Here is a 54,944-nt window from a genome sequence, read left to right as displayed (position 1 = left end):
CCGGCCGCCCGGCCGCGCTGCACGCCGCGGTGGTAGGCCGACAACAGGCCCCGAACTTCGTCCGGGGTACGCCGGCTGCGGTCGCGGCCGGCCCGGGGCTCGATCCCGCCGGGCACGAGCTGTGCCTGCGGCTGCCGCTTGGGCAGCCCGGAGCGGGTGGTGCCGGCGGTGGCGGGGGCCGCCGCCCGGCTGGCCCGGGACCAGCCTTCGTCTGCCGCTGTCCGCCAGGCGTCGGCGGATGCCGCCGGGGGCGGGTCCGCGGGAGGCGCCGCCGCGGGAGGTGTGTCCGGCATGCTGGGCCGCGTCGCGGCCGGCGGGGCGTACGACGGCGGTGCCGGCTGCGCGGGGGGCGGGGCGGTGTCGGTGCTGCCCGGCGTGCGGGTGGGCAGCCGGGGCGTGCGGGGCTGTGCCGGTGCCGGCTGGGCGGCGGCCGGCATCCCGGCTGCGGGCGCTCCGGCGCCCTGTGCCGCGGCGGCCTGCTGCGCCGCGGGCGACTGGCTGAAGTCCGGGCGGGTGAAGATGGCCGTGGCGTCGTTACCGTGCGACCGGAACCACACCGCCTCCATCTCCCGGAAGATCGGTGCCTCGGCCGGCAGTTCGGGGCGCGGGGTGATCGGCGCGGCGGGGCGCGGGGCGAGCGGGGCCGTGGCGGCCAGGCCGGCCCCGAGGCCACGGCCGGCACCCGGATCCGCGCTCAGCCCGGTGGCACCCGGCGACCCGGCGATCGGGCCGGCGGGCAGGCCCGGCGTGCCCGGCGCCGCGGACTCCCCGCCGGGGACGCGCCTGGGCAGCGACTCGACCGTGGGGTACGCGACAGTCGGCGTGCCGACCGAGGCGCCGCCGGGGAAGGCCGGCCGTGCCGGGGGCGCCTGCGGAACGGTCGGCTGCGGCGCGGTCAGGCCGCCGGCCTGCACGGGAGCCGCGGTGTCCCGCGCCTGCTCCGGGGCCTGCCAGGGCGCCGGGGCGGCGGAGCGCCACTGGTCGGTGAGGGTGGCCGAGGCGGTACGCCCCGCGCTGGCCGGCTCGGCGAGGCCGGCCGGGGTGAGGGGGCTCTGCTCGACCGCGAGCGGCTGCCGGGGGCGGGTGATCTGCTGGTCCCGGCTGTGCACGGGCGGCAGTACGACCGTCGCGGCGGGCAGCGTCACCTGGGCGACCGTGCCGCCCTCCACGTTGCGGCGCAGCTCCACCCGGATGCCGTAGCGGGACGCCAACCGGCTGACCACGGCCAGACCCATCAGCCGGAACGCCGCGACGTCGACGCTCGGCGGGGCGGCCAGCCGCCGGTTGAGCGAGTCGAGCTGGTCGTCGGTGAGGCCGAGGCCCCGGTCCTCGACCTGGATCAGGACGTAGTCCCGGATCCGCCGGCCGTCGGCCACCACGGTGGTGGTGGGCGGCGAGAAGCGGGTGGCGTTGTCGAGCAGTTCGGCGACGAGCCGGACCACGTCGTTGACCGCGTGCGCGGCGACCGAGATGTCGGTGTCGACGGTGCCGAACTCGATCCGGTTGTAGAGCTCCACCTCGGACTGGGAGGCCCGCAGCACGTCCACCAGGAGGGCGTCGTCGCGGCGCGGCACGGCCGAGTCGGCACCGGCCAGCACGAGCAGGTTCTCGTCGTTGCGGCGCATTCGCGTGGCGAGGTGGTCCAGCTCGAACAGCTGCGCGAGCCGCTTCGGGTCCTCCTCGCCGCGCTCGATCGCGTCGAGTTCGCCGATCATGCGGTCGACCAGGGTCTGACTACGGCGGGCCAGGTTGAGGAACATCGCCGAGACGCTGGTACGCAGCGCGGCCTGCTCGGCCGCCACGCGGACCGCCTCGCGGTGCACGACGTTGAAGGCGAGCGCCACCTGGCCCACCTCGTCGCGGTTGGTGAGCTTGATCGGATCGCGTACCTGCCGGACGATCTCCTCGACGCCGCCGTCGCCGACGTTGCCGACGTTCTGCAGCCGCTGCACCGCGTCCGGCAGGTCGTGGTTCGCCACCGAGAGGGCGCCCTCCCGCAGCCGGCGCAGCGAGTGGTTGAGCGAGCGGGCCAGCACCACGGCGAGGGTCACCGCGACGATGAGGGTCAGCAGGACCAGCGCCGACTCGATGATGGCCTGCCGGATGACGTCCGACCGGGCCTGGTCGGCCTGGCTGAGCAGCCGGTCCTGGAGCCGGATCTCGGCCCACCGCATCAGGTCGTTGACGGCGCCGATGGCGGCCGTGGCGTCCTGGGCGCTCACCAGCGAGGGCTGCCCGACCGAGCGGGTGATGTCGGCGGCCACCCGGTCGGCGAGGGTGACCGCGTCACCGGAGACCGTGCTGTCGACCAGGGCGCGCTGGGCCGGCTCGGCGGCCAGGGAGAAGGAGACCAGGGCCTCCTGCTGGCTGGTCAGCGTGGCCACGAAGGAGGAGAACTGCTCCTCGTCGAGCCGGCCGGCGACGAGGGCGGTGTAGACGACCGACTGTTCCTCGGCGACGGCCGCCTTGGCGCGGGCGAACGCGGCGACCGCGCGCCGGGCGTCCGAGAGCCGCTCGTCACCGGGCAGCTGGGCCAGGCCGTCGCCGTACGCGACCAGGTCGGTGATGATGACGCCGTAACGGAGCGCGGCCTCGGCGACCGCCATCTGCTGGCGGTCCAGCACCTCCTGCCGGGTGCTGGCGAGCGTCTCCAGGTGATCGTCGATCCTCGCCAGCCGCTCCCCCACGGCGGCCGGCACCTCGCCGACGCGTCCGCGCTCGGCCCGGTACGCCTCGACCCGCTGGTCGGTGCTGCGCACCCGCAGGTTGTAGGCGTCGGCCTTCTGCTGCGGCGTCGAGAGGAAGGCCGCGGCGGCCATCCGCTCCTGGTGCAGGTCCTGCGTCAGCGCGGAGACGTTGATGGAGAGCGCGGTCAGCGCGCGCGCCTGGTTGGCGTCGAAGGTGTTCTCGCCGACGGCGACGAGTCGCACCGTGGCCAACGCGAGCACCGCGGCGACCGGCACGACCAGGATCAGCGCGAGCTTGGAGCGGATCCGCACGTCACGGAGCCGGGGCAACCAGCGCCGCTTCGGCTGCTCGGTGTCGCCACCCGCGGGCAGGGTCGTCGGTCCGGTGCTCACGACATCGCCTCCGTCGTTTCTTCCACGCCTGCCCCGCCGACTCGCGCCCGGTGCAGCGGACTGCGCCACACGCGGCACGGCCGCGATTTCATCAGAAGTGATCCTGTTTGGGAAGCCACAGTGGGGTAGGAAACGGTTGGAGGGCACGCATCCCGCGATCCGGTCAACTAATACCTTCATTTCTCCATGCCCGTGAACAGGGCATGTAACTCCAGAGTGGTCATCCGTGTCGTATTAGTAAGCGTTTGCAAACTTCCCGTTGCCCCACCATGTGGGATACGCGTCCCGAAACGCTTCCGACGCTCCGCTTGACCACAGGGCCCGGCGTTGGCAAGGTTTTGCAGGCTTCGCGCACACCGTACGGCAGACCGATCCCGTTCCTCCACTGAGGACGGACAACCCGGCGGTGACCGGGCATCGTCCCGGGCCGCATCTGGAGGACTGAGTTGAGCCCCATCCGCTCCGCGACCGCCGCGGCGATCGCATCGGCCGTGCTGGCCACCACGCTCACCGGCTGCCAGTCTGGGGCGGACGAGCAGGACACCAGTCCCATCGTCATCGCCGCGGACCTCGAACTCTCCGGCGCGGCGGCACCCATCGGCAAGGCGTACCAGCGGGCGCTGGAACTGAAGGTCGACCAGCTGAACTCCTCCGGTGCGCTGAACGGCCGCAAGGTCGAGCTGCGGGTGAAGGACAACCGGTCGGACGCGAGCGAGTCGCTGCGCAACATCGGTGACTTCAGCGCTGATTCCCAAGTCAGCGCCATCATCATGGGCGGCTGCAACGAATGCGCCGTCGGTGCCGTACGCACCATCAACGAGAAGCGAATTCCCACCATTGCGCTCGCCGCGTCCAGCGCCGTGACCACCCCGGTCGCCGAACGGCGGTACGTGTTCAAGCTCTCCCCGAACGCGGCCGACAGCGCCGCCGCCCTCGCCGGGGAGATGCGCCGCAAGGGCGTACGCAAGGCGGCCGTGCTGCACAGCGACGACGCCTACGGCCGCGAGGGGCTGACCGCGCTGCGCGCCGAGTTCGCCAAGAGCGGCGTCAAGCTGCTGCGCGAGGAGGCCGTCCGCACCACCGACACGGAGGTCGGCCCGCAGGTCAAGGCACTGGTCGGGAAGAAGCCGGACGCGATCGTCATCTGGACCTCGGCGGAGCAGGCGACGCTGGCCGCCACCGCCGCGAAGCAGGCCAAGTTCGAGGGTGACCTCTTCTTCGACGCGGCGGCTGCCGGCGACCTCTTCCTCGGTGCCGCGTCCGGGGCGACCGAACGCGCCACGCTGGTCTTCACCCAGACGATGGTGATCGACGACGTGATCGCCACCACGCCGGCCAAGGCGGCCCGGCGGCAGTGGTTCCAGGACTACACCGCCCGCTTCGGCGGCTACAACGGGTCCTCCTCGTTCGCCGCCGACGCCTTGCAGCTCATCGCCGACGCCGAGCTGCGTGCGGGCAGCGAGCCCGGCGAGGTCGACCGTGACGGCATCCGGGACGTGCTCGAGACGACCCAGTTGGACGGTCTCTCCGGGCCGATCCGGATGACGCCGGACAACCACTCCGGCCTGATGCCGCAGGCCCTCACCACCCTGGTGGCGCGTAACGGGCGCTGGCGCCTCGCGAGCTGACCGGGCGGTGTGGCCCGCCGTTGTCCGGCGGGCCACACCGTCGCCCCGTCGCGGCGGGTCAGCGGGCCGACGTGGTGGCCCGGACCCAGGGCAGGGCGAGACGCTCGACCAGGGACAGTGCGCTGTAGAGCGCGATGCTCATCAGCGCGATCAGCATGATCGCCGCCCAGGCGGTCGCGGTGTCGCCGACACCGTTGTACTGGAGGATCTGGTAGCCCAGCCCCGGCTTGTCCGAATAGAACTCGCCGATCACCGCGCCGATCGCGGCCAGCGGCATGGCCACCTTGAGCCCGACGAAGATCTGCGGCAGCGCGGCGGGGAGACGCACCTTGCGGAACGCCTGCCACCACGAGGCGTTCAGGGACCGGGCCAGCTCGGCCAGGTCGGCCGGGGTGGTGGTGAGGCCGGTCGCCGTGGAGAGCACGATCGGGAAGAAGCAGAGCAGGAACACCATGGTCAGGATCGGCTTCGTACCCCAGCCGACCGAGACCACCAGCAGCGGACCGAGGGCGATCTTCGGCACCGCGTTGACCGCCACCAGCAGCGGCGCGAACATCCGCTCGACGCGCCGGGACGCGGCCAGGGCCATCCCGATCAGCACGCCGGCGAGCGTCGACAGCAGGAATCCGAGCACCGTCATCATGGTGGTCACGCCGAGCGACGGCATCAGCACGTCCCCGCCCGCGACCAGTGCCTGCCACACCGCCTGCGGCGGGGGCAGCGACACGGGGTGCACCAGCTCCAGGCCCGACGTGACCAGCCACCAGGCGGCCAGCGTGATCACGGCGCCGAGCAGCGGCAGCCCGACGGCCGCCGGGCGTAGACCGGACCGGCGCGCGGGTGCCGGTCGGGGCGCACCGGCACCCGCGGGTTGCTTCCCGGTGTGGCCGGACCGGGTAGCGGTCTTCTCCGTCACGGGTTCTCCTCTCCTGCCGGCCGGGCCGGCACGCGACGGGGGTGCGGCCCCCGGGTCGCCCCGGGTGGACCGCACCCCCGTGCCGTGGTCGGCGTCCGTCAGGCCTTCGGCGCGAGGCTGAAGTCGATGATCTGGTCGGGGGTGATGTTCTGCTTGAGCGAGCCGGCGCCCTGCAGGATCGCGATGCTCTTGGCGACCCGGCCGCTGTCCAGGGTGCCGAGCTGGGTGCCGGAGTTGCTGGAGCGTACGTAGCCGGCCATGAGCTGGAGCTCGGCGGCGGCCGCGGCGGGGTTCGCGGCGTCGACGTTCTTCTTCAGCAGCTCACCCGCCTCCTGCGGGTTGGTCAGCGCGTAGTCCAGGCCCTTCAACAGGGCACCGGTGAACCGCTTGACCATCTCCGGCTTCTCCTTGGCGAGCTTGGAGGAGGTGATCAGCACGTTGCCGTAGAGGTCCTGCATCACGTTGCTGTAGGGCAGCATGACGGCCTTCTGCTTGGTCACCGTCTCGATGGTGGGCTGGCCGACGACGAACTGGCCGATGCCGTCCACCGTGCCGGAGCCGAGCATGCCCATCAGGGCCTGCGCCTGGCCGTTGACCCAGGTCACCTTGCTCGCGTCCACGCCGGCCATCCGCGCGTACGTCGGGAAGAGGTTGCGGACGACGGAGCCCTCGGTGTCGGCGAGCTTCTTGCCCTCGAGGTCCTTCGGCGACGCGATGCCCTTGCCCTCGACGGTGGCGATGGCGGCCATCGTGCGCTGCTGGATCGCCGCGACCGCGACGAAGTCCTTGGCCTGGCCGTTGCCGACCTGGAGCAGACCGCCGGTGAGGTCGATCGGGCCGAACTGGGCCTGGCCGCCGACGATCTGCTGGATCACCGCGCCGGTGCCCTGACCGGGCTTGATGTCGACGTCGAACCCGGCCTCCTTGAAGAAGCCCTTCTCCTTCGCGACCCAGGCGTAGGAGTCCCGGCCGAAGTTGCCAAACGAGGTGAGGTATGTCACCTTCTCCAACGCCGCGCCGTTGCCGCCCTTGTCTGCGCCGGAGTCCGAGTCGCCGCTGCACCCGGAGACCAGGGCGAGGGCGGTGGCCAGCGCAACGGCAGCGACCGTACGGGTCAGCCTTCTCATCTGTGCACCATGTCCTTTCCGACCGGAGCGGCACGCCGCCGCCGGAGGGGGGTTGTCTGGCGGGGCCGGCCGAGGGGTTGAGCCGACACCAACCGTCTGGAGGGGACTAGCTGGCACAGCGTACGAGAAACCATCCTTCACAATGCCAGGCGTATGGGTTTCGTTACGCAAAAATCCTCGCGTCCACCCCGGACGCCATACCATCCACACGGGCCGGTTACCCTGGGCCGCGATTGCTGATCGTCGACTCAGGAGGCCGCCGGGATGATCAAGCTTTCCGGGGTGTCCCGTACCTTCGACGGCCGCAGCGGCCGCGTCGAGGCGCTGCGCGGCATCGACCTCGACGTGGCGCCGGGCGAGTTCGTCGCCGTGCTCGGCCGCTCCGGATGCGGCAAGTCCACGCTGCTGCGCCTGATCGCCGGTCTGCTCCCGGTGACCGAGGGCAGCATCACCGTGGCCGGTACGCCGATCACCAAGCCGCGCCCGGACATTGCGATGCTCTTCCAGCGACCGGCCCTGCTCCCCTGGCGCACCGTCCTGGACAATGTCCTGCTGCCGGTGGAGATCTTCGGCTGGAAGCGGGCCAAGCACCGCGACCGGGCCCGGGAGCTGCTGGAACTCGCCGGACTGGGCGGCTTCGAGAAGCGGCTGCCGCACGAGCTCTCCGGCGGCATGCAGCAGCGGGTGTCGCTGTGCCGGTCACTGATCGGCGAGCCCCGGGTGATGCTGATGGACGAGCCGTTCTCCGCGCTCGACGCGCTCACCCGCGAGGAACTTTCCGGCGAGCTGCAACGCGTGCACATGACCTCCGGGGCCACCGTCGTCTTCGTCACCCACTCGATCGACGAGGCGGTGCTGCTGGCCGACCGGGTGGTCGTACTCAGCCCCCGGCCCGGCCGGATCCGCAAGGTCGTCGACGTGAACATCCCGCGACCGCGCACCCTCGGCCGCAACGCGCACCTGGCAGACGTCGCCCGGGTCAGCGCCGACCTGCACGAACTCCTCATGGAACGGGACCTGCCGGCGACAGCCGGCGCGGAACGGCCATGAGCATGCGGGTCACCGTCTTCACCGAGCCGCACCGGGGCGCCAGCTACGACGACCAGCTCCGCTTCGCCCGGCTGGCCGAGGACGGCGGCTTCGAGGGGTTCCTGCGCGCCGACCACTACCAGGCGATGGGGGACGAGCCCGCCCTGCCCGGCCCCACCGACGCCTGGCTGACGCTGGCCGCGCTGGCCCGCGAGACCAGCAGGATCCGGCTCGGCACCCTGGTCACCTCCGCCACCTTCCGGCTGCCCGGCCCGCTGGCCGTGATGGTCGCCCAGGTGGACCAGATGAGCGGCGGCCGGGTCGACCTCGGCATCGGCGCCGGCTGGTACGAGCGCGAGCACACCTCCTACGGCATCCCGTTCCCCGGCGTCGGCGAGCGATTCGACCGGCTCGCCGAGCAACTGGAGATCCTCACCGGACTGTGGCGCACGCCCCCGGGCGAGACGTACAGCTTCACCGGCGACCACTACCGGCTGGTGGACGCCCCCGCCCTGCCGAAGCCGGTGCAGGTGCCCGGCCCGCCGGTCATCGTGGGCGGGCGCGGCCCGAAGCGCACCCCCGACCTCGCCGCCCGCTACGCCGACGAGTTCAACCTGCCGTTCAAGACCGTCGCGGAGACCGCCGCCGCGTACGAGCGGGTGCGGGAGGCCTGCGACCGGGCCGGCCGGGCCGAGTCGGGACGCGCCCCGCTCACCCTCTCCGCCGGGATCGTCGTGGCGATCGGCCGCACCGACGCCGAGGCGCACCGCCGTGCCGCACCGCTGCACACCAAGAGCGCGCTGCCGCCGGAGGACACGGTGGTCGGCTCGCCCGCGCAGCTCGTGGACCGCATCGGCGAGTTCGCCGCCATCGGCGCCACCCGCGTACACCTGCGGCTGACCGACCTCGCCGACCTCGACCACCTGGAGCTCATCGCCGCCGAGGTGCTCCCCCGACTGGACGGAATCCGATGACCGACACACACCTCGAACTCGGCCCGGTGGGCCAGGAGATCGTGTACGAGAACGACCGGGTCCGGGTCTGGCACATCCGGCTGGAGCCGGGCGAGCGCCAGCCGCTGCACCGGCACGACCACCCGTACCTCGTGGTGGCGATCCAGGGGGCGAAGAACGTCGTGCAGACGATCGACGGCACCCTCATCGACGCCGACGAGCCGACGGGCGGGGTGGTCTACCGGGATCCGGGCGCCGTGCACATGCTGACCAACGTGGGCGACACGACGTACCTGGCCCGGCTGGTCGAATTGAAGTAACCCGCTGGCCGGCGGGTCGCCCCCGGCTCGCGGCGCGCCGGTGGCGGGCTGGTCAACAGGTGCGTAACGTGCCGGACATGGCCTTTCGGACCTGGGGCAGACTGCTGCTCACCGCGCTCGGGGTGAGCCTGCTGGCCGGGGCCGGTCAGCTCGGCATCGCCTTCGGCTTCGGCATCGTCCGGCTCACCGGCACCTTCACCGGCGCCACCATCAACCAGTGGCCGGCCCAGCTCGTCTGGGCGGGCTGGTTCGCCGCGAACGCCGCCGTGGTGGGCGCGGTGCTGACCGAACGCCTGGCCCGCCGGGACGGAGGGCTGGCCGGCACCGGGCAGCTGCTCGCCGTCGCCGGAGGCGCCGCGCTCGGGGCCACCGTCGTCGCGCCGCTCTGCATGCAGCCCGCACGGGCCGCCGAACTCGTCTCCGTGGACCCCGTCTGGGCCGTCGGCATCTGCGCGGTACTCGGTGCGCTGGCTGGTGCCGGCGCCGCCATCGCCGTACTGCTCCGACCGCCGGTGGGATGGAACATGGCGGCGGTCGCGTGCGTGGTCTGGCTGCTGGCCCTGGTCTCGGTGGCGCCGTCGCTGTTCTCGACCGGGCCGCTGGACACCGTACGGCTGGGGGTGCTGGAGCCGGCGTCGCTCGACGCCGACGCGGCGCAGCGGCTGGCCCTGGTGGTCCTGCCGCTGGTGGCGCTGCTGGCCGGCGCGGCCACCGGCGCGGTGTCCCGGTGGCACGGCCACCCGCCGCTGGTCAGCGGCGCGACGGGCGTGGCGGGACCGGTGCTGGTCGCGTTCGCCTACCTGACCGCGGGACCGGGCGACAACGTCGACCGCTACCAGCTCATGCCGTACTACGCGGCGCTGCTCGCCGTGGCCACCGGTGCGCTCGGAGCGGCCGCCGCCGCGCTGCTGCGCTGGCCGCTCGGCACGCACACCGCCCCCACCGGGGCCATCGAGCCCACCGACATCCTGCGTCCACTGCCCGCCGGTCCGGACCTGCCGCAGGCGTCCGCGTCCGCCCGTGGGGACGAGCCGGAGACGGTCGACCTGGCCGGCGCCGATCTGGCCGGCGACCAGGCTGGCGGCGGCCTGGTCGCCGCCAACGGGCCTCGTGCTGACCTGATCGCCGCCGACGGGCCTCGTGCTGACGTGGTCGCCGGCCGGGCCGGCGGTACGGGCTCCGGGTCGGGCACCGCCACCGGCGGCGACGTCCCCGCGCCCCGGGCCGTCCCGCCGCACTGGGACTGGCCCGCCGACGGAGGAACCGCCCCCGCTCCCGCCGGAGCCCGGACGGGCGCGGATGCGCGGCGGACGTCCGCCACACCGGTCGACAACCCACCCGCGACCGACAACGCAACCGCAGCCGACCGCCCGCTCACGCCGCAGCCCGCCCGCGCGCGGGACGACGCCGAGCGCGCCCCGTCCGCCCCGAGTGCGCCCGGCTCGACCGCCTCGCCGGCCCCGGCAAGTCGGTCATCGTCACTGCCGACCCCCACCGCCGCAGCGGCGCCGCCGGCGACCGAAGCACCGGGAGCCGAGGACCGACCGGCCGAGGGACCGACGTCCGCAGCGCCGCCCGCCGAGGGACCGACGTCCGCCGCGCAGCCTGCCGAAGGACCGATGCCCGCCGAGGGACCCACACCCGCCGCGCAGCCGGCCAAGGGACCGGCGTTCGTTGCGCAGCCGGCCGAGGGACCGACGTCCGCAGGTCGGCCGGTGCAGGCTGGTGCCGAACAGCAGGCCGCCCCGAGCGCACCCAAGCCCCGCCGTACCCGCAAGCCCCGGTCGCCGCGCCAGCCCGCCGCCGCGACACCGGGAGGTACGGACCCGACGCCCGTAGCCGCGGAGGGCCCCGTGACCGCGGCGCCCCCGCCGGTCGCTACGCCCCCGCCGGACGCTGTGACACCGCCGGTAGCTGCGCCTCCGCCGGTAGCTGCGGCCCCGCCGACGTCCCCGGACGCCGCCGCGCCCTCCGCCGCCACCGCACCACAGCCCGCGCCGGTCGACGCCTCGTCGTCCACGACTTCGCCGCACACGTCGCCGGCAGGTGCCGCCTCCGCGCCCGAGTCGACGTCGGTCGATTCCCCCGCAACGACCGCCGCCGCAGCCGGAACGACCGCCGCGAACAGCACGGCGGCTCCCGGGCCCGTCACCGTGCCCCCAGCCGCACCGGCGCAGCCGTCCCCGTCCCGGCCCCGGCCCGGAACCACCACTACGGCGGCGCAACCGACCACGGAGCACGCGTCCGAGCCGACGCCCCGGCCCGAGACCGAAGCCACCACCGGGAGGACCGAACCGACCACGGCGCATTCGCCCGAGTCGACGCCCCGGCCCCGTCATCGGGCGCCGATTCCCGACCTGGCCCGCGCCGCGAGCTGGGAGGCGCTCGCCACCGCACGCCGGGGCGGCCCCGCTTCAACGTCCGCCGACGCCGTACCGGAGAACGCCGCCGAGGCGAAGACACCGGCCGGGTCCACCTCGTCCGCCGCGCCCGAACAGCCCACCGGCCGAGGCCGGGGGCGGCTGGGCCTGTTCCGCCGCAACCGGGCCCGCATCGAGGACGCTCCGGCCGACCGCGAATCCGAACCGCTGCCGGCGCAGGACGAGGAGTACGTGGACTGGGTCACCGGCCTGAGCAAGCCGGTTCCGGACAACGAGCCGGAGCAGGAGACCGGCCGACGGTCGTTGCGCTCCACCGGCCGCCACCACCGCGACTGAAGGGGCGCCCTCCACGTGCCCTTGGGACGCGCCGTCCCCGCTGGTCAGGCGGACCAGCCGAAGTGGTCGAGGGGTCCGCGTCCGGCGCCCAGCTCCCAGTCCCGCGCGCCGGTCAGCGCGCGCAGGACGTACTCCTTGGCGGCGGCGACGGCCGTCGGCACCGGGTCGCCGAGGGCCAGCCGGACGGCGATCGCCGCCGAGAACGAGCACCCGGTGCCGTGGTTGTGCCGGGTGTCGACCCGGGGCGCGCGGAGCAGGGTGGTGACGCCGCCGCCGTGCAGCACGTCGATCGCCTCGCCGTCGGCGTCCACGTCGCCGCCCGTCACCACCACGTGCGGCGGGCCGCCGGCCGCGAGGGCCTCGGCGGCGGCGACCATCTCCTCGACCGTGGTCACCGGGCGTCCGGTGATGGCTGCAGCCTCCGCGCAGTTCGGCGTCGCCACCTGCGCGTACGGCAACAGCCGCTCGACGGCGGCGACCACGCCCAGCCGGTGCCCGCTGGTGGCGACGAGCACCGGGTCGACGACGAGGTGCGGCAGCCGGCCGTCCTTCGCGGCGTCGGCCACCGCCTCGGCGACCGCCGGGGTGCCGAGCATGCCCGTCTTGGCGGCACGGACGGTGAAGTCGGCGAGTACGCTGTCGAGCTGCTCGGTGACCGTTCGCGGCGGCAAGGGCAGCACGGCGTCGACGCCCCGCGTGTTCTGGGCGGTGACCGCAGTGAGCACACTGGTGCCGTACGCGCCGAGGGCCGCGAAGACCTTCAGGTCGGCCTGGATCCCGGCACCGGCGCCCGAGTCGGAGCCGGCGATGGTGAGCACGGTCGTCGGGGTCATCGTTCCTCTTCCGTGATGGCGGACGGACGCTCGGGCCGGGCCTGCACGACCGTGGCGCTTGAGGGCTCCGGCCAACCGTCTTCACTCCGAATCTCGGGCCGGGCGTGGACGGTCGTGGCGCTTGAGGGCTGCGGCCGACCGTGCCCACTCCGGGCGGTCAGGCTTGATCCCTCCGTGGGCACGGTCGGCCGCAGCCCCGTCGTGGAGACCTCCGCGCGTGCCCACTGGCCGCGAGGCTGCGGTGGGACCGCCGACCGGAAGGCGGCGGTGAGCGTGGCGGCGTCCCCGGTCGGGTCGTCGGCGCGCATGATCGCGCCGAGCACCGCCACGCCGACGGCTCCCGCCTCGACGCAGGCGACCACCTGCTCCGGGCTCTGCACTCCGCCCAACGCGAGGACCGGAACAGGGCTGGCCCCGATCAGCTCGCTCAGCCCGTCGGCGCGCAGTGGCGGGCCGTAGCCTGGTTTGGTCCGGCTGGGAAAGACCGGTGACAGGGTGGCGTAATCCTCGGTGGTCAGTCGGGCCAGTTCGGCGCGGCTGTGGCAGGAGCGGCCGACGAGGCCCAGGGACGGCGGCGGGTACGGCCCCGCAGACGGCAGGTGCACCGCGTCCCCGCCGAGCGGGTCGGGGCCGGCGACGACCAGCGTGCCGCCCGCGTCGGCGAGGACCGCGCGCAGGTCGACGGCGAGCGCGGCGCGCTCGGCACGGGGCAGGTCCTTCTCCCGCAGCACCACCCATCGCACTCCCCCGGCCACCGCCCCCGCCACGACCTCCGCCAATGGCCGCCGAGCCTGCCTCCGGTCGGTAAGCAACACGACGCCGACCGGACCGCCCGAGATCCCCGGACGATCCGAAATCGCCGGACCGTCCGAGATCTTGGTAGGACATGGCCCCTCGAAGGGCCGTTTCCTACCAAGATCTGCCGGGGTCGAAGCCGGAGCCAGCGGCGGGGCTGGGAACAGGGCCGGGGACGGGGGTGGGCTGGTGGGGATGGGGCGGGTCACAGGTCCGGCCGTCCCTCGTCCGGAGTGGAGGCGAGCGCGTGGAAGCGGCGAGCGATCCGCCCCGCCCCGTACGCGAGCCGGCCGGCCTCGACCGCGTACCGCATCGCGGTGGCCATCGCCACCGGGTCGGCGGCCCGGGTGACCGCGCTGGCGAGCAGCACCGCGTCGCAGCCCAACTCCATGGCCAGCGCGGCGTCGGACGCGGTGCCGATGCCGGCGTCCAGGATCACCGGCACGTCGACGCCCTGCCGGATCAGCCGGATGTGGTGGGGATTCGACACGCCCAGGCCGGAGCCGATCGGCGCGCCCGCCGGCATCACCGCGGCACAGCCGACGTCGGCCAGCCGGCGTGCCAGGATCGGGTCGTCCGACGTGTACGGCAACACCACGAACCCGTCGGCGACGAGTTCCTCGGCGGCGCGCAGCAGTTCCACCCCGTCGGGCAGCAGCGTGCGCTCGTCGCCGATCACCTCCAGCTTCACCCAGTCCGTGCCGAACGCCTCCCGCGCCAGGTGCGCCACCTTGACCGCCTCGCCCGCCGTGTAGCAGCCGGCGGTGTTCGGCAGCAGCCGTACGCCGCAGCGGTCCAGCAGGTCCAGCAGCCCGCCGGCGGTGCCCGGGGCGGTGTCGACCCGGCGCAGGGCCAGGGTGACCAGTTCGGTGCCGGAGGCCCGGATCGCGTCCTCCAGCACACGCAGGTTGGCCGCGCCGCCGGTACCGAGGATCAGCCGGGACGTGAAGCTCACGCCGCCCAGGTCGAAGCTCACCGCGTCACCCGCCCTGCGCGGCGCTGAGCACCTCGACGCGGTCGCCGTCACGCAGCACGGTCGCCGGCCAGCCGGCACGCGGCACGACCTCCCCGTTGACCGCGACGGCGAGCCCACGCTGCTGGTCGGTGACCACCCGGACCAGGTCCGCCACGGTCGACCCGCCGGGCAGGCTGCGCCCCGTGCCGTTCACCGTCAGTTCCACGTGTGCTCCTCCTCGGGTACGGCCGGTCCGGCACCGGACCGGCTCTCGACGGCCGGGACGACAGGCCCGGCGACGACCCCCGGCCCGCCGGAAGGCGCCCGACCGACGCTGACGGCCGGGCCAGGCAAGGCGGCCGGACCGGGAGCGGCGGCCGGACCAGAGACAGCGGCCGGACCGGGCAAGGCGGCCGCGTCGGGGGCGGGTTCGGCGGGCTCGGGCGGCGCGAACCGGGCCGGGGTGAAGGGGGCGAGCAGCGGGTCCGCCGTCCCCGTGACGACCAGGTCGGCGATCAGGTCGGCGGTGACCGGCGTGAGCACGATGCCGTGCCGGTGGTGTCCGGTCGCGGCGAGCACGCCGGGCCGGCCCGGCAGCGGACCGAGGATCGGGGCGTTGTCGGGGGTGCCGGGGCGCAGGCCGGCGGCCGTCTCCACCAGGTCGTACTCGGCCAACTCGGGCAGCAGGTCGACGGCCGCGCGGAGCAGCCGCAGCACCGCCCCGGCGGAGACGTCGGTGTCGGCGCGCTCCTCGACGGTCGCGCCCACCACCACCTCCCCGTCCGCGCGGGGCACGAGATAGACGGGCTCGCCGTCGGCGTACCCCCGGATGACGTGCCGGAAGCCCGGCGCACCGCCGCCGGGCGCGCGGAGCCGGACCACCTGCCCCTTCACCGGTCGCACGGGCAGCCCCGTCAGGGCCGCCGCCCCGCAACCGGCCGCGACCACCGTGACCCGCGCGTCCACGTCGGACAGGGCGCGCACGACGGCGGGGACCAGCGTGGCGCCGGCCCGCTCGGCGGCCGCGCGCAGCGCCGGCACCAGCCGCCGCGGGTCGACCTGGTGGTCGGTGGCGGCGAGCGCGCCGCCGCGCACCCGGGGTGCCAGCGCCGGCTCGCGGTCCCGCAGCGCCGACGGGCGCAGCGGCGTCACCGGCAGTCCGATCCCCTGCTGGTACGCCCACAGCCGGCGCGCCTCGGCCAGGTCGTCGGCGGTCAGCCCGACCATCAGCGTGCCCTCGGTGCGGTAGCCGACGTCGACGCCGGTGGCGGCGGTCAGCTCGGCGGCGAAGGCGGGCCAGCGGGCGGCGGAGGCGGTCAGCAGCCCGGTCAGCTCGCGCTCGCCGAAGTACGCCTCGGCGACCGGGGCGAGCATCCCGGCGGCGACGTGGGACGCGCCGGTGCCCGGGGCGGGGTCGTGCACGACGACCCGCAGTCCGCGCTGCGCGCAGCGCCAGGCGATCGCCAGCCCGACCGGTCCCGCCCCCACCACGGCGACGTCCGGCCGGCTCAGCACCCCAGCGCTCCCAGCAGTTCCGCCGTCGCCCGCCCCGGATCCGCCGCCCCGGAGAGCGCCCCGACCACCGCCACCCCGTACGCCCCGGCGGCCAGCAGCGCGGGCACGTCGGCGGCGGTCACCCCGCCGATCGCGACGACCGGCACGTCCACGGCGGTGGCGACGGCGCTAACCCCCGCCGGGCCGATCGGTGCCGGCAGCCCCGACTTGGTGCTGGTGGCGTGGCAGGGGCCCACGCCCAGGTAGCTGGCCCCGGCGGCGACCGCCTCGGCGGCCGTCGCCGGCTCGCGGGCGGTGGCGCCGAGCACGGCCATCGGGCCGAGCACCCGGCGGGCCGCCGCGACCGGCAGGTCCTCCGCGCCGACGTGCCCACCGGCGGCACCCACCGCCAGCGCCACGTGCAGCCGGTCGTTCACGAGACAGGTGGCGCCGTATCGTGCGCAGAGCGCCACGACCCGGCAGGCCAGGTCGTACGCCTCCCGGTCGGTGGCGTCGTCGGTCATCCGGACCTGCACGACGAGTTCCGCGCGGGCCACCGGTAGGGCGGCCCGCAGCACGGCCAGCGGATCCCGCCCGGGTCGGGTGTCGGTGATGAGATGCAGTCGCCCGAGGGACGGCACGGCAACACTCCTCCCTGCGCCGGCATTACCCGGATCAGGTTCGACGGTCGGGGGCTGGCAGCCCCCCTCTCAGCCCGGTCCACCGGGCTCCCGTGGGTCACTTGCGGCTGTCACCGTACGACGGATCGCCGGATCCGCCAAGGTCGGAGCGCGGATCTCACACCGACAACCCGATCCCGGCGAGTGGGGCGGCGGGCGAGCACCTCGTCACGCCACGCTGTCCCGATGCCCTCAGCCGCCCGCGTACCGCCCGGCCTAGCCTTCCTGCCGTTCCGCGCCAGCGCCGCCGTCGCCGACGGACTCCTGACCCGCGCCATGCTGCGCGGGCCGTCCTGGCAACGCCTGCTACCCGATGTGTACGTGCATCGGGACGCGCTGCTCGCGCCAGATCATCGGCTCTGGTGCGATGCGGTGGCCCTGCTCCTGCCCTCCGGCGCCGCGATCGCCGGAAGGAGTGCCGCGTACCTCTGGGGCGTCGACCTGCTGGCCCGGGACGCGCCGGTCACCGTACTGGTACCACGCGCCGCGCGAATGCGACCCCATCCTCGTCTTCGGGTGACCCGATCCGTGGTGCCGGGTTCCGACCGCACGCGCTTCGGCGGCCTGCCCGTCACCACTGCCCTACGCACCGCCTTCGACCTGGGCCGCCAGGCCCCTCGGGACGAGGCTCTGGTCGCCGTGGACGCGTTGCTGCACCGCCGGGTGGTGAAGCTCGCCGCACTGCGCGCGTACGCCGACGCGCGGCACGGATGGCCCGGCCTGCCTCTGCTGCGGGAGATCCTGGCGCTGGCGGAGCCGCTGGCCGAGTCCCCGATGGAGACCCGTCTCCGGCTGCTCCTGCTCGACGCCGGGCTGCCCCCGCCCACACCGCAGCACGACGTGCTCGACGCCCGGGGACGGTTCGTCGGCCGGGTCGACCTGGCCTGGCCGGCCCTGCGCGTCGCGGTCGAGTACGACGGCGACCACCACCGGGAACGCGTCCACTTCCGGCAGGACGTCGCCCGGCTGAACGCGCTACGCGCGGCCGGCTGGATCGTCCTGCGCTTCACCGCCGACGACGTGCTCCGGAACCGAAACCGGACGGTACGCCTCGTCACGGCCGCCCTCCGCGAACGCGCCGACGAGTGGAACGCCAGGTCGGTCAACCGCCCCGGTGACAGCCGTGGCGTTCCACCGCCGGCAGATGTCCACACCGGCAGAGTGCCGTTACGCCCACCGCCGCCGCACACCCTCAACATCGACCAACTCGAACGGCAGTCATGACGGAGCCGACGGGAACGGGTGGAACACCAGGGCTGTCTCCCGGGGCGGGAAAGGTCCCTGATGTTCCACCCGTGGAAGCACCGCCTCCCGCCCGGGCACGGGCGGGGTGGGCGCGGGCGGCGGGCGCGGCAGCCAGCGCGGGTGGGTCAGAGGATGGCGCGCAGGGCGGCGAGGTCCTCGTCGGTGGGCTGCCAGGTGCCGGCCTCCGCGTTGGCGCGTACCTGCTCGGGCGTGGTGGCGCCGGCGATCACCGAGGTCACCGCCGGCTGCCCGGCCAGCCCGCCGATCGCCACCTGGAGCATCGACAGCCCCCGCTCGGCGGCGTACGCCTCGATGGCCTCGATCGTGTCCCAGTCGGCGGCGGCGAGGCGTTCGGCGTACCGGCCGCCACCGGCGAGGCGGCTGCCGGCGGGCGGGGCCTGGTCGCGCTTGTACTTGCCGGTGAGCAGCCCGTTGGCCAGCGGGAAGAACGGCAGCAGCCCGAGGCCGAACCGCTCGCACGCCGGCACCACCTCGGTCTCGACGGAGCGCTCCAGCAGGCTGTAGTGGTTCTGGGCGCTGATGAACCGGGACCGGCCGTTCGACGACGCCACCCAGTCGGCGTCGGCGATCTGCCAGCCGGCGAAGTTGGAGTTGCCCAGGTAGCGAACCTTGCCGGCGCGGACGAGGTCGTCGAGCGCGGCCAGGGTCTCGTCGATCGGGGTGCCCGGGTCGGGCTCGTGCATCTGGTACAGGTCGATGTGGTCGGTGCCGAGCCGACGCAGCGACGCCTCGACCGCCCGGGCGATGTAACGGCGCGCGCCCCGGGCGCCGAAGTCGGGACCGTTCATGCCGTGCATGTCCATCCCGAACTTGGTGGCCACCACCACGTCGTCGCGCCGGCCCTTGAGCGCCTGGCCCAGCAGTTCCTCGGAGCCGCCCTGGGGCTCGCCGTAGATGTCGGCGGTGTCGAAGAAGGTGATCCCCGCGTCGAGCGCGGCGTCGACCACCGCCCGGGTGCCGTCGAGGTCGAGCTTGCGGCCGAAGTTGTTGCAGCCGATGCCGACCACGGACACCACGAGCCCGGAGTCGCCCAACCGGCGGTAGGTCATCTCAGTCACGTGATCCACCCTATGCCCGCCGCCCGGGACACGCCGCCGACAGTGCGAAGGCGGTCGCCAGGTCGGCGGGGCTCACGCCACGTCCCAGACCGGTTCCGGGGTCTCCACCACCTCGTTGTCGCCCCGGAACAGCACGAACCGGTCGAAGGTCCGGGTGAACCAGCGATCGTGGGTCACCGCCACGACGGTTCCTTCGAACGCGGTCAGCCCGGCCTCCAGCGCCTCCGCCGACGCCAGGTCGAGGTTGTCGGTGGGCTCGTCGAGCAGCAGCAGCGTCGCGCCGGACAGCTCCAGCAGCAGCACCAGGAAGCGTGCCTGCTGACCGCCGGAGAGGGTGCCGAAGCGCTGGTCGCCCTGCGCCGCCAGCTCGTACCGGCTCAGTGCCGCCATCGCCGCGTGCCGGTCCATGCCGGCCCGGTGCTCGTCGCCCCGCCAGAGGATCTCGACGAGGGTCTTCGCCATCAGCTCCGGCCGGTCGTGGGTCTGCGAGAAGTGCCCGGGGCGTACCCGCGCGCCGAGCCGGGCCACCCCGTCGTGGGCCACCGGCGCGAGCGCGGCGGCGCCGTCGACCGGGCCGTTGGCGGGGTCGGGATCGGTGCCGCCCCGGGCCAGCAGCCGCAGGAAGTGCGACTTGCCGGTGCCGTTTGCGCCGAGCACCGCGACGCGGTCGCCGTACCAGATCTCCAGGTCGAACGGGTAGGTCAGGCCGTCGAGCTCCAGCTGCTCGCAGATGACCGCGCGCTTGCCGGTCCGCCCGCCGGTCAGCCGCATCCGGATGTCCTGGTCCTTCGGCGGTACGGGCGGCGGCCCGGCCTCCTCGAACTTGCGCAGCCGGGTCTGCGCGGCCTGGTAGCGCGACGCCAACCCGTCGTTGTACGCGGCCTTCTGCTTGTACATCAGCATCAGCTCGCGCAGTTTCTGGTGTTCCTCGTCCCAGCGCCGGCGCAGCTCGTCGAGGCGGGCGTGCCGGGCCACCCGGGCGGAGTGCCAGCTCGCGAAGCCGCCCGGGTGTACCCAGGCGCTGCCGCCCTCCACGGCCACCACCCGGTCGGCGGTGTGGGCGAGCAGTTCCCGGTCGTGCGAGACGTAGAGCACCGACTTGCCGGACTCGCGCAGCCGCCCCTCCAGCCAACGTTTGCCGGGCACGTCGAGGAAGTTGTCCGGCTCGTCGAGGAGCAGCACCTCGTCGGGGCCGCGCAGCAGCAGTTCGAGGGCGAAGCGCTTCTGCTGCCCGCCGGAGAGGGTGCGGACTGCCCGGTCCCGGGCACCGTCCCAGGGCAGCCCGAGCACGGTGGTGGCGACCGTGTCGAAGAGCACCTCGGCGTCGTACCCGCCGACCTCGCCCCAGGCCGCGAGCGCGTCCGCGTACGCCAGCTGGGCCTTGCCGGCGGCGGTGCTGTACTTGCCGCGGATCTCGGCGGCGCGCATGGCCTGCTCGGTCTCGGCCAGGCGGCGGCCGGCGTCGCGCAGCGCCGGCGGGGCGAGCGACAGCGCGAGGTCGGCCAGCGTGGACTCGTCGCCGATCATGCCGATGAACTGGCGCATCACGCCCAGCCCGCCGGTACGCGCGATCGCGCCGGTCTGCACCGGCAGGTCGCCGGCGACCATCCGCAGCAGCGTCGTCTTGCCGGCGCCGTTGGGCCCGATCAGGGCGACCTTGGCGCCCTCCCCGACCCGGAACGACACGTCGGAGAAGAGTTCCCGACCGTCGGGCAGGATGTGCCCGACCGCTGCCACGTCCACGTATCCCACGTCGGCATCCTGCCTGAGCGCGGGCCGGGCGGCCCAACCAATTACCGGGTGACCCGCAGCACCCGGAAGCCCTTCTGGCTGGCGTGCCGCCCCACCTGCCAGCCCTGCTCGACGAGCCAGCGCTGCAACGAGTCCCCGCCCAGGTAGCGGGCCACCACCAGCCAGGCGACGCCGTCCGGGGCGAGCCGGGGCAGCCAGCGCAGCAGGATCGCGTGCAACTCGTCCTTGCCGACGTGGATCGGGGGGTTGGACCAGATCTCGGCGAAGGTCAGCTCGGCCGGTACGTCGTCCGGCGCGGCGACGTGCACCCGGTCGGCCGCGCCGATCCGCGCCGCGTTGGCCGCGGTGAGTTCCCGGGCCCGTTCGTTGACGTCGACGGCCCACACGGTCGCCGCGGGTGCCGTGCTGGCGAGTACGCAGGTGATCGGCCCGAAGCCGCAGCCGAGGTCGAGCAGGGCACCGGCGGTCCCGGCGGCTGGCAGGTCGGCCTTGCGCAGCAGCACCGCCGTGCCAGGATCGAGGCGGGCGGCGGAGAACACGCCGGCGGCGGAGGCCAGCGTGTAGTCGCGGCCGGCGACGGAGAACTCGACCTCGCGCGGGTTGGCGGCGGCCGAGGGCTCAGCGGTGAAGTAGTGTTCGCCGGTCACGCGGGCAATTCTCGCACCGCCGCCCGGCACGGCGGCGCGCGCCCACCACGGGTCCGCGGCGGCGCGGGGCCGCAGGGCGATACTGCGGATGTCTGCGGCGCGAGCCCACCACGGGGCGGCACGACCCGCGCACAATTTTCCATTATTCACCCCTAAAGGGACAATGCCTCCTAGTCTGGGCGGCATGGTGTATCGGTACGAGTCCGATGAGGACGCATTCATGGAGTACCCGGAGCCTGGGTCCGACCGGTCGGTGCTCGGTGCCGGTCCGCCTCCCCCGGCCGGTCCTTCCCCGTCCCGTTTCCCGACGCCGTCGCTGCCCCGCGCCACCCGGGTCGCGCCGCCCGTCGCCGCGCGCGAGCCGCTCCGCGCCGCGCCGCAGGAGCCACCGCCGCTGCCGGACCACGCGCGGACAGCCGCCGAGGCGCAGTCGCCGGCCCCGCCGAGCGAGGCGCAGTCGCCGATCCGACCGGCCGAACCGCCCATGGTCCCGCATCCGTCGCCGGCCGAACCGCCCCCCGTCGAGCCACCGACGTCGGCCGAGCCGTCCCGGTCGGCCGGGCTGCCGCAGCAGCGGCGCGGCGGTGGTCGGCTGTGGCAGGTCGTGGTCGGCGGCGCGGCCGTCCTCGCGCTGCTCGCGCTCTGCGGCCTCGGCGCCGCCGCCCTGCTGGCCGAACGCGACAAGAACCCGCTGCCCACGGAGACGACCCAGCCGGAGGCGGCCGCGCCCGGCGACACGGAGACGCAGGCCCTGGACTCCCGGGACACCGACGCGGCGCCACTGACCGCCAAGGAGCTCTTCCCCGGCAAGCAGCTCGTCGTCGCCGACGGCGAGCCCGCGTACCGCGTGTTGAAGACCCAGTCGAGCGCCAGCTGCGCGGTGGCGGCCACCGGTGAGATCGCGGACCTGCTGGGTCGCCTCGGCTGCACCCAGGTGGTCCGGGCCACGCTGCGGACGCCCGACGGCGACCACCTCGTCACCACCGGGCTGTTCAACCTCATCGACCGGGCGAACGCCGAACGCGCCCGGGACCGGATCCGGGTGCTGCTCGACGAGCGGGAGGGCCGGTTGCGGGGCATGGCGGCCAGCGACGACAGCGCGGCGATCGCCACCGCTCCGGCCCGCGTCGGCTGGCAGGTGCGGGGGCACTACCTCGCGTACGCGGTGGTGGCCCGCAGCGACGGCGAGGCGATCCGGTCCGGCGACACGAAGGCCCGGGAGATCCTCTTCGACATGATCGAGCTGCACCTCAACCGGGGCGTGCTGGAGCGGCGGGCCGACGGCGGTACGGCCGGCCAGCCGACCGACGAGGGCGTGGACGACACCCGTACGCAGGACGGGAACGACTGACCGGATCGCGCCGCGACGGGTGCGTGGGCCACGGGCCACGCACCCGTTCCGCGTAGCGGGCGGTGGCGGGCCCGGAGCGGCAACCGCTGCCGCTGCCGGCGCAGCCCCATGCGCGGGCTGCCGGGTCGGCCCGGTCACGCCCCGAGTTGCACCCGGTGCGCCCGTAGCAGGTCGCGCATCCGGTCGTGCGGGACCGCGTACCTGACCCGTCCCTTGACGCCGACGGTGGTACGCGCCATGAACAGCGAGTTCAGCAGCGCCTCCTCCACGGCCTCCAGCACCGCCGCGAAGACGGGTTCCAGATCGGCTTCCGGCGCGGTCGGCGTCTGCGTGTCGGCGGTGGAGAACGCCAGGGCGTAGTCGCCACTGCCCCCGGCGAAGTCCGAGCCGACCCGCGCCATGGCGAAGATGGCCCGGCGGGCGACGCGGCCCAACTGCCGCGCGTCGAGGCGGCCGTCCGTGGCGACCACGATGACGCAGGAGTTGCCCGGCTGCGCGGGCCGCTCCGGGAACGCGGGGGCAGGCACGCCCACCTGCTCGGGCCGGATCGGCACCCCGGCCACCTGGAGCACGCCGGAGAAGTTGGCCTGCACCAGCACACCGACGGTGACGGTGCCGCGGGATGTGGTGGCGAGCCGCGAGGACGTCCCGATGCCGGCCTTGAAACCGAGCGCCGACGTGCCCGTACCGGCGCCGACGGCACCTTCCGCGGGCAGTCCGCCGCGGGCCTCCTCCAGCGCCCCGAGGACGTGTTCCTCCCGCACCGGCCGCGCCCGGATGTCCGACAGGAGACCGTCGTTGGTCTCCGCCACCACCGGGTTCAGCGACTCGACCGTCTCCCGGCCCGGCTGCCGGAGCATGTAGGTGAGCAGCGCGTCCGCCGCCCGGAACGTCGACAGCGTCGCGGTCAGCACCACCGGCGTCTCGATCTCGCCCAGCTCCGCCACCTGGGTCGACCCGACCATCTTGCCGTGCCCGTTGCCCACGAACAGCCCCGCCGGCAACGACCGACGGTCGGTGAGCTGGTCCGGGACGATCGCCGTCACCCCGCTGCGGATGCTCTCCCCGACGACCAGCGTGGTGTGGCCCACCCGTACGCCGGGCACGTCGGTGACGGCGTTCAGGGGGCCCGTCGGCAGCGTCCCCACGACGATGCCGAGATCCCGCCCACGACGAGGTTCCTGCACGGCTTCCACTCCTTGACGCTCGACGACGCTCTACCGGAAACGGGCGGCCCCGCCCTGGCCGCTCCGGCGGCACGGCCGGGGAGGCGGGCGGTCAGCCCTCCACGGGTACGCGCAGCTGCCGGGTCGCCTCGGCGCGGCGGGCGTACTCGGCCGGGTCCTCGGGGTAGCCGACGGCGACCAGGGCCAGCCCGTGCGCCGGCGCCACGGTCACCTCGCTGGAGCGTTCCCGGCGGGCCAGCAGGCTGCCCGGCCACTCGACCGGCCGGCGCCCGTCCCCGGCGACCAGCATGGCGCCGACGAGGCTGCGCACCATCGCCTGGCAGAACGCGTCGGCCTGCACGGTGGCCACGAGGATCCCGTCCGGGTCCCGCCGCCAGTCCAGCCGGGTCACCTCGCGCAGCGTGGTGGCGTGCTCCTTGCGCCGGCAGTACGCGGCGAAATCGTGCTCCCCCACCAGCCCGGCGGCGGCGGCGTTCAACGCCGCCAGGTCGAGCGGCTTCGGCCAGGCCAGGATCTCGTGCCGGCGCAGCGGCTCGGCACCCCAGGTGGCGTCGGTGACCCGGTACTCGTAGCGACGGAAGGTCGCCGAGAACCGGGCGTCGAAGTCGGCGGGCACCTCGGCCATGGCGCGTACCCGGACGTCGGTGGGGAGCAGTCGGGCCAGTCGGCGCAGCAGCCGCCCCTCGTGCTCCCGCCAGACGGCGCTCGGCAGGTCGACGTGGCAGACCTGCCCGGTGGCGTGCACGCCGGCGTCGGTGCGGCCCGCCACGGTCAGCCCGGTCGCCGTACCCGCGCCGAGGACCAGGTCGAGGGTCTCCACGAGCACCCCGGCGACCGTACGCCGCGTCGGCTGGGCGGCCCAGCCGGAGAAGCCCGACCCGTCGTACGCGACGTCCAGCCGCAGCCGGGTGCGCTCGTCCACTCGTACCTCCGCCTCACGGGGTCGGGCCCGGCACCCCACGAAGGGGTGCCGGGCCCGACGGTGGCCTGGATCAGGCCTTGTCGTTCTCGCCGGCCTCGTCGCTGTCCTCGCGGGCGGCGGCGGTGTCGCCGGACGCCGACACGGGCGCCTCGGCGTCCTGGTCGCCCGAGGTCGCCTTCGGGGCCTCCTCGGCCGGGGCGAGCGCCTCGACCTTGTCCTGCTGCGCGGCCTTGCGGGCGGCGGTCTTCTTGTTCGCCTTCGGCTCGGCGACCTGGAGCTCCTCGACCAGCTCGATGATCGCCATCGGGGCGGCGTCACCCTTGCGCGGACCGGTCTTCACGATCCGGGTGTAGCCACCGTTGCGGTTGGCGAACCGGGGCGCGATCTGGTCGAACAGGGCGTAGACCACGTCCTTGTCCTTGACGACGCCCAGCACCCGCCGGCGGGACGCCAGGTCGCCGCGCTTGGCCTTGGTGATGAGCTGCTCGGCCAGCGGACGCAGCCGCCGGGCCTTCGTCTCGGTGGTCTGGATCTTGCCGTGCTGGAACAGCGCGGTGGCCAGGTTGGCCAGCATCAGCCGCTCGTGCGCGGGGCTGCCGCCGAGGCGGGGGCCCTTGGTGGGCGTGGGCATGCTTGGTGCTCCTCAGGTGTGGCGGCAGCGCGGACTAGAGCTGCTCGGTCTCGCGATAGTCGTCGGTGTCGTAGTCGGCCTCACCGAAGGCGTCCACGACGTGCGCCGGGTCGAAGTTCGGGGCCGAGTCCTTCAGCCCCAGCCCCATCCCGGCGAGCTTCATCTTGACCTCGTCGATCGACTTCTGACCGAAGTTGCGGATGTCGAGGAGGTCGGCCTCGGTACGCCCGATGAGCTCACCAACGGAGTTGATGCCCTCGCGCTTGAGGCAGTTGTAGGAGCGGACGGTCAGGTCCAGCTCCTCGATCGGCAGCGCCAGGTCCGCCGCGAGCTGGGCGTCCTGCGGGGACGGCCCGATGTCGATGCCCTCGGCGGTCTCGTCCAGCTCCCGGGCCAGCCCGAACAGCTCCACCAGCGTCGAGCCGGCGGAGGCCAGCGCGGTACGCGGGCCCATCGACGGCTTGGTCTCGACGTCGATGATCAGCCGGTCGAAGTCGGTCCGCTGCTCGACACGGGTCGCCTCGACGCGGTACGTGACCTTCAGCACCGGCGAGTAGATCGAGTCGACGGGGATCCGGCCGATCTCGGCGCCGGCCTGCTTGTTCTGCGCCGCCGTGACGTAGCCACGACCCCGCTCGACGGTCAGCTCCATGTCGAGCCGGCCCTTGCCGTTGAGGGTGGCGAGCTTCAGGTCCGGGTTGTGCACCGAGACGCCGGCCGGCGGCTGGATGTCGCCCGCCGTGACGTCGCCCGGGCCCTGCTTGCGCAGGTACATGCTGACCGGCTCGTCGTGCTCGGAGCTGACGCACAGCTCCTTGATGTTCATGACGAGCTCGACCACGTCCTCCTTGACACCGGGGATCGTGGTGAACTCGTGCAGCACGCCGTCGATCTTGATCGAGGTGACCGCCGCACCCGGGATCGACGACAGCAGCGTGCGCCGCAGCGAGTTGCCCAGGGTGTAGCCGAAGCCCGGCTCCAGCGGCTCGATCGTGAACCGGGACCGGGTCTCGTTGATCGACTCCTCGGAGAGAGTCGGTCGCTGGCTGATGAGCATGTCTTCTCTTCTCTTCCGGGGCGCCCGCCATATGACGCCCACGACAAACTGTTCCGGTGGCCCGCCCCGGAAGGGCGGGCCACCGCAACGAGCTCCGACTACTTGGAGTAGAGCTCGACGATCAGCTGCTCCTGGACCTGCGTGTCGATGACCTGGCGGGCCGGGAGCGAGTGCACGAGGATCTTCATCTGGCTGGGGATCGCCTCCAGCCACGCCGGCACCGACCGCGAACCGGCCTGAGCCTGCGCCACCAGGAACGGGGTGAGCTGCTTGCTCTTGCCCCGGACCTCGATGATGTCGTGCTCCTTGACGCGGTACGACGGGATGTCGACCTTCTTGCCGTTCACGGTGAAGTGACCGTGCTTGACCAGCTGACGGGCCATGTCACGGGAACCGGCGTAGCCGGCCCGGTAGACCACGTTGTCCAGCCGCGACTCGAGGATCTGCAGGAGAACCTCGCCGGTCTTGGCCTTCTTGCCGACGGCCTCTTCGTAGTAGCCACGGAACTGCTTCTCCAGCACGCCGTACACGCGGCGGGCCTTCTGCTTCTCACGAAGCTGGAGCAGGTACTCCGTCTCCTTGGTGCGGCCGCGGCCGTGCTGCCCGGGCGGGAACGGCCGGGACTCGAACGGGCACTTCGGACCATCGCACTTGCTGCCCTTGAGGAACAGCTTCATCTTCTCCCGCCGGCAACGGCGGCAGTCAGCACCGGTGTAACGAGCCATCTCTCTCTAACCTCTCAGACCCGGCGACGCTTCGGCGGACGGCATCCGTTGTGCGGCTGCGGCGTGACGTCGGAGATCTGCCCGACCTCGAGCCCGGCCGCCTGCAGCGAACGGATGGCGGTCTCCCGGCCGGAGCCGGGTCCCTTGACGAACACGTCGACCTTGCGCATGCCGTGCTCCATCGCCCGACGCGCGGCGGCCTCGGCGGCCAGCTGCGCGGCGAACGGGGTCGACTTGCGGGAGCCCTTGAAGCCCACCTGGCCCGAGGAGGCCCAGGAGATGACCGCACCGGTCGGGTCGGTGATCGACACGATGGTGTTGTTGAAGGTGCTCTTGATGTGCGCCTGCCCGTGGGCGACGTTCTTGCGTTCCTTGCGCCGGACCTTCTTGACGGCGGCTCCGGCACGAGCCTTCGGTGGCATAAGTCTGTGCGCTCCTAGTTACTTCTTGCCGGGCTTCTTCTTGCCGGCGACGGTCCGCTTCGGGCCCTTACGGGTCCGCGCGTTGGTCTTGGTCCGCTGGCCACGCACGGGCAGGCCCCGGCGGTGCCGGATACCCGCGTAGCAGCCGATCTCGACCTTGCGGCGGATGTCAGCGGCGACCTCGCGGCGCAGGTCGCCTTCAACCTTGTAGTTGCCCTCGATGTGATTCCGGAGCTGCACGAGCTCCTCGTCAGTGAGGTCCCGAACGCGCTTGTCCGGCGAGATGCCGGTCGCGGCGAGCGTCTCCAGGGCGCGGGTGCGGCCCACGCCGAAGATGTAGGTGAGCGCGATCTCCATCCGCTTTTCGCGGGGGAGGTCGACGCCGACTAGACGTGCCATGTGCGGGCGTGCTCCTCGTGGTGTTGTGCGGAGGTGTGGACCCGTCCCACCCCGCTACCGGCCGCCCCTGTCCTTCCGGCGTCGTGCGCCGGCGACCGGGGTCGGTCGTTGCCCGAGCGGGCCCCGGCCTCCGACCGGGGGTCAACCACGATGAGGTACGCGACGCGCACCGTCCGCGGCTGGGACGAGCATGTGATTCGTTGCCTGGATCCGCGGCCCGGACCGATTTCGACCGACCGTTGTCACACGGTCGGCCGGAACTGGTTCAGCCCTGGCGCTGCTTGTGGCGCGGGTCGGTGCAGATGACCATGACCCGGCCGTGCCGACGGATGACCCGGCACTTGTTGCAGATCCTCTTGACGCTCGGCTTGACCTTCACGGTTGCCTTACTTCCCATCTGGCCCGACGACGCGCCGAGGCGCGACACCGGACGTCGAAGACGGACACGGGGACGTCCCGGCCGTCGTCAGGCTTACTTGTAGCGGTAGACGATGCGCCCGCGGGTCAGGTCGTACGGCGAAAGTTCGACGACGACCCGGTCCTCCGGCAGGATGCGGATGTAGTGCTGCCGCATCTTGCCGCTGATGTGAGCCAGCACCTTGTGGCCGTTCGCGAGCTCCACCCGGAACATGGCGTTCGGCAGGGGCTCGATGACCCGACCCTCGATCTCGATGGCTCCGTCTTTTTTCGGCATGTCCTCCGCTGTCCTGACGTCGGTTGCTCCGGACGGCCCACAACGTCTTACACGGGCCACCGATCAAGATCAGATTGCCCGCGCCAGCCGCGGCTCCGACTCCCACCGAAGCGCAGGGTGGGCATGCCGGAGTGGACGCTGTGCGCCGATCAGAAAGTGTACGCCCGCCTGCGGGCCGTCGCCAAACCGGCCGGGAATCGGTGCGTCGAATCGGACGGAAAGGGGCGTTCAGAGTTCGGCGTCGGCGTCGGGCAGGCGGTCTCGCCGGGCCGCCGGAAACTCCGCCTCCGGCCCCCGTCGCGCCTCCCCCACCCGCGGCTCCCGCTCCTGACGGTCCTCGTCGACCGCCGCCAGCCCCCGCTGTCGGGGCGGGTCCTCCTGGGCGGGCGCCAGCTCCTCCGGTCGGGGCTGGTCCGCCTCCGTGGCCGCCAGCTCCCGTGGCCGGCGCTCTCCGTCGGCGGCGGCCAGCTCGCGCTTCCGCGCCCGCTTCGCCAGCCGGCGCTCGCGTCGCCGTTCCCGCTTCACCGCCTGTCGCCGCGGCTCTCCCCCGGTGAGGCCGGCGACCGTGCGCACCACGAGCACCGCTCCCCACGGTCCCGCCACCCAGGCGGGCCAGAAGTAGAGCAGGTCGGCGGAGAGCACGGAGGTCACCGCCCAGACGCTCACCACGATCGCGACCACCCGCAGGTACGGCAGCCAGACCTCGGCCAGCCACCGGACGACCACCGACGAGGTCGCCGGCGCCCCGTCCCCCTCCGCTGGCGACGCGACGTCGGGCGAGGGTGTGGCGAGCTGCGACGCCGCGGGGGCGGCCGGCACCGGCAGGTGTCCGTTCGCCGGCAGGTCGGTCACCAGCGCGTCCAGTTCGCCGTACGTCCGCGAGGCGTACGCCCGCTGGAGGCGCTCGTCGTACTCGTGCAGATCCAGCCGGCCCTCGTCCACGGCCGCCCTCAGCCGCTCCGCGACCGCCTGACGGTCGGCGTCGGCGGCCCGCATCCGGTCGCGTCCATCCATGCCCGCAAGCATGCCACCACCCCACCAGCCACGCCGCTCCCACCGGCCCACCCCTGCACGGTCGACGCGGTCGACCGACGGGCGAGCGGGCACCGGGCCAGGCGGTGGCGTTGCACCCGTTGCGGCGCGCGCCCGGCGGATCAGCGGGTCGGCGAGTCCGCGGGCTGGCGGGAGGTGACCAGCTCGCCCAGGCGGGCGCGGCCGCCGTCCGGCGCGGTCAGCACCCAGACCCCGTCCGGGAGCAGCGCCATCGTGTGCTCGACGTGCACCGCCATCGACCGGTCCCGGGTGATGACCGTCCAGCCGTCGGAGAGCTCGACCGTCCGGGGCGACCCCATCGTGATCATCGGCTCGATCGCCAGCGCCATGCCCGGCACCAGGCGGGGGCCCTTGCCCGGCCGCCCGTGGTTGAGCACGTGCGGGTCCTGGTGCATCTCGGTGCCGATGCCGTGCCCGCCGTAGCCGTCGACGATGCCGTACCGGCCGCCCTTGCGGACGGCGTCCTCCACGGCGTGCGAGATGTCGGTGAGGCGGCCCTTGCCGCTGGCGGCGCCCCGGGCGGCTGCGGCGATGCCCGCCCACATGGCGTCCTCGGCCACCGCGGTCATCTTCAGCAGCGCCGGGTCGACCTCGCCCACGCCCACGGTGATGGCGGCGTCGCCGTGCCAGCCGTCGAGCACCGCACCGCAGTCGATGGAGATCAGATCGCCGTCGCGGAGCACCTGCTGTGCCGATGGGATGGCGTGCACCACCTGCTCGTTCACGGACGAGCAGATCGACGCGGGGAAGCCGTGGTAGCCCTTGAACGAGGGGACGGCACCGGCCTCGCGGATGGTCGACTCGGCGATGGCGTCCAGGTCGGCGGTGCTGACCCCGGGGGCGACCGCCTCCCGCATCCGACGCAGCGCCTCGGCGACCACCAGCCCGGCAGCCCGCATCTTCTCGATCTGGTCAGGGGTCTTCAGCTGGATGTCCAGCTGGGGACGACGCATGGAGCCGATACCTTTCGTTGCTGATGCCGAAGAGCGGGGCACGTCGGACGTACCCCGCTCTTCGCACTCTATCCGCCGTGGTCCGGCGGGACCTCAGCCGCCGTACGACCGCAGGGCGTCGATGGCGCGGACCGTGACGTCCTCCACCGGGCCGGTGGCGTCGATGCCCACCAGCTTGCCCTGGGCGCCGTAGTAGTCGACCAACGGCGCGGTCTTGTCCGCGTACTCCCGCAGGCGGGTGGCGATCGTCTCCGGCTTGTCGTCGTCGCGCTGGAACAGCTCGGCGCCGCACCGGTCACAGATGCCCTCGCGCGAGGTGGCGTCGAACTCGACGTGCCAGATCTTGCCGCAGCCCCGGCACGTACGCCGGCCGGAGAGCCGCCGGATCACCTCGTCGTCGTCGACGACCAGCTCCAGCACCAGGTCCAGCGCGGTGCCCAGGTCCGCGAGGAGCTTGTCCAGCGCGGCGGCCTGCGGCGTGGTACGCGGGAAGCCGTCGAGCAGGAAGCCCTCGGCGGCGTCCGGCTCTGCGAGCCGGCTGCGCACCATGTTGATGGTGACCTCGTCGGGCACCAGCTCACCGGCGTCCATGTAGCGCTTCGCCTCGACGCCGAGCGGCGTGCCCTGCGAGACGTTCGACCGGAAGATGTCGCCGGTCGAGATCTTCGGTACCGACAGGTGCGCGGCGATGAACTCGGCTTGTGTGCCCTTGCCCGCCCCCGGCGGGCCAACCAGAACGAGTCTCATCTACCGCAGGAACCCTTCGTAGTTCCGCTGCATGAGTTGGCTCTCGATCTGCTTCGTGGTCTCCAGACCGACGCCGACCATGATCAGCACAGCGGTGCCGCCGAACGGGAAGTTCAGGTACTGCTGCTTGTCCAGCCAGATGAAGAAGAAGTTCGGCAGGATCGAGATGATGCCCAGGTAGAGGGCGCCGGGCAGCGTGATCCGGCTGAGGATGAAGTCGAGGTAGTCGGCGGTCGGCTTGCCGGGGCGGATGCCCGGCACGAAGCCGCCGTACTTCTTCATGTTGTCCGCGACCTCGGTCGGGTTGAACGTGATCGAGACGTAGAAGTAGGTGAAGAAGATGATCAGCAGGAAGTAGACCGAGATGTAGATCGGGCTGGTCGGGTCGACCAGGTTGTTCTGGATCCACGCCTGGGTCTTGCCCGGGTTGTTCTGGTCGAAGAACTGCAGCGCCAACTGGGGCAGGTAGAGCAGCGACGAACCGAAGATGACCGGGATGACACCCGCCTGGTTGACCTTCAGCGGGATGTAGGTCGAGGTGCCGCCGTACGACCGCCGGCCGATCATGCGCTTGGCGTACTGCACCGGGATGCGGCGCTGCGCCTGCTCGATGAAGGTGACCGCGGTGATGACCACCAGGACCAGCGCGATGACGAGCAGGAACTTGCCCCAGCCGCCGGTCTGCTTGATCTGCCAGCCCTCGCTGGGGAGCCGGGCGGCGATCGAGGTGAAGATCAGGACGGACATGCCGTTGCCGACGCCCCGGTCGGTGATCAGCTCGCCGAGCCACATCACCACGCCGGTGCCGGCGGTCATCGTCATGACCAGGAGGCTGAGCGTCAGCCAGTCCGGGATCCCGGTCCCCTCGGGGATGATCGGGAACTGGTCGCACTGGTTGTTGAAGAGCTGCCCGGAGCGGGCCAGCGCCACGAACGCCGACGCCTGGAGGACACCGAGGCCCAGGGTCAGGTAGCGGGTGTACTGGGTGATCTTCGCCTGGCCGGCCTGGCCCTCCTTGCGGAGCTGCTCCAGCCGGGGGATCACCACGGTCAGCAGCTGCAGGATGATCGACGCTGTGATGTAGGGCATGATGCCCAGCGCGAAGACCGAGAGCTGCAGCAGCGCTCCGCCGGAGAAGAGGTTGAGCAGGTTCATGACGCCGGTGGAGCCACTCTCCATGGCGTCGAGGCACTTCTGGACGTTGCCGTACGAGACGCCCGGGCTGGGCAGTGTCGCCCCGAGCCGGTAGACCGCGATGATGCCTACTGTGAACAGCAGCTTCTTGCGCAGGTCAGGCGTTCGGAACGCACTGAGAAAGGCGGACAGCAACTTCTTCCTCCTGCGCGAGGCGGGCCGCCGGTCATCCCTGGCGGTCGGGTGGTTGCCGGGCGAGTGCCCGATATCCATGGCTGGGAAGGGACTCTAACAGCCCGATCCCGGTCCGGGCAGATGTGCCCGGCTACATAAACCGAATCCGATGTTACCCGGCGCACACATGCCAGGCAGACCATGGCGCCCGCCCAGTTGCGACAACTGAGCGGGCGCCACGGGTCGTACAGCCCCTACAGCTCGGTGACCGAGCCACCGGCGGCGGTGATCTTCTCCTTGGCCGACGCGCTGAACGCGTGCGCCGACACCTGGAGGGCGACCCCGCCCAGGTCCCCGGTGCCGAGGACCTTCACCGGGTGGCCCTTGCGGACCGCGCCGGCCTCGACCAGCTCGAGCGGGCCGACCTGGCCGCCGTTCGGGAACAGCTCGGCGAGCCGGTCCAGGTTGACCACCTGGAAGACCACCTTGAACTTGTTCTTGAAGCCCTTCATCTTCGGCAGGCGCATGTGGATGGGCATCTGCCCACCCTCGAACGCCGCCGAGATGTTCTTGCGGGCCTTGGAACCCTTGGTACCGCGACCGGCGGTCTTGCCCTTGGAGCCCTCACCGCGACCCACCCGGGTCTTCGCGGTCTTGGCACCGGGCGCCGGGCGCAGGTGGTGGACCTTGATCGTCATTACTCGACCTCCTCGACCTTCACGAGGTGGTTGACCGTGAAGATCATGCCGCGGATCTCCGGACGGTCCTCCTTGACCACCACGTCGTTGATCCGCTTGAGACCGAGCGAACGCAGCGAGTCACGCTGGTTCTGCTTGGTCCCGATCTCGGACCGGACCTGGGTGACCTTCAGGCGAGCCATCAGGACGCCACCCCCGCCCGCGACGCCAGCATGGCGGCCGGCGCGACGTCCTCGACCGGCAGGCCACGACGGGCGGCGACGGCCTCCGGGGACTCGAGTCCCTTCAGCGCCGCCACGGTGGCGTGCACGATGTTGATCGGGTTCGACGAACCGAGGCTCTTGGAGAGCACGTCGTGGATACCCGCGCACTCCAGCACGGCACGCACCGGACCACCGGCGATGACACCCGTACCGGCGGAAGCCGGCTTGAGCAGCACCACACCGGCCGCGGCCTCACCCGTCACCGGGTGCGGGATCGAGGAGGCGATCCGCGGCACCTTGAAGAAGTGCTTCTTGGCCTCCTCGACGCCCTTGGCGATCGCCGCGGGCACCTCCTTGGCCTTTCCGTAGCCCACACCGACGGTGCCGTCGCCGTCGCCCACGATCACCAGGGCGGTGAAGCTGAAGCGACGACCACCCTTCACGACCTTGGCGACGCGGTTGATCGCGACGACCCGCTCGAGGTGCGGGGTCTTCTCGACGGGCGCGTTTCCGCGGCCGCCCTCACGGCGGTTGTCGCGGCGACCACCCTCGTTGCCACCGGACCCGCCGCCACGGCGCTGTTGACCTGGCATCAGCAGCCTTCCTTCTCTCTCGTGACGGGGTTTCTAGAACTCGAGCCCGGCTTCGCGGGCGGCGTCGGCAAGCGCGGCGACCCGCCCCGCGTACCGGTTGCCACCGCGGTCGAAGACGACCTTGGAGACGCCGGCAGCCTTGGCCCGCTCGGCGAGCAGGGCGCCGACCTTGCCGGCCAGGGCGCTCTTGTCGCCCTCCGCGCCGCGCAGCGAGGCGTCCAGGGTCGAGGCCGACGCCAGGGTGTGACCCTTGGTGTCGTCCACGATCTGGGCGACGATGTGCCGCAGGGAGCGGGTGACCACGAGGCGGGGACGCTCGGCGGTGCCGCTGACGTTCTTGCGGACCCGGAAGTGCCGGCGCGCACGCCCGACAGCACGCTTGGCGGCGACGCCGCGGCGGCGCTTGAGCAGCGTGGCGCTCACTTCTTACCTGCCTTTCCAGCCTTACGGCGGATGACCTCGCCCTGGTACTTCACGCCCTTGCCCTTGTAGGGCTCCGGCGGGCGGATCTTCCGGATGTTGGCGGCGACCTCACCGACGAGCTGCTTGTCGATGCCGGCCACGTGGAACAGCGTCGGCTTCTCCACCGTGAAGGTGATGCCGGCCGGGGCCGCCACGTGCACCGGGTGCGAGAACCCGAGCGCGAACTCCAGGTCCTGGCCCTTGGCGGTCACGCGGTAACCGGTGCCGGCGATCTCCAGGCTCTTGCGGTAGCCCTCGGTGACGCCGACGATCATGTTGGCGACCAGGGTACGGCTGAGGCCGTGCAGTTCCTTGGCCTTGCGCTCGTCGTTCGGGCGGTTGACGTTCAGCTGCCCGTCCTCGGCCCGGTCGATCGTGATCGGCTCGGCCAGGGTGTGCGAGAGCTCGCCCTTCGGGCCCTTGACCTTGACGGTCTGCCCGTCGATCGTGATGTCGACGCCGGCTGGCACCGGGATCGACTTACGTCCAATACGCGACATTTCTACCTGTCTCCCGTTACCAGACGAAGGCGAGGACTTCCCCGCCAACGCTCCGCTTGCGGGCCTGCCGGTCGGTGAGCAGCCCCTGGGACGTCGAAATGATCGCCACGCCCAGCCCGCCGAGCACCCGCGGGAGCCCGTCCGACTTGGCGTAAACCCGCAGACCGGGCTTGGACACTCGCTTGATGCCGGCCAGGCTCCGCTCCCGGTTCTGGCCGTACTTCAGCTCGACGACCAGTCGCTTGCCGACGGCGCCCTCCTCGGGCTCCTCGACCGACCAGGTGGCGATGTAGCCCTCGGCCTTGAGGACCTCGGCGATGTTCGCCTTGATCTTCGAGTAGGGCATCGTCACCCGGTCGTGGTACGCCTGGTTGGCGTTACGCAGACGCGTGAGCATGTCTGCGATCGGGTCGGTCATCGTCATGGATTTCGTCAGCCTTTCTCGCCGGGGTTCCCGGGGCCTTCCGCCCCGGGCCTACGGCGAAGAGCAATACGTGATCGGTGCAAGGGGTCCCGGCCCTGGGGCCGGGACGCGGTCGCCCTTACCAGGAAGCCTTGGACACGCCCGGCAGCTCACCGCGGTGGGCCATCTCCCGGATGCAGACCCGGCAGAGACCGAACTTGCGGTAGACCGCCTTGGGACGCCCGCACCGCTGGCAGCGGGTGTACGCGCGAACCGAGAACTTCGGCTTCGCGGCCGCCTTGTGGATCAGCGCCTTCTTGGCCATCTCAGTTCTCCTTGAACGGGAAGCCCAGGAGCTTGAGCAGCGCCCGGCCCTCGTCGTCGGTCGTGGCGGTCGTGACCACCGTGATGTCCATGCCCCGCTGCCGATCGATCTTGTCCTGGTCGATCTCGTGGAACACCGACTGCTCGGTCAGACCGAACGTGTAGTTGCCGTGCCCGTCGAGCTTGCGCCCGTCCAGACCACGGAAGTCACGGATACGCGGCAGCGCGATCGACAGCAGCCGGTCCAGGAACTCCCACATCCGGTCGCCGCGAAGGGTCACCTTCGCACCGATCGGCATGCCCTCGCGGAGCTTGAACTGCGCGATGGACTTGGTCGCCCGCCGCACCTGCGGCTTCTGGCCGGTGATGGTCGCCAGGTCCCGGACGGCGCCGTCGATCAGCTTGGCGTCCCGGGCGGCCTCGCCGACACCCATGTTGACGACGATCTTGACGAGCCGCGGCACCTGCATGGGGTTGCCGTACTGGTGCTGCTCCTGCAGCTGCGCCACGATCTCGTTGCGGTACCGCTCCTTGAGGCGCGGCATGGTCTTGGTTTCGGTAGCCGTGGTCATCACAGGTCCTTACCGGTGCTACGCGCGATGCGGACCTTCTGGCCGTTGTCGTCGATCCGGTAACCGACGCGGGTCGGCTTGCCGTCGGAGTCCAGGACCATCACGTTCGAGACGTGGATCGGGGCCTCCTGGGTGACGATGCCACCGGTCTTGGCGCCACGCTGGGTGGTGCTGATGCGGGTGTGCTTCTTGACCCGGTTCACGCCCTCGACCAGGACCTTGTCCTGCCGCGGGTAGGCCGCGATGACCTTGCCCTTGGCACCCTTGTCCTTGCCGGCGATGACGACGACCGTGTCGCCCTTCTTGACCTTCACGGTCACAACACCTCCGGCGCGAGAGAGATGATCTTCATGAACCGCTTGTCCCGCAGCTCCCGGCCCACCGGGCCGAAGATACGGGTGCCGCGCGGGTCCCCGCCGTCCTTGATGATGACGGCGGCGTTCTCGTCGAAGCGGATGTACGAACCGTCCGGCCGCCGCCTCTCCTTGGCGGTACGAACGACGACGGCCTTGACGACGTCGCCCTTCTTCACACCGGCACCGGGGATCGCGTCCTTGACGGTGGCCACGATGACGTCGCCGATGCTCGCGTAGCGCCGACCGGAGCCACCGAGAACCCGGATGCACAGGATCTCCCGAGCACCCGTGTTGTCGGCGACGCGCAGTCGCGACTCCTGCTGAATCACGTCTATCTCCTATGTCTGCCGGTTCTCCGGCCGCGCACGGCGGCCGGAGCCTGGCGGAACCCGCGCCCGACTGACGTCGGGCGAGCTCGAGCCTTCGCTACTTGGCCTTTTCCAGGATCTCCACGAGGCGCCACCGCTTGGTGGCGGACAGCGGCCGGGTCTCCATGATCAGGACCCGGTCGCCGATGCCGGCGGTGTTCTGCTCGTCGTGCACCTTCAACTTGCTGGTACGGCGCATGATCTTGCCGTACAGCGCGTGCTTGACCCGGTCCTCGACCTCGACGACGACGGTCTTTTCCATCTTGTCGCTGACCACGAGGCCCTCACGCACCTTGCGGCGGGCCCGCGCGGTGGCGGTGGTGTTCTCGCTCATGATGCAGTCACCTCAGTCGGCGCGGCCGAGAGACCCAGCTCGCGCTCACGCATGATCGTGTAGATCCGGGCGATCTCCCGACGGATGACCTGCAGCCGCCGGTTGTTGTCCAGCTGGCCGGTCGCGGCCTGCACGCGGAGGTTGAACAGCTCCGCCTTGGCCTCGCGCAGCTTCGTGACCAGCTCCTCCTCGGAGAGCTCACGCAGCTCGGAGGCCTTAACGCCCGCTGCCATCAGGATTCACCCACTTCGCGCGTAACAATGCGGCACTTCATCGGGAGCTTGTGGATCGCGCGACGCATCGCCTCTCGCGCGATCTGCTCGTTGGGGAAGGACATCTCGAAGAGAACCCGCCCCGGCTTGACGTTGGCGACCCACCACTCGGGCGAACCCTTACCGGAACCCATCCGGGTCTCCGCCGGCTTCTTGGTGAGAGCCTGGTCCGGGAAGATCGTGATCCAGACCTTGCCACCACGCTTGATGTGGCGGGTCATCGCGATACGCGCCGACTCGATCTGGCGGTTGGTCACGTACGCCGGCTCGAGAGCCTGGATTCCGAACTCGCCGAACACCACCCGGTTACCACCCTTGGACGCGCCACTGCGGTCCGGGTGGTGCGGCTTGCGGAAGCCCTTCGGGGGCTTGCGCGGCATCAGCATCTGTCAGCCCTCCTGCTGCGTTTCTGCCGCGGCGGCGACGGCGGCGGGATCCACCGCGTCACCACTCGGCGTCTCGGCCTGCTGCGCGATGGTCGTCGCGGCGGCGGCCCTACCGGCCTCGGTCCCGCCGGCGGTCGTCCCGGACGAACCGGACCGGCCACGGCGCGGCCGCTCCGGACGGTCGCCACGGTCACGGCGCGGACGCGACGGAGCCTCGGTCGGGGTCTCCCGACCCGGCACCGCGTCGCCCTTGTAGATCCAGACCTTCACGCCGATCCGGCCGAAGCTCGTACGGGCCTCGAAGAAGCCGTACTCGATGTTGGCCCGCAGCGTGTGCAGCGGAACCCGGCCCTCGCGGTAGAACTCGGTCCGGCTCATCTCGGCGCCGCCGAGGCGACCCGAGACCTGGACCCGGATGCCCTTGCAGACCGGGTTCTTCATCGCGGACTGCATGGCCTTGCGCATCGCCCGACGGAAGCTGACCCGGCTGGAGAGCTGCTCGGCCACACCCTGTGCGACGAGCTGCGCGTCCGACTCGGGGTTCTTCACCTCGATGATGTTCAGCTGGACCTGCTTGCCGGTCAGCTTCTCGAGCTCGCCGCGGATCCGGTCGGCCTCCGCACCCTTACGGCCGATGACGATGCCCGGCCGGGCGGTGTGGATGTCGACGCGGACCCGGTCGCGGGTGCGCTCGATGTCGACCTTGGAGATGCCGGCGCGCTCGAGGCCCTTGGACATCATGCGGCGGATCTTGACGTCCTCGCCGATGTAGTCCTTGTAGAGCTTGTCCGCGAACCAGCGGGACTTCCAGTCGGTCGAGATGCCGAGCCGGAACCCGTGCGGGTGAACCTTCTGACCCATTACTCGGCGCCCTCCGTCTTGCTCTGCGTCTCGGCCGTCTCCGCCGGCTCCGCCTGCTTCGCCGGGGCCGCCTTCTTCGCGGCCGCCTTCTTCGGCGCGGCCGGCGCAACCGCCTCGACCGCGACCGTGATGTGGCAGGTGCGCTTGCGGATCCGGTACGCCCGGCCCTGCGCCCGCGGCTGGAACCGCTTCATGGTCGGGCCCTCGTCGACGTACGCCTCGCTGACGAGCAGCGCGTCGGGGTCCAGCCGCTCGTTGTTCTCCGCGTTGGCGATGGCGCTCGCGAGCACCTTGTACACCTGCTCGCTCGCAGCCTGCGGCGCGAACTGCAGCACCGTGAGCGCCTCCTTCGCGGGCAGGCCGCGGACGAGGTTGACCACCCGGCGCGCCTTCATCGGCGAGATGCGCACGTGTCGCGCAACCGCCCGCGCGCCCGGAAGCACCGGAGCGTCGCCCTTTCCTGGCATCGCTGTAACCCCTTGTTCCTCTATCCGTATGCCCGCGGCGTCAGCGCCGACGGCTCTTCCGGTCGTCCTTCTCGTGACCCTTGAACGTGCGGGTCAGCGCGAACTCGCCGAGCTTGTGCCCGACCATCGCCTCGGTCACGAACACCGGGACGTGCTTGCGTCCGTCGTGCACGGCGATCGTGTGACCCAGCATCTCCGGGATGATCGTCGAACGCCGCGACCAGGTCTTGATGACGTTCTTCGAGCCCTTGTCGTTCTGCGTCTCCACCTTCTTGAGCAGGTGGTCGTCGACGAACGGGCCCTTCTTCAGGCTGCGAGGCATGTCTTATCTCCCTCAGCCGCGCTTACGCGTGGCGTAGCGGCGGCGGACGATCAGCCGGTCACTCGGCTGGCCCTTACGACGGGTGCGGCCCTCGGGCTTACCCTGCGGGTTGACCGGGTGGCGACCACCGGAGGTCTTACCCTCACCACCACCGTGCGGGTGGTCGACCGGGTTCATCGCGACACCACGGACGGTCGGGCGCTTGCCCTTCCACCGCATGCGGCCGGCCTTGCCCCAGTTGATGTTCGACTGGTCGGCGTTGCCGATCTCGCCGATGCTCGCGCGGCAGCGGACGTCGACGCGCCGGATCTCGCCGGACGGCATACGCAGGGTCGCGTACGCGCCCTCGCGGCCGAGCAGCTGGATGCCGACGCCGGCCGAACGGGCCAGCTTGGCGCCGCCGCCCGGACGCAGCTCCACGTTGTGGATCGTGGTACCGACCGGGATGTTGCGCAGCGGCAGGTTGTTGCCCGGCTTGATGTCGGCGCCCGGACCGGACTCGACGCGGTCGCCCTGCTTCAGGTCCTTCGGCGCGATGATGTAGCGCTTCTCGCCGTCGGCGTAGTGCAGCAGCGCGATGCGCGCGGTGCGGTTCGGGTCGTACTCGATGTGGGCGACCTTCGCCGGCACGCCGTCCTTGTCGACCCGCTTGAAGTCGATCAGACGGTACTGGCGCTTGTGACCGCCACCGTGGTGCCGCGTGGTGATCCGGCCGTGGGCGTTACGCCCGCCCTTCTTCGGCAGCGGAGCCAGCAGCGACTTCTCGGGCGTCGACCGGGTGATCTCAGCGAAGTCGGCGACGCTGGAGCCACGCCGGCCCGGCGTCGTCGGCTTGTACTTACGGATAGCCATTGTCTACACCCCTCAGCTGACCGGGCCGCCGAAGGCCTCGATACGGTCACCGTCAGCCAGCTTCACGATCGCCCGCTTGGTGGCCTTGCGCTGCCCGAAACCGGTCTTGGTCCGCTTGCGCTTGCCCTGGCGGTTGAGCGTGTTGACCGTCAGGACGCGGACGTCGAAGATCTGCTGGATCGCGATCTTGATCTCGGTCTTGTTCGCGTCCGGGTGCACCAGGAAGGTGTACCAGTTGCGGTTCAGCTCGCTGTAGCTCTTCTCCGAGACGACCGGCGCCACGATGATGTCGCGCGGGTCGGCGATCGTGCTCACTTGCCACCCTCCTCGGTGGTCTCGGCGGGAACACCCAGGAACTCGTCGAGGGCGTCCTTGGTGAAGACCACGTCGTCGGCCACCAGCACGTCGTACGTGTTGAGCTGGCCGGCCTCGATCAGGTGCACCCGCGGCTCGTTGCGCAGCGACACCCAGTTCAGCTCGTCGGTGCTGCTCAGCACAACCAGGACCCGGCGGGCCTCGGTCAGCTTCGCCAGCGTGGCCAGAGCGGCCTTCGTCGACGGCTTCTCGCCCGAGACGAACGCCTCGACGACGTGCACCTGCCCGGCGCGGGCCCGGTCGGAGAGGGCGCCACGCAGGGCGGCGGCCTTCATCTTCTTCGGGGTGCGCTGGCTGTAGTCGCGCGGCACGGGGCCGTGCACGACGCCACCGCCGGCGAACTGCGGCGCGCGGATCGAGCCCTGCCGGGCGCGACCGGTGCCCTTCTGCTTGTACGGCTTCTTGCCGCCACCGGCGACCTCGCCGCGGGTCTTGACCTTGTGCGTGCCCTGCCGGGCCGCCGCGAGCTGGGCCACCACGACCTGGTGCATCAGCGCGACGTTGGCCTGGACGTCGAAGATGTCGGCGGGCAGCTCGACGGAGCCGCTCTTGGAGCCTTCGACGGTGAGGACGTCAACGGTGGTCACTTGGCCGCACCGCCCTTCTTCGCCTTGGTCTTGGCCGCGGTACGGACCAGGACCAGCGCGCCCTTGGGGCCGGGAATGGCACCACGGACGAGCAGGAGGTTGTTCTCGGTGTCGACCGCCTGGACGGTCAGGTTCTGGACGGTGTAGCGCACGCCACCCATCCGGCCGGCCATCCGGGTGCCCTTGAAGACACGACCCGGGGTGGCGCAGGCGCCGATGGAGCCGGGCGAGCGGTGCTTGCGCTCGACACCGTGGCTGGCGCGCAGACCGTGGAAGCCGTGCCGCTTCATCGGGCCGGCGTAGCCCTTGCCCTTGGTCTTGCCGGTCACGTCGATCGACATGCCCGCCGGGAACTCCTCGACCGTGACCTCCTGGCCCGGCGAGTAGTCGGCGGCGTCGCTGGTGCGCAGCTCGACGATGTGACGACGCGGCGCGACGTCGGCCTTCGCGTAGTGCCCGCTGATCGGCTTCTTGACCTTGCGCGGGTCGATCTTGCCGTACGCCAGCTGGACCGCGGAGTAACCGTCCTTCTCGGCGCTACGAACCTGGCTGATGACGCACGGGCCGGCCTCGACCACGGTCACCGGGACAACGCGGTTGTTGTCCCAGACCTGGGTCATGCCGAGCTTGGCGCCCAGGATCCCCTTGACTTGCCTGTCCATTTGTCCGGTCCCTACAGCTTGATCTCGATGTCGACGCCAGCCGGCAGGTCGAGGCGCATGAGCGAGTCGACCGTCTTCGGGGTCGGGTCGATGATGTCGATCAGCCGCTTGTGCGTGCGCATCTCGAAGTGCTCGCGCGAGTCCTTGTACTTGTGCGGCGAGCGGATAACGCAGAAACGGTTGATCTCCGTGGGCAGCGGCACCGGGCCCGCGACCTGCGCCCCGGTACGCGTCACCGTCTCGACGATCTTCCGCGCCGAGGAGTCGACGACCTCGTGGTCATAGGCCTTGAGCCGGATGCGGATCTTCTGTCCCGCCATGGTGGCTTCTGTTCCTTCTCTCGATGCCGCTGTGTTGCGGGCGCCTGTACCGGCTGGCACAGGCCCACTTCGCCGACCCCCGCGGTCGGGCGTGTCGCGCCCTCGGGCCAGGCTCCGCCCCGGGACTCCGGAGCGACTCTGACCGCGCGGTGGGTCAAGGCGTCGATCGCACTACCGCGACCTGAACGCCGCGCGAGGGTGGTTGGCGGACGGGCCGCCAACCACCCCACGCTCGACTGTCCTACCACCCGGAGGTTCAGCGGAAGCCGAACACAGGCAGCGAACTGTCGTTACGCAACCTGACTAGTATGCCGCACGACCGGCGGCGGGTCTAATCGGGGTTACCTAGTTCACTTGATGATCTTGGTGACGAACCCGGCGCCGACGGTGCGGCCACCCTCGCGGATCGCGAACTTGAGGTTCTCCTCCATGGCGATGGGCTGGATCAGCTTCACCGTCATGGTGGTGTTGTCACCCGGCATGACCATCTCGGTGCCCTCGGGGAGGGTGACGACACCGGTGACGTCCGTGGTCCGGAAGTAGAACTGCGGACGGTAGTTCTGGAAGAACGGGGTGTGCCGGCCGCCCTCCTCCTTGGAGAGGATGTAGACCGTCGCCTCGAACTCCGTGTGCGGGGTCGTGGTGCCCGGCTTGATGACGACCATGCCGCGCTCGACGTCCTCGCGCTTGATGCCACGCAGCAGCAGACCGACGTTCTCGCCCGCGCGGGCCTCGTCGAGCAGCTTGCGGAACATCTCGATGCCGGTGCAGGTGGTCTTCATCGACTTCTCGCGGATGCCGACGATCTCCACCTCCTCGTTCGGCTTGAGCACGCCGCGCTCCGCGCGACCGGTGACGACCGTGCCACGACCGGTGATCGTGAAGACGTCCTCGATCGGCATGAGGAACGGCTTCTCGGTCTCGCGCTCCGGCTGCGGGATCGCGGTGTCGACCGCGGTCATCAGGTCCAGCAGCTTGCCGGTCCACTCGGGGTCACCCTCGAGGGCCTTCAGCGCCGAGACCCGGACGACCGGCAGGTCGTCACCCGGGTAGTCCTGGTTCGACAGCAGCTCACGAACCTCGAGCTCGACGAGCTCCAGGAGCTCCTCGTCGTCGACCATGTCGCTCTTGTTGAGCGCCACGACGATGTACGGCACGCCGACCTGGCGGGCCAGCAGCACGTGCTCGCGGGTCTGCGGCATCGGGCCGTCGGTCGCCGCGACCACCAGGATCGCGCCGTCCATCTGGGCGGCACCGGTGATCATGTTCTTGATGTAGTCGGCGTGACCGGGGCAGTCGACGTGCGCGTAGTGCCGCGCCTCGGTCTGGTACTCGACGTGCGCGATGGAGATCGTGATGCCGCGGGCCTTCTCCTCCGGCGCCTTGTCGATCTCGTCGAACGGCGTGTACGGGTTCAGGTCCGGGTACTGGTCGTGCAGGACCTTGGTGATGGCCGCCGTCAGCGTCGTCTTACCGTGGTCGATGTGACCAATGGTGCCGATGTTGACGTGCGGCTTAGTCCGCTCGAACTTCGCCTTCGCCACTGGGTCCTCCTGTGGACTTCTTGGTTCGTTCGCCCCGGCGCGCCGGTCGGCGCTTAGGACTCTGTCGACAGCCTTTCCGGCCTGACGGCCGGAGAGCTTTGGTGGGTTCTGCGGCGATGAAGCCTACAGGCCCGGTCTCACGCGTTCCGACCGAGGTGGTCGCGGGCGGGAGCACCCTCCCGCGACCGCCCCGGATCATCAGTCACGTCAGGTGAGGGTCACTCACCCGTCGCCTTGGCGATGATCTCCTTCGCGACCGAGGACGGAACCTCGGCGTAGGAGTCGAACTGCATGCTGTAGCTAGCCCGGCCCTGGGTCTTCGACCGCAGGTCGCCGACGTAGCCGAACATCTCCGACAACGGCACCAGAGCCCGGACGACGCGGGCGCCGCTGCGCTCCTCCATCGCCTGGATGATGCCGCGGCGGGAGTTGAGGTCGCCGATGACGTCACCCATGTTCTCCTCAGGAGTGGTGACCTCAACGGCCATCATCGGCTCGAGGAGAGCGGGGTCGGCCTTGCGGGCCGCCTCCTTCATCGCCATCGAGCCGGCGATCTTGAATGCCATTTCCGACGAGTCGACCTCGTGGTACTGGCCGTCCACCAGGGTGAGCTTGACGCCCACCAGGGGGAAGCCGGCGAGGATGCCGTACTGCATGGCGTCCTGGGCGCCCGCGTCCACCGACGGGATGAACTCCCGGGGGATGCGGCCACCGGTCACCGCGTTGGCGAACTCGTAGGTCGGCGCGTCGTTGCCCAGCGGCAGCGGCTCCACGCTGATGATGACCCGCGCGTACTGGCCGGAACCACCGGTCTGCTTCTTGTGGGTGTACTCGACCTTCTCCACCTTGCGGCGGATGGTCTCGCGGTACGCCACCTGCGGCTTACCGATGTTGGCCTCGACGTTGAACTCGCGGCGCATCCGGTCGACCAGGATGTCCAGGTGCAGCTCGCCCATGCCGGAGATGACCGTCTGGCCGGTCTGGTCGTCCAGCTTGACGCGGAAGGTCGGGTCCTCCTCGGCCAGCCGCTGGATGGCGGTGCTGAGCTTCTCCTGGTCGGCCTTGGTCTTCGGCTCGATGGCGACCTCGATGACCGGCTCCGGGAAGGTCATCGACTCCAGGATGACTGGGTTCGCCGGGTCGCACAGCGTGTCACCGGTGGTGGTCTGCTTCAGACCCTGCACCGCGATGATGTCGCCAGCCTGGGCCGAGCTGCGCTCTTCCCGCTTGTTGGCGTGCATCTGGTAGATCTTGCCGATCCGCTCCTTGCGGTCCTTGGTGGAGTTGACCACCTGGGAGCCGGACTCGAGCGTGCCGGAGTAGATCCGGACGTAGGTGAGCTTGCCGAGGTGCTTGTCCGTCTGGATCTTGAAGGCGAGGCCCGAGAAGGGCTCCGACTTGGACGGCTTGCGCTGCATCGGGGTCTCGCCGTCGGTGGCCGTACCCTCGATCGCCGGGATGTCCAGCGGCGACGGCAGGTACGCGATGACCGCGTCCAGCATCGGCTGGATGCCCTTGTTCTTGAAGGCGGTGCCGGTGAGGACCGGGTTGGCCTTGCCGGCGATGGTGGCCCGACGGATGGCGGCCCGGATCTCCTCGACGGAGATCTCCTCGCCCTCCAGGTACTTCTCCATCACCGCGTCGTCGACGTCGGCCAGGGTCTCCATCAGCTTCTCGCGCCACTCGGCGGCGGAGTCGGCGAGGTCGGCCGGGATCTCCTCGACCGCGTAGTCCTCACCCTTCTGGGTCTCGCCGCGCCAGGTGAGCGCCCGCATCTCGACCAGGTCGACCACGCCGATGAAGTCGGACTCGGCGCCGATCGGGATCTGGAGCACCAGCGGGGTGGCGTTGAGCCGGTCGATCATCATCTGCACGCAGCGGAAGAAGTCGGCACCGGTCCGGTCGAGCTTGTTGACGAAGCACATCCGGGGGACGTTGTACTTGTCCGCCTGCCGCCAGACGTTCTCCGTCTGCGGCTCCACGCCGGCGACGCCGTCGTAGACCGCGACCGCGCCGTCCAGCACCCGCAGCGACCGCTCGACCTCGACCGTGAAGTCGACGTGGCCGGGCGTGTCGATGATCTGGATCGTGTGGCCCTTCCACTCACACTTGGTAGCAGCGGAGGTGATGGTGATACCACGCTCCTGCTCCTGCTCCATCCAGTCCATAACGGCACCGCCCTCATGGACCTCACCGATCTTGTACGTGATACCGGTGTAGAAGAGGATCCGCTCGGTGGTGGTGGTCTTACCGGCATCGATGTGGGCCATGATGCCGATGTTGCGTACGTTGGCGAGCGCGTCTGCGGCGGCCACTTCAATCCCTACTTATCGTCGTCTCGACACAACTGGTGGCGGTTCCGGCGCCACGAGGGCGCCGGAACCAGGGTGTTACCAGCGGTAGTGCGCGAAGGCCTTGTTGGACTCGGCCATCTTGTGCGTGTCCTCGCGCCGCTTGACGGCGGCACCGAGGCCGTTGCTCGCGTCCAGCAGCTCGTTCATCAGCCGCTCGACCATGGTCTTCTCGCGACGGGCGCGGGAGTAGGTGACCAGCCAGCGCAGGCCCAGGGTGGTCGCCCGGGCGGGGCGGACCTCGACCGGGACCTGGTAGGTGGCGCCACCGACGCGGCGGCTGCGCACCTCGAGGGTCGGCTTGACGTTGTCCATCGCCCGCTTGAGGGTGACGACCGGGTCGGTGCCGGACTTCTCGCGGCAGCCCTCGAGGGCGGCGTAGACGATGCGCTCGGCGAGCTGACGCTTACCGCGCAGGAGGATCTTGTTCACCAGCTGGGTGACCAGCGGCGAGTTGTACACCGGGTCAGCGACCAGCGGCTTCCGCGGAGCGGGTCCCTTACGCGGCATGTCAGCTCTTCTCCTTCTTCGCGCCGTAACGGCTGCGCGCCTGCTTGCGGTTGCGGACACCCTGGGTGTCCAGCGAGCCGCGGACGATCTTGTAACGCACGCCGGGGAGGTCCTTCACACGGCCGCCGCGGACGAGCACGATCGAGTGCTCCTGCAGGTTGTGGCCGACGCCCGGGATGTAGGCGGTCACCTCGATCTGGCTGCTGAGCTTGACACGAGCGACCTTGCGCAGCGCCGAGTTCGGCTTCTTCGGGGTGGTGGTGTACACGCGGGTGCACACGCCGCGCCGCTGAGGGGAACCCTTCAGCGCCGGGGTCTTGGTCTTACTCGTCTTCGCCTGGCGGCCCTTTCGGACCAGCTGCTGGATCGTGGGCACCGGGTTTCTCCGCTCCCTTCGACCGCCTGGTGGCGGCCGCACCGTCTGCCGTAGCCGACCTGATGGCCGACTCTCCTACATTCCCGCCAGGGCCACCTCGCGGCGGTCCCGGCACCCGCGGTCGGGCGTGTCGCCCAGCTCACGGTCCCGGCGCCGACGCTCGCGCGTGTCGACCGGGGTCTTGCACCGGCACACGGCAGGCCGCGCGCCGGATCTTTGGCTTTGTCGTGCTCCCACGGGATCTCCGGATTGCCGGATCCAGCGCACGCACGAGTCGCCCGGGCTTGCCCGGGCACAAGGGGAAAGAGTACCTACCACAACCGCACAGGTCAAAACGGAGCGGCTGGCGGGACGTCCACCGCCCGCCGATCGAACCCGTCGCGCCTACCCGCCCGTGGTGGGCACCTACGGACCCGAGTGTACCGGCTTCCCCGCGGACCAGCCCGTCGACCCCGTCACGACCGCGGCCACCTCCCCCGGTGCGCCGCAGCGGTCACCCCAGGCCCAGCAGCAACGCCAGCCCCAGGCCGAACAGGCTGAGCAGCAGCCCCGCCGCGCCGCAGCAGACGCCGGCCAGCGCCAGGCCCCGGCCGGAGAACCGGACCGCCGGCGGGGCCGCCGGGCGCCGGATCTGTCGCAGCCCCAGCAGGCCGGCGACGACGGCGCCCGCGCCGGCCAGCACGCCCAGCACCGTGAACGCTCCCGCCGCCCACGCGCCGCCCGCCCCGCCGACCGCGCCGATGCAGATCACCAGCATCGAGACCAGGGTCGAGACGATCCCGGCCACCAGCGAACCCACTGCGAGGCCGGAGGTGACCGGCGGCACGTCGAGATGCACCACGCCGAACGGCGTACCAGCGACCGGGTCGACCCGCTTCGGCGGCCGGGCGGCCTCGCGCGGAGGCGGAGGCGGGGCAGCCGGCCCCGGGCCCCAACCCGGCGCCGGGCCCGCGCCCACCGGCGGGCCACCCCAGGGGGGCGCCACGGGATCACCGCCGGGGTGGCGCGCCGGTTCCGTCACGGGTCCTCCTGTCGACGTCGCGGCGTCCACCGCCGCGCGACGGACACCGGGCCAGGCTACCGCCGACGGTCCGGCGGGCGGCGCCCGGCGCGAACCGTTCCCCCGGCGGTCGGTCAGTCCACGTTGGGTGCGAAGTCCTGCCCGTAGGGCGTGTCGGCGAGCCGGACCACGCCGAGGACCACCGCGGCGACCAGGCTGACGGCCACCAGCACCAGGCCCGTCCAGGCCAGCCGCTCCCCCCGGCGCAGCCAGGCCGCACCGGTCAGGAAACCCCCCGAGGCGTACGCCTCCCGACGCGCCTGGCGGGCGAGCTGGAGCGCCACCGTGGCCGGCACCACGCCGCCGATGAACAGGCCGGTCAGCGCGCCCATCAACCCCAGCGCGAAGACCGCCCGCGCCTTGGTGGCCCGCGTCGGATCAGGGTCGAGCGGATGGCGGGGCGGCCCCGGCTGGGCGACGGGCGCCTGCCCGGGTGCGGTCGTCATGCCCCCATCATGCCCCGGCCCGCTGCGCCACGGCGCCCGCACGGGCCACCCGGTCCCGGGACACGGCGAGGCCCCCGGCACGTGCCGGGGGCCTCGTCGATCGTGCTGTTAGCGGTACGACCCGAAGTCGAAGTCGTCCAGCGGAACCGCCTGGCCGCTGGCCGGCCCGAAGCCGTAGTCGGTCTCGGGGTAGCCGGTCATGGAGTAGACCTTGGCCTTCGCCTCCTCGGTCGGCTCGACCCGGACGTTGCGGTACTTGCTGATGCCCGTACCGGCCGGGATGAGCTTACCGATGATCACGTTCTCCTTGAGGCCGACGAGCGAGTCGCTGCGCGAGTTGATCGCCGCGTCGGTCAGCACCCGGGTGGTCTCCTGGAAGGAGGCCGCCGAGAGCCAGGAGTCGGTGGCCAGCGAGGCCTTGGTGATACCCATCAGCACCGGCCGGCCGGCGGCGGGCTCGCCGCCCTCGGAGACGAGTCGGCGGTTCTCCGACTCGAACAGCGCCCGGTCGACCAGCACGCCCGGCAGGAACTCGGTCGAGCCGGAGTCGATGACCGTCACCCGCTTGAGCATCTGGCGGATGATGATCTCGATGTGCTTGTCGTGGATGAGCACACCCTGCGAGCGGTAGACCTCCTGGACCTCCTGGGTCAGGTGGACCTGGACCGCGCGCGGGCCGAGGATGCGCAGCAGCTCGTGCGGGTCGATGGTGCCCTCGGTGAGCTTCTCGCCGACCTCGACGTGACCGCCGTCGTGGGTCCGCAGCCGGACCCGCTTGGAGATCTTGTCGTAGACGATCTCGTCGCTGCCGTCGTCCGGCACCACGATGATCTTCCGCGAGCGCTCGCCGTCCTCGATCCGGACCCGGCCAGGGGTGTCGGCGATGGGCGCCTTGCCCTTCGGGACCCGGGCCTCGAAGATCTCCGTGACACGCGGCAGACCCTGGGTGATGTCCTCACCCGCGACACCACCGGTGTGGAAGGTACGCATCGTGAGCTGGGTGCCCGGCTCACCGATCGACTGGGCGGCGATGATGCCGACCGCCTCGCCGACGTCCACGGTCTTGCCGGTCGGCAACGAACGGCCGTAGCACGCCCCGCAGACGCCCAGCTTCGACTCGCAGGTGAGCACGCTGCGCACCCGCACCGTCTCCGTACCGGCGGCGACGATCTTGTCGACCAGGACGGAGTTGATGTCCTGGCCCCGCTCGGCGACGACGACGCCGTCCGGCCCCTTGATGTCGTCGGCCAGCGTCCGGGCGTGCACGCTGGTCTCGGCGTGCTCGTGCACGACGAGCTTGCCGTCGAGCCGCTCCCCGATCTGCATCGGGATGGCGCGGTCGGTGCCGCAGTCCTCCTCGCGGATGATGACGTCCTGCGAGACGTCCACCAGACGACGGGTCAGGTAACCCGAGTCGGCGGTACGCAGGGCGGTGTCCGCGAGGCCCTTACGGGCACCGTGCGTGGAGATGAAGTACTCCAGCACGGACAGACCCTCCCGGTAGCTGGCCTTGATCGGCCGCGGGATGATCTCGCCCTTCGGGTTGGCCACCAGACCACGGATCGCCGCGATCTGCCGGAGCTGGAGGAGGTTACCGCGGGCGCCCGAGTTGATCATCTTCCACAGCGGGTTCTCCTGCGGCAGAGCGGTGTCCATCTCCTTGGCGACCTCGTTGGTCGCCTTGGTCCAGATCTGGATGAGCTCGCCGCGGCGCTCCTCCGGCGTCATCAGACCGCGCTGGTACTGCTTGTCGATCTGGTCGGCTTCCTTCTCGTACCGCTCCAGGATCTCCCGCTTGCGCGGCGGGGCGATGACGTCCTCCATGCCGATCGTCACGCCGGACCAGGTGGCCCAGTGGAAGCCGGCCTCCTTGAGCCCGTCCAGGGTGGCGGCCAGCGCCACCTTGGGGAAGCGCTCGGCGAGGTCGTTGACGATCGCGGAGAGCTGACCCTTGCGGATCTCGTAGTTCACGAAGCGGTAGCCCTGCGGCAGCGTCTCGTTGAACAGCACCCGACCGAGGGTCGTCTCCACGGTCAGCGGCTCGCCCTCGACCCAGCCCTCCGGGGCGCTCCAGGCCTCGGCGCCGGCGCCGTTGTCGACCCCGACCACGCCCCGCAGACGGATCTTCACCGGGGCCTGCAGGTGCAGCTCGCCGTTGTCGTACGCCATCCGCGCCTCGGCGTCCGAGCTGAACACCCGGCCCTCGCCCTTCTCACCCGCGGTGAGGTGGGTGAGGTGGTAGAGACCGATGACCATGTCCTGGGTGGGCATGGTGACCGGCTTGCCGTCGGCCGGCTTGAGGATGTTGTTCGACGACAGCATCAGGATCCGCGCCTCGGCCTGGGCCTCGGCGGATAGCGGCACGTGCACCGCCATCTGGTCACCGTCGAAGTCGGCGTTGAACGCGGTGCAGACCAGCGGGTGGATCTGGATGGCCTTGCCCTCGACGAGCTGCGGCTCGAAGGCCTGGATGCCCAGGCGGTGCAGGGTCGGCGCCCGGTTCAGCAGGACCGGGTGCTCGCCGATGACCTCTTCCAGCACGTCCCACACGACCGGGCGCTGCCGCTCGACCATCCGCTTGGCGGACTTGATGTTCTGCGCGTGGTTGAGGTCGACCAGCCGCTTCATCACGAAGGGCTTGAACAGCTCCAGCGCCATCTGCTTGGGCAGGCCGCACTGGTGCAGCTTGAGCTTCGGGCCGACGACGATGACCGAACGGCCGGAGTAGTCGACGCGCTTGCCCAGCAGGTTCTGCCGGAACCGGCCCTGCTTGCCCTTGAGCATGTCGGACAGCGACTTCAGCGGGCGGTTACCCGGCCCGGTGACCGGACGACCGCGGCGGCCGTTGTCGAACAGCGCGTCGACGGCCTCCTGGAGCATCCGCTTCTCGTTGTTGACGATGATCTCGGGCGCGCCGAGGTCGATCAGCCGCTTGAGGCGGTTGTTCCGGTTGATCACGCGGCGGTACAGGTCGTTCAGGTCGGAGGTCGCGAAGCGGCCACCGTCCAGCTGCACCATCGGGCGCAGGTCCGGCGGGATGACCGGCACGCAGTCGAGCACCATGCCGAGCGGCGAGTTGCGGGTGTTCAGGAACGCCGCGACGACCTTGAGCCGCTTGAGCGCCCGGATCTTCCGCTGACCCTTGCCGGAGCGGATGGTCTCGCGCAGGTTCTCGGCCTCGGCGTCGAGGTCCATGTTCTGGACCAGCGCCTTGATGGCCTCCGCGCCCATGCCGCCGGTGAAGTACTCGCCGAAGCGGTCCCGCAGCTCGCGGTAGAGCAACTCGTCGGTGACGAGCTGCTTCGGCTCCAGCTTGCGGAAGGTGTCCAGCACCTCGTCCAAGCGGTCGATCTCGCGCTGGGCCCGGTCGCGGATCTGGCGCATCTCGCGCTCTCCGCCCTCCTTGACCTTGCGCCGGACGTCCGCCTTGGCACCCTCGGCCTCCAGCTCGGCCAGGTCGGCCTCGAGCTTGGTGGCCCGCTTCTCGATCTCCGAGTCGCGGCTGTTCTCCGCCTGCCGCTTCTCGGCCAGGATCTCGTTCTCGATCGTCGAGAGGTCACGGTGACGCGACTCCGCGTCCACGCTGGTCACGACGTACGAGGCGAAGTAGATGATCTTTTCGAGGTCCTTGGGGGCGAGGTCCAGCAGGTAGCCCAGCCGGCTCGGCACGCCCTTGAAGTACCAGATGTGGGTCACCGGTGCGGCGAGCTCGATGTGGCCCATCCGCTCGCGGCGGACCTTCGACCGGGTCACCTCGACGCCGCAGCGCTCGCAGATGATGCCCTTGAACCGGACCCGCTTGTACTTACCGCAGTAGCACTCCCAGTCGCGCTGCGGACCGAAGATCTTCTCGCAGAAGAGCCCGTCCTTTTCCGGCTTCAGGGTGCGGTAGTTGATCGTTTCAGGCTTCTTGACCTCACCGTGGGACCACTGACGGATGTCGTCGGCGGTGGCGAGGCCAATGCGCAGCTCGTCGAAGAAGTTGACGTCGAGCACTATGTCCCCTATGTCGTCGTCTGTACTGCTAGCTAACCAGCGGGGTCCGGGGCAGGGTGACCCTGCCCCGAACCACCACCTCAGACCTCTTCGACCGAGCTCGGCTCGCGCCGGGACAGGTCGATGCCCAGCTCCTCCGCGGCGCGGAACACCTCGTCGTCGGTCTCGCGCATCTCCAGGGCCACGCCGTCGCTGGAGAGCACCTCGACGTTGAGGCACAGCGACTGCAGCTCCTTGAGCAGCACCTTGAACGACTCCGGGATGCCGGGCTCCGGGATGTTCTCGCCCTTGACGATGGCCTCGTAGACCTTGACCCGGCCGAGGACGTCGTCGGACTTGATCGTCAGCAGCTCCTGCAGGGCGTAGGCGGCGCCGTACGCCTGCATCGCCCAGCACTCCATCTCACCGAAGCGCTGGCCACCGAACTGCGCCTTACCACCCAGCGGCTGCTGCGTGATCATCGAGTACGGACCAGTCGACCGGGCGTGGATCTTGTCGTCGACCAGGTGGTTGAGCTTGAGGATGTAGATGTAGCCGACCGCGATCGGGTCCGGCAGCGGCTCGCCGGAACGGCCGTCGAACAGCTGCGCCTTGCCGGAGGAGCCGATGAGCTGCTTGCCGTCCCGGTTGGGCAGGGTCGACGCCAGCAGGCCGGAGATCTCCTCCTCGCGGGCACCGTCGAAGACCGGCGTGGCCACGTTGGTGTCCGGCTCCGACTCGTGCGCCTCGATGGAGCGCAGCTGGCGCTTCCACTCGGCGTCGTCGCCGTCGACGCTCCACCCCGTCTTCGCCACCCAGCCGAGGTGCGTCTCCAGCACCTGGCCGATGTTCATCCGGGACGGCACACCCAGCGGGTTGAGCACGATGTCGACGGGCGTGCCGTCCTCCAGGAACGGCATGTCCTCGATCGGCAGGATCTTGGAGATGACGCCCTTGTTGCCGTGCCGGCCGGCGAGCTTGTCGCCGTCCTGGATCTTCCGCTTCTGGGCGACGTAGACCCGGACCAGCTCGTTGACGCCCGGCGGCAGCTCGTCGCCGTCCTCGCGGGAGAAGGTACGCACACCGATGACCGTGCCGGTCTCGCCGTGCGGCACCTTCAGCGAGGTGTCGCGGACCTCGCGCGCCTTCTCACCGAAGATCGCGCGGAGCAGCCGCTCCTCCGGGGTCAGCTCGGTCTCGCCCTTGGGCGTGACCTTGCCGACCAGGATGTCACCGGGGACGACCTCGGCGCCGATCCGGATGATGCCGCGCTCGTCGAGGTCGGCGAGCATCTCCTCGCTGACGTTCGGGATGTCGCGGGTGATCTCCTCCGGGCCGAGCTTGGTGTCCCGGGCGTCGACCTCGTGCTCCTCGATGTGGATCGAGGTGAGCACGTCCTGCTGCACGAGGCGCTGCGACAGGATGATCGCGTCCTCGTAGTTGTGGCCCTCCCAGCACATGAACGCCACGAGCAGGTTGCGCCCGAGCGCCATCTCGCCCTCGTCGGTGCACGGACCGTCGGCGATGACCTGACCGGCCTCGACGCGGTCGCCCTCGAAGACGACCGGCTTCTGGTTGACGCAGGAGCCGGCGTTGGAGCGGCGGAACTTGTGCAGCAGGTACGTGCGGCGGTGGCCGTCGTCCTGGTGGATGGTGATGTAGTCGGCGCAGAGGTCCTCGATGACGCCGCCGACCTCGGCGACGACCACGTCACCGGCGTCGACGGCGGCGCGGTACTCCATGCCGGTGCCGACGAGCGGGGACTCGGCCTTGACCAGCGGCACCGCCTGGCGCTGCATGTTCGCGCCCATCAGTGCCCGGTTGGCGTCGTCGTGCTCGAGGAACGGGATCATCGCGGTCGCGACCGAGGTCATCTGCCGCGGCGACACGTCCATGTAGTCGACGGCGCTCGGCACCACGTCCTCGGTCTCGCCGCCCTTACGACGACACAGGACCCGGTCCTCGGCGAACGTGCCGTCGGCCTTCAGCGGCGCGTTGGCCTGCGCCTTGACGAACCGGTCCTCCTCGTCCGCGGTCAGGTAGTCGATCTGGTCGGTGACCCGACC

59 protein-coding genes, 2 pseudogenes and 1 riboswitch (2 of these 62 only partly in view) are annotated in these 54,944 nt (G+C 71.3%); of the genes and pseudogenes, 7 read left to right on the top strand and 54 right to left on the bottom strand.

Annotated elements, in window-relative coordinates; genetic code table 11:
• On the bottom strand, positions 1 to 3,080 hold the 5' portion of the coding sequence (locus ACGFIR_RS18620) for a nitrate- and nitrite sensing domain-containing protein (protein ID WP_393146181.1). It extends 43 nt beyond the left edge of the window; 3,080 of the gene's 3,123 nt are visible here — the first part of the coding sequence; its start codon is at positions 3,078 to 3,080; its stop codon lies beyond the left edge, outside the window.
• Between the two features lie 446 nt (positions 3,081 to 3,526).
• Here ACGFIR_RS18620 and ACGFIR_RS18615 point away from each other — a divergent pair, with 446 nt between their 5' ends.
• Positions 3,527 to 4,708 carry an ABC transporter substrate-binding protein gene (locus tag ACGFIR_RS18615; protein ID WP_392998465.1) on the top strand — a complete coding sequence of 394 codons (1,182 nt, stop codon included), beginning with the start codon at positions 3,527 to 3,529 and terminating at the stop codon, positions 4,706 to 4,708.
• Between the two features lie 58 nt (positions 4,709 to 4,766).
• Here ACGFIR_RS18615 and ACGFIR_RS18610 read toward each other — a convergent pair whose 3' ends face one another.
• Together ACGFIR_RS18610 and ACGFIR_RS18605 are read right to left on the bottom strand one after the other, a co-directional pair.
• Positions 4,767 to 5,624, bottom strand: a complete 858-nt coding sequence (locus tag ACGFIR_RS18610) for an ABC transporter permease (protein WP_392998463.1) — start codon at positions 5,622 to 5,624, stop codon at positions 4,767 to 4,769.
• Between the two features lie 98 nt (positions 5,625 to 5,722).
• Positions 5,723 to 6,751: an ABC transporter substrate-binding protein gene (locus ACGFIR_RS18605; protein ID WP_392998461.1), complete on the bottom strand. Its 1,029-nt coding sequence runs from the start codon at positions 6,749 to 6,751 to the stop codon at positions 5,723 to 5,725.
• A gap of 264 nt (positions 6,752 to 7,015) precedes the next feature.
• Between ACGFIR_RS18605 and ACGFIR_RS18600 the strand changes: the two genes are divergently transcribed.
• From ACGFIR_RS18600 to ACGFIR_RS18585, 4 genes are all read left to right on the top strand, one after another.
• Entirely contained in the window at positions 7,016 to 7,801 is a 786-nt protein-coding gene (locus ACGFIR_RS18600) for an ABC transporter ATP-binding protein (protein WP_392998459.1), read from the top strand.
• A gap of 2 nt (positions 7,802 to 7,803) precedes the next feature.
• Positions 7,804 to 8,754 carry an LLM class F420-dependent oxidoreductase gene (locus tag ACGFIR_RS18595; protein WP_392999396.1) on the top strand — a complete coding sequence of 317 codons (951 nt, stop codon included), beginning with the start codon at positions 7,804 to 7,806 and terminating at the stop codon, positions 8,752 to 8,754.
• Positions 8,751 to 9,053, top strand: a complete 303-nt coding sequence (locus tag ACGFIR_RS18590; RefSeq protein ID WP_392998457.1) for a cupin — start codon at positions 8,751 to 8,753, stop codon at positions 9,051 to 9,053. Before ACGFIR_RS18595 ends, ACGFIR_RS18590 begins: the two co-directional genes overlap by 4 nt.
• A gap of 77 nt (positions 9,054 to 9,130) precedes the next feature.
• Positions 9,131 to 11,770: a hypothetical protein gene (locus ACGFIR_RS18585; protein ID WP_393146179.1), complete on the top strand. Its 2,640-nt coding sequence runs from the start codon at positions 9,131 to 9,133 to the stop codon at positions 11,768 to 11,770.
• A gap of 44 nt (positions 11,771 to 11,814) precedes the next feature.
• Here ACGFIR_RS18585 and thiD read toward each other — a convergent pair whose 3' ends face one another.
• From thiD to thiE, 6 genes and pseudogenes are all read right to left on the bottom strand, one after another.
• Entirely contained in the window at positions 11,815 to 12,603 is a 789-nt protein-coding gene (thiD, locus tag ACGFIR_RS18580; RefSeq protein WP_392998453.1) for a bifunctional hydroxymethylpyrimidine kinase/phosphomethylpyrimidine kinase, read from the bottom strand.
• A gap of 257 nt (positions 12,604 to 12,860) precedes the next feature.
• Positions 12,861 to 13,442, bottom strand: a pseudogene (locus tag ACGFIR_RS18575) (thiamine phosphate synthase); the annotation flags it as partial.
• Positions 13,443 to 13,603: 161 nt separating this feature from the next.
• Positions 13,604 to 14,374 (bottom strand): thiazole synthase, encoded by a 771-nt coding sequence (locus tag ACGFIR_RS18570; protein ID WP_393146177.1) that lies wholly within the window; start codon positions 14,372 to 14,374, stop codon positions 13,604 to 13,606.
• A 4-nt stretch (positions 14,375 to 14,378) separates the two neighbouring features.
• Entirely contained in the window at positions 14,379 to 14,579 is a 201-nt protein-coding gene (gene thiS / locus ACGFIR_RS18565; protein WP_392998449.1) for a sulfur carrier protein ThiS, read from the bottom strand.
• Complete coding sequence (gene thiO / locus ACGFIR_RS18560) at positions 14,570 to 15,868, bottom strand: glycine oxidase ThiO (protein ID WP_393146175.1); 1,299 nt, start codon at positions 15,866 to 15,868, stop codon at positions 14,570 to 14,572. Before thiO ends, thiS begins: the two co-directional genes overlap by 10 nt.
• Complete coding sequence (gene thiE / locus ACGFIR_RS18555; RefSeq protein ID WP_393146173.1) at positions 15,862 to 16,488, bottom strand: thiamine phosphate synthase; 627 nt, start codon at positions 16,486 to 16,488, stop codon at positions 15,862 to 15,864. The genes thiO and thiE overlap by 7 nt, the downstream gene beginning before the upstream one ends.
• Positions 16,483 to 16,591, bottom strand: a riboswitch (TPP riboswitch). Its footprint overlaps the gene before it by 6 nt.
• A 122-nt stretch (positions 16,592 to 16,713) precedes the next feature.
• On the opposite strand from thiE, the gene ACGFIR_RS18550 reads away from it, so the two are divergent.
• Positions 16,714 to 17,751, top strand: a complete 1,038-nt coding sequence (locus tag ACGFIR_RS18550) for a DUF559 domain-containing protein (protein WP_393146171.1) — start codon at positions 16,714 to 16,716, stop codon at positions 17,749 to 17,751.
• Positions 17,752 to 17,897: 146 nt separating this feature from the next.
• On the opposite strand, the gene ACGFIR_RS18545 is transcribed toward ACGFIR_RS18550, so the two are convergent.
• The 3 genes from ACGFIR_RS18545 to ACGFIR_RS18535 form a co-directional block, all read right to left on the bottom strand.
• On the bottom strand, positions 17,898 to 18,860 hold the full coding sequence (locus tag ACGFIR_RS18545; protein ID WP_393146169.1) for an aldo/keto reductase: 963 nt from the start codon (positions 18,858 to 18,860) through the stop codon (positions 17,898 to 17,900).
• A 63-nt stretch (positions 18,861 to 18,923) separates the two neighbouring features.
• Positions 18,924 to 20,603: an ABC-F family ATP-binding cassette domain-containing protein gene (locus ACGFIR_RS18540; RefSeq protein WP_393146167.1), complete on the bottom strand. Its 1,680-nt coding sequence runs from the start codon at positions 20,601 to 20,603 to the stop codon at positions 18,924 to 18,926.
• Between the two features lie 41 nt (positions 20,604 to 20,644).
• Entirely contained in the window at positions 20,645 to 21,250 is a 606-nt protein-coding gene (locus tag ACGFIR_RS18535; protein ID WP_392998437.1) for a class I SAM-dependent methyltransferase, read from the bottom strand.
• Between the two features lie 184 nt (positions 21,251 to 21,434).
• Here ACGFIR_RS18535 and ACGFIR_RS18530 point away from each other — a divergent pair, with 184 nt between their 5' ends.
• Entirely contained in the window at positions 21,435 to 22,601 is a 1,167-nt protein-coding gene (locus ACGFIR_RS18530; RefSeq protein ID WP_393146165.1) for a hypothetical protein, read from the top strand.
• A 134-nt stretch (positions 22,602 to 22,735) separates the two neighbouring features.
• Here the strand turns inward: ACGFIR_RS18530 and ACGFIR_RS18525 are convergent, their stop codons facing one another.
• The 42 genes and pseudogenes from ACGFIR_RS18525 to ACGFIR_RS18320 all read right to left on the bottom strand — a co-directional run.
• Entirely contained in the window at positions 22,736 to 23,788 is a 1,053-nt protein-coding gene (locus tag ACGFIR_RS18525) for a P1 family peptidase (protein ID WP_393146163.1), read from the bottom strand.
• 91 nt (positions 23,789 to 23,879) lie between these two features.
• Entirely contained in the window at positions 23,880 to 24,710 is an 831-nt protein-coding gene (gene truA, locus ACGFIR_RS18520; RefSeq protein ID WP_393146161.1) for a tRNA pseudouridine(38-40) synthase TruA, read from the bottom strand.
• A 70-nt stretch (positions 24,711 to 24,780) separates the two neighbouring features.
• Positions 24,781 to 25,341: a 50S ribosomal protein L17 gene (gene rplQ / locus ACGFIR_RS18515; protein WP_392998429.1), complete on the bottom strand. Its 561-nt coding sequence runs from the start codon at positions 25,339 to 25,341 to the stop codon at positions 24,781 to 24,783.
• Positions 25,342 to 25,375: 34 nt separating this feature from the next.
• The gene (locus tag ACGFIR_RS18510) at positions 25,376 to 26,398 is read right to left on the bottom strand and encodes a DNA-directed RNA polymerase subunit alpha (RefSeq protein WP_013735931.1); all 1,023 of its coding nucleotides are present in this window, start codon (positions 26,396 to 26,398) and stop codon (positions 25,376 to 25,378) included.
• A 98-nt stretch (positions 26,399 to 26,496) separates the two neighbouring features.
• Positions 26,497 to 27,123: a 30S ribosomal protein S4 gene (rpsD, locus tag ACGFIR_RS18505; protein WP_392998427.1), complete on the bottom strand. Its 627-nt coding sequence runs from the start codon at positions 27,121 to 27,123 to the stop codon at positions 26,497 to 26,499.
• 14 nt (positions 27,124 to 27,137) lie between these two features.
• The gene (gene rpsK / locus ACGFIR_RS18500) at positions 27,138 to 27,545 is read right to left on the bottom strand and encodes a 30S ribosomal protein S11 (protein WP_014440747.1); all 408 of its coding nucleotides are present in this window, start codon (positions 27,543 to 27,545) and stop codon (positions 27,138 to 27,140) included.
• Between the two features lie 18 nt (positions 27,546 to 27,563).
• On the bottom strand, positions 27,564 to 27,944 hold the full coding sequence (gene rpsM / locus ACGFIR_RS18495; RefSeq protein WP_091290326.1) for a 30S ribosomal protein S13: 381 nt from the start codon (positions 27,942 to 27,944) through the stop codon (positions 27,564 to 27,566).
• Between the two features lie 265 nt (positions 27,945 to 28,209).
• Positions 28,210 to 28,323, bottom strand: coding sequence for a 50S ribosomal protein L36 (gene rpmJ, locus ACGFIR_RS18490; RefSeq protein WP_012184307.1), 114 nt, complete (start codon positions 28,321 to 28,323; stop codon positions 28,210 to 28,212).
• Positions 28,324 to 28,416: 93 nt separating this feature from the next.
• Positions 28,417 to 28,638 carry a translation initiation factor IF-1 gene (gene infA / locus ACGFIR_RS18485; RefSeq protein ID WP_007073013.1) on the bottom strand — a complete coding sequence of 74 codons (222 nt, stop codon included), beginning with the start codon at positions 28,636 to 28,638 and terminating at the stop codon, positions 28,417 to 28,419.
• 438 nt (positions 28,639 to 29,076) lie between these two features.
• A pseudogene (locus ACGFIR_RS18480) lies at positions 29,077 to 29,634 on the bottom strand (DUF1707 domain-containing protein); the annotation flags it as partial.
• A gap of 158 nt (positions 29,635 to 29,792) precedes the next feature.
• Positions 29,793 to 30,644, bottom strand: coding sequence for a type I methionyl aminopeptidase (gene map, locus ACGFIR_RS18475; RefSeq protein WP_392998425.1), 852 nt, complete (start codon positions 30,642 to 30,644; stop codon positions 29,793 to 29,795).
• Positions 30,645 to 30,737: 93 nt separating this feature from the next.
• Positions 30,738 to 31,391, bottom strand: coding sequence for an adenylate kinase (locus ACGFIR_RS18470; protein WP_392998423.1), 654 nt, complete (start codon positions 31,389 to 31,391; stop codon positions 30,738 to 30,740).
• Entirely contained in the window at positions 31,392 to 32,720 is a 1,329-nt protein-coding gene (gene secY / locus ACGFIR_RS18465) for a preprotein translocase subunit SecY (RefSeq protein ID WP_392999394.1), read from the bottom strand.
• A 233-nt stretch (positions 32,721 to 32,953) separates the two neighbouring features.
• Positions 32,954 to 33,397 carry a 50S ribosomal protein L15 gene (gene rplO / locus ACGFIR_RS18460; protein ID WP_121399885.1) on the bottom strand — a complete coding sequence of 148 codons (444 nt, stop codon included), beginning with the start codon at positions 33,395 to 33,397 and terminating at the stop codon, positions 32,954 to 32,956.
• On the bottom strand, positions 33,397 to 33,579 hold the full coding sequence (gene rpmD, locus ACGFIR_RS18455) for a 50S ribosomal protein L30 (RefSeq protein WP_012015110.1): 183 nt from the start codon (positions 33,577 to 33,579) through the stop codon (positions 33,397 to 33,399). The genes rplO and rpmD overlap by 1 nt, the downstream gene beginning before the upstream one ends.
• Positions 33,579 to 34,193 (bottom strand): 30S ribosomal protein S5, encoded by a 615-nt coding sequence (gene rpsE, locus ACGFIR_RS18450; protein ID WP_007073019.1) that lies wholly within the window; start codon positions 34,191 to 34,193, stop codon positions 33,579 to 33,581. The genes rpmD and rpsE overlap by 1 nt, the downstream gene beginning before the upstream one ends.
• A 33-nt stretch (positions 34,194 to 34,226) precedes the next feature.
• Positions 34,227 to 34,604, bottom strand: a complete 378-nt coding sequence (rplR, locus tag ACGFIR_RS18445; RefSeq protein ID WP_172894548.1) for a 50S ribosomal protein L18 — start codon at positions 34,602 to 34,604, stop codon at positions 34,227 to 34,229.
• Between the two features lie 8 nt (positions 34,605 to 34,612).
• Positions 34,613 to 35,155 (bottom strand): 50S ribosomal protein L6, encoded by a 543-nt coding sequence (gene rplF / locus ACGFIR_RS18440; protein ID WP_121399887.1) that lies wholly within the window; start codon positions 35,153 to 35,155, stop codon positions 34,613 to 34,615.
• Between the two features lie 16 nt (positions 35,156 to 35,171).
• Positions 35,172 to 35,579: a 30S ribosomal protein S8 gene (gene rpsH, locus ACGFIR_RS18435; protein WP_013288624.1), complete on the bottom strand. Its 408-nt coding sequence runs from the start codon at positions 35,577 to 35,579 to the stop codon at positions 35,172 to 35,174.
• A 118-nt stretch (positions 35,580 to 35,697) separates the two neighbouring features.
• Positions 35,698 to 35,883, bottom strand: a complete 186-nt coding sequence (locus tag ACGFIR_RS18430; RefSeq protein WP_088998358.1) for a type Z 30S ribosomal protein S14 — start codon at positions 35,881 to 35,883, stop codon at positions 35,698 to 35,700.
• A gap of 1 nt (position 35,884) precedes the next feature.
• On the bottom strand, positions 35,885 to 36,454 hold the full coding sequence (rplE, locus tag ACGFIR_RS18425) for a 50S ribosomal protein L5 (protein WP_088998357.1): 570 nt from the start codon (positions 36,452 to 36,454) through the stop codon (positions 35,885 to 35,887).
• Complete coding sequence (gene rplX / locus ACGFIR_RS18420; RefSeq protein ID WP_013288626.1) at positions 36,454 to 36,774, bottom strand: 50S ribosomal protein L24; 321 nt, start codon at positions 36,772 to 36,774, stop codon at positions 36,454 to 36,456. The genes rplE and rplX overlap by 1 nt, the downstream gene beginning before the upstream one ends.
• Entirely contained in the window at positions 36,771 to 37,139 is a 369-nt protein-coding gene (gene rplN / locus ACGFIR_RS18415; RefSeq protein ID WP_007465279.1) for a 50S ribosomal protein L14, read from the bottom strand. The genes rplX and rplN overlap by 4 nt, the downstream gene beginning before the upstream one ends.
• A gap of 97 nt (positions 37,140 to 37,236) precedes the next feature.
• Positions 37,237 to 37,512, bottom strand: a complete 276-nt coding sequence (gene rpsQ / locus ACGFIR_RS18410) for a 30S ribosomal protein S17 (RefSeq protein WP_357089646.1) — start codon at positions 37,510 to 37,512, stop codon at positions 37,237 to 37,239.
• Complete coding sequence (gene rpmC, locus ACGFIR_RS18405; RefSeq protein WP_007073028.1) at positions 37,509 to 37,745, bottom strand: 50S ribosomal protein L29; 237 nt, start codon at positions 37,743 to 37,745, stop codon at positions 37,509 to 37,511. Before rpmC ends, rpsQ begins: the two co-directional genes overlap by 4 nt.
• Positions 37,745 to 38,170 carry a 50S ribosomal protein L16 gene (gene rplP, locus ACGFIR_RS18400; RefSeq protein ID WP_007465292.1) on the bottom strand — a complete coding sequence of 142 codons (426 nt, stop codon included), beginning with the start codon at positions 38,168 to 38,170 and terminating at the stop codon, positions 37,745 to 37,747. Before rplP ends, rpmC begins: the two co-directional genes overlap by 1 nt.
• Before the next feature lie 3 nt (positions 38,171 to 38,173).
• On the bottom strand, positions 38,174 to 39,031 hold the full coding sequence (rpsC, locus tag ACGFIR_RS18395) for a 30S ribosomal protein S3 (protein ID WP_151453330.1): 858 nt from the start codon (positions 39,029 to 39,031) through the stop codon (positions 38,174 to 38,176).
• On the bottom strand, positions 39,031 to 39,498 hold the full coding sequence (gene rplV, locus ACGFIR_RS18390; RefSeq protein WP_088998354.1) for a 50S ribosomal protein L22: 468 nt from the start codon (positions 39,496 to 39,498) through the stop codon (positions 39,031 to 39,033). Before rplV ends, rpsC begins: the two co-directional genes overlap by 1 nt.
• Positions 39,499 to 39,538: 40 nt before the next feature.
• A complete protein-coding gene (rpsS, locus tag ACGFIR_RS18385) occupies positions 39,539 to 39,820 on the bottom strand; it encodes a 30S ribosomal protein S19 (RefSeq protein ID WP_007073032.1) in 282 nt (93 codons plus the stop codon).
• A gap of 12 nt (positions 39,821 to 39,832) precedes the next feature.
• Positions 39,833 to 40,672: a 50S ribosomal protein L2 gene (gene rplB / locus ACGFIR_RS18380; RefSeq protein ID WP_013288631.1), complete on the bottom strand. Its 840-nt coding sequence runs from the start codon at positions 40,670 to 40,672 to the stop codon at positions 39,833 to 39,835.
• Positions 40,673 to 40,684: 12 nt separating this feature from the next.
• Positions 40,685 to 40,987 carry a 50S ribosomal protein L23 gene (gene rplW / locus ACGFIR_RS18375; protein WP_088998352.1) on the bottom strand — a complete coding sequence of 101 codons (303 nt, stop codon included), beginning with the start codon at positions 40,985 to 40,987 and terminating at the stop codon, positions 40,685 to 40,687.
• Positions 40,984 to 41,634, bottom strand: coding sequence for a 50S ribosomal protein L4 (gene rplD, locus ACGFIR_RS18370; protein WP_101412800.1), 651 nt, complete (start codon positions 41,632 to 41,634; stop codon positions 40,984 to 40,986). Before rplD ends, rplW begins: the two co-directional genes overlap by 4 nt.
• A complete protein-coding gene (gene rplC / locus ACGFIR_RS18365; protein ID WP_392998419.1) occupies positions 41,631 to 42,296 on the bottom strand; it encodes a 50S ribosomal protein L3 in 666 nt (221 codons plus the stop codon). Before rplC ends, rplD begins: the two co-directional genes overlap by 4 nt.
• A gap of 11 nt (positions 42,297 to 42,307) precedes the next feature.
• Entirely contained in the window at positions 42,308 to 42,616 is a 309-nt protein-coding gene (gene rpsJ, locus ACGFIR_RS18360) for a 30S ribosomal protein S10 (protein ID WP_007073037.1), read from the bottom strand.
• 350 nt (positions 42,617 to 42,966) lie between these two features.
• Positions 42,967 to 44,160 carry an elongation factor Tu gene (gene tuf, locus ACGFIR_RS18355; protein ID WP_088998349.1) on the bottom strand — a complete coding sequence of 398 codons (1,194 nt, stop codon included), beginning with the start codon at positions 44,158 to 44,160 and terminating at the stop codon, positions 42,967 to 42,969.
• A gap of 218 nt (positions 44,161 to 44,378) precedes the next feature.
• Complete coding sequence (fusA, locus tag ACGFIR_RS18350; protein WP_392998417.1) at positions 44,379 to 46,475, bottom strand: elongation factor G; 2,097 nt, start codon at positions 46,473 to 46,475, stop codon at positions 44,379 to 44,381.
• Between the two features lie 75 nt (positions 46,476 to 46,550).
• Positions 46,551 to 47,021, bottom strand: a complete 471-nt coding sequence (gene rpsG / locus ACGFIR_RS18345) for a 30S ribosomal protein S7 (RefSeq protein WP_013735957.1) — start codon at positions 47,019 to 47,021, stop codon at positions 46,551 to 46,553.
• A 1-nt stretch (position 47,022) separates the two neighbouring features.
• The gene (gene rpsL / locus ACGFIR_RS18340; protein WP_014440718.1) at positions 47,023 to 47,397 is read right to left on the bottom strand and encodes a 30S ribosomal protein S12; all 375 of its coding nucleotides are present in this window, start codon (positions 47,395 to 47,397) and stop codon (positions 47,023 to 47,025) included.
• A gap of 493 nt (positions 47,398 to 47,890) precedes the next feature.
• Complete coding sequence (locus ACGFIR_RS18335; RefSeq protein ID WP_392998415.1) at positions 47,891 to 48,238, bottom strand: hypothetical protein; 348 nt, start codon at positions 48,236 to 48,238, stop codon at positions 47,891 to 47,893.
• 293 nt (positions 48,239 to 48,531) lie between these two features.
• Entirely contained in the window at positions 48,532 to 48,903 is a 372-nt protein-coding gene (locus ACGFIR_RS18330; protein ID WP_392998413.1) for a hypothetical protein, read from the bottom strand.
• Positions 48,904 to 49,011: 108 nt separating this feature from the next.
• Positions 49,012 to 52,899, bottom strand: coding sequence for a DNA-directed RNA polymerase subunit beta' (locus ACGFIR_RS18325; RefSeq protein ID WP_392998411.1), 3,888 nt, complete (start codon positions 52,897 to 52,899; stop codon positions 49,012 to 49,014).
• An 80-nt stretch (positions 52,900 to 52,979) separates the two neighbouring features.
• Positions 52,980 to 54,944: the 3' portion of a DNA-directed RNA polymerase subunit beta gene (locus ACGFIR_RS18320; RefSeq protein ID WP_392998409.1), read on the bottom strand. Its footprint extends 1,467 nt past the window's final position; 1,965 of the gene's 3,432 nt are visible here — the last part of the coding sequence; the start codon falls outside the window, past its right edge — the gene reads right to left on this strand; its stop codon occupies positions 52,980 to 52,982.

Origin of the sequence: Micromonospora sp. NPDC049051, assembly GCF_043197575.1 — a bacterium.
GTDB lineage: Bacteria > Actinomycetota > Actinomycetes > Mycobacteriales > Micromonosporaceae > Micromonospora.
This window is presented reverse-complemented; position numbering and strand designations above follow the sequence as displayed.

What these genes read in the sequence shown, in the direction of transcription:
- ACGFIR_RS18605 (WP_392998461.1), bottom strand. Translation starts at nt 6,751, where the DNA reads ATGAGAAGGCTGACCCGTACGGTCGCTGCCGTTGCGCTGGCCACCGCC.
- ACGFIR_RS18600 (WP_392998459.1), top strand. Translation starts at nt 7,016, where the DNA reads ATGATCAAGCTTTCCGGGGTGTCCCGTACCTTCGACGGCCGCAGCGGC.
- ACGFIR_RS18595 (WP_392999396.1), top strand. Translation starts at nt 7,804, where the DNA reads ATGCGGGTCACCGTCTTCACCGAGCCGCACCGGGGCGCCAGCTACGAC.
- ACGFIR_RS18590 (WP_392998457.1), top strand. Translation starts at nt 8,751, where the DNA reads ATGACCGACACACACCTCGAACTCGGCCCGGTGGGCCAGGAGATCGTG.
- ACGFIR_RS18585 (WP_393146179.1), top strand. Translation starts at nt 9,131, where the DNA reads ATGGCCTTTCGGACCTGGGGCAGACTGCTGCTCACCGCGCTCGGGGTG.
- thiD (WP_392998453.1), bottom strand. Translation starts at nt 12,603, where the DNA reads ATGACCCCGACGACCGTGCTCACCATCGCCGGCTCCGACTCGGGCGCC.
- ACGFIR_RS18550 (WP_393146171.1), top strand. Translation starts at nt 16,714, where the DNA reads ATGCCCTCAGCCGCCCGCGTACCGCCCGGCCTAGCCTTCCTGCCGTTC.
- ACGFIR_RS18530 (WP_393146165.1), top strand. Translation starts at nt 21,435, where the DNA reads ATGGTGTATCGGTACGAGTCCGATGAGGACGCATTCATGGAGTACCCG.
- rplQ (WP_392998429.1), bottom strand. Translation starts at nt 25,341, where the DNA reads ATGCCCACGCCCACCAAGGGCCCCCGCCTCGGCGGCAGCCCCGCGCAC.
- ACGFIR_RS18510 (WP_013735931.1), bottom strand. Translation starts at nt 26,398, where the DNA reads ATGCTCATCAGCCAGCGACCGACTCTCTCCGAGGAGTCGATCAACGAG.
- rpsD (WP_392998427.1), bottom strand. Translation starts at nt 27,123, where the DNA reads ATGGCTCGTTACACCGGTGCTGACTGCCGCCGTTGCCGGCGGGAGAAG.
- rpsK (WP_014440747.1), bottom strand. Translation starts at nt 27,545, where the DNA reads ATGCCACCGAAGGCTCGTGCCGGAGCCGCCGTCAAGAAGGTCCGGCGC.
- rpsM (WP_091290326.1), bottom strand. Translation starts at nt 27,944, where the DNA reads ATGGCACGTCTAGTCGGCGTCGACCTCCCCCGCGAAAAGCGGATGGAG.
- infA (WP_007073013.1), bottom strand. Translation starts at nt 28,638, where the DNA reads ATGCCGAAAAAAGACGGAGCCATCGAGATCGAGGGTCGGGTCATCGAG.
- map (WP_392998425.1), bottom strand. Translation starts at nt 30,644, where the DNA reads ATGCGTCGTCCCCAGCTGGACATCCAGCTGAAGACCCCTGACCAGATC.
- ACGFIR_RS18470 (WP_392998423.1), bottom strand. Translation starts at nt 31,391, where the DNA reads ATGAGACTCGTTCTGGTTGGCCCGCCGGGGGCGGGCAAGGGCACACAA.
- rplO (WP_121399885.1), bottom strand. Translation starts at nt 33,397, where the DNA reads ATGACGATCAAGGTCCACCACCTGCGCCCGGCGCCCGGTGCCAAGACC.
- rpmD (WP_012015110.1), bottom strand. Translation starts at nt 33,579, where the DNA reads ATGGCTCGCCTGAAGGTCACCCAGGTCCGGTCCGAGATCGGGACCAAG.
- rpsE (WP_007073019.1), bottom strand. Translation starts at nt 34,193, where the DNA reads ATGCCAGGTCAACAGCGCCGTGGCGGCGGGTCCGGTGGCAACGAGGGT.
- rplF (WP_121399887.1), bottom strand. Translation starts at nt 35,155, where the DNA reads ATGTCGCGTATTGGACGTAAGTCGATCCCGGTGCCAGCCGGCGTCGAC.
- rpsH (WP_013288624.1), bottom strand. Translation starts at nt 35,579, where the DNA reads ATGACGATGACCGACCCGATCGCAGACATGCTCACGCGTCTGCGTAAC.
- ACGFIR_RS18430 (WP_088998358.1), bottom strand. Translation starts at nt 35,883, where the DNA reads ATGGCCAAGAAGGCGCTGATCCACAAGGCGGCCGCGAAGCCGAAGTTC.
- rplE (WP_088998357.1), bottom strand. Translation starts at nt 36,454, where the DNA reads ATGACCACGGCTACCGAAACCAAGACCATGCCGCGCCTCAAGGAGCGG.
- rpsQ (WP_357089646.1), bottom strand. Translation starts at nt 37,512, where the DNA reads ATGAGCGAGAACACCACCGCCACCGCGCGGGCCCGCCGCAAGGTGCGT.
- rpmC (WP_007073028.1), bottom strand. Translation starts at nt 37,745, where the DNA reads ATGGCAGCGGGCGTTAAGGCCTCCGAGCTGCGTGAGCTCTCCGAGGAG.
- rplP (WP_007465292.1), bottom strand. Translation starts at nt 38,170, where the DNA reads ATGCTGATGCCGCGCAAGCCCCCGAAGGGCTTCCGCAAGCCGCACCAC.
- rpsC (WP_151453330.1), bottom strand. Translation starts at nt 39,031, where the DNA reads ATGGGTCAGAAGGTTCACCCGCACGGGTTCCGGCTCGGCATCTCGACC.
- rplV (WP_088998354.1), bottom strand. Translation starts at nt 39,498, where the DNA reads ATGCCAGGAAAGGGCGACGCTCCGGTGCTTCCGGGCGCGCGGGCGGTT.
- rpsS (WP_007073032.1), bottom strand. Translation starts at nt 39,820, where the DNA reads ATGCCTCGCAGCCTGAAGAAGGGCCCGTTCGTCGACGACCACCTGCTC.
- rplB (WP_013288631.1), bottom strand. Translation starts at nt 40,672, where the DNA reads ATGGCTATCCGTAAGTACAAGCCGACGACGCCGGGCCGGCGTGGCTCC.
- rplC (WP_392998419.1), bottom strand. Translation starts at nt 42,296, where the DNA reads ATGGACAGGCAAGTCAAGGGGATCCTGGGCGCCAAGCTCGGCATGACC.
- rpsJ (WP_007073037.1), bottom strand. Translation starts at nt 42,616, where the DNA reads ATGGCGGGACAGAAGATCCGCATCCGGCTCAAGGCCTATGACCACGAG.
- rpsG (WP_013735957.1), bottom strand. Translation starts at nt 47,021, where the DNA reads ATGCCGCGTAAGGGACCCGCTCCGCGGAAGCCGCTGGTCGCTGACCCG.
- ACGFIR_RS18330 (WP_392998413.1), bottom strand. Translation starts at nt 48,903, where the DNA reads ATGACGACCGCACCCGGGCAGGCGCCCGTCGCCCAGCCGGGGCCGCCC.